We start from the raw sequence: 57671 nt of genomic DNA on the forward strand, positions 1-57671 counted from the left end.
CAAGATATTAAATATAATTTTTACTAATTGTTCACAAATAATCAATTGAAAAAGATGTAGCTAGAAGGTATAATATAGAGTATGAAAGCGTTTACTAAGAAGGTGGTGTACATGTATATGGAAGAACATTCAAATACTCAAACTTTAGTTGAAGCATTAATTCAATCATCATCACAATCTTTCAAATTTCATGGTGTTGTAGCAATGCAGTTATTTTTAAGTGATGACCTTGAACTACCTTCAAAAGTAGATATTTGTGTAGAACGAAAAAAGTTAATAGATGTTGTCAAAGCTATACCTAATTATTTTAATGTTCGCCTTTTTAATAAAGCTGGTGAATGTTCCGATAGTCATAACATGTCATTAAAAGAAATTACACATGCAAATGTTTATGATGAAGAGCGTCAAATTATGGAGATTTTTGTATATGATGTTGTGAATGATGAGTGGATATTTAGGTTGAATTCCCAAATTCGTTTGCCTAAGAATAATATTTATTTCCATTCATTAAATTATGATGTGGATTATATTAAACCGGAAATCGTACTGATGTATGATTTATTAGATAACCAAAACTATCATCAATTCTCGAATTATAAAAAAGTAATTGATTCATTGAGTTACTATCAATTTTTCATTCTTAAACTTGTTGTGGGTGAAAAAAGAATTAAAGAAGCTATTTTAAATAATAAAAAGATATTAGAAGCTTAAAAGCAACTTTCTAAAGGACTAGATTTTGTCCTATTTAGAAAGTTGCTTTTTTAATTAATCTTTTATGCAAACACCATGATAACAGAATTCATATGTTGCTCTTACAGCTTTTTCTGCGTCTTCTAATTTGATACCAAACATCATTGAAATTTCAGATGCCCCTTGGTTAATCATTTTTAAATTAATATTAGATTCTGCAAGTGCATGGGTAATTTTACTGGCAGTACCAATAACTCTATTCATTCCTTCACCAACAATCATTAAAATTGCAAGGTCGTGATCGATACTCAATTCATCAACATCACAATGTCTTTGTATATCGTTTAGTACACGACTTTCTACATCTCTTATTTGGTCAGAGCGCATGACAAGACTGATATTATCTATACCTGAAGGCATATGATCAAATGAAATATTATAATCTTCAAGAACACCTAAAATCTTTCTTGTGAAACCAACTTGTCTGTTCATCAAGTATTTTTTGATATTAATAACAGTAAAATCTTTATCACAACTAATACCACTTATAACATTTTTAGAATTGATTTTCCTATCATGTAAGATAAATGTGCCTTTATCTTCAGGACGGTTTGTATTCTTAATAACAACAGGGATGCGGTCTTTATGTAAAGGTTGTAGCGCCTCATCATGGAATACACTAAAACCAGCGTATGAAAGTTCACGCATTTCTCTATAAGTTATTTCTTCGATAATTTCAGGATTTTTAATAATGTTAGGATTTGCCTTGAATATACCAGATACATCTGTAAAGTTCTCATATAGGGATGCTTTAACACCTCGAGCAATAATAGCACCCGTAATATCTGAGCCACCTCTAGGAAAAGTAACTATAAAATTATGTTTGGAAACGCCAAAGAATCCAGGAATGATTAATTTCTCTTTGTAATCATTTAATTTGAATATTTGTTCATAGGCAGAATCTAAAATTTGAGCTTGTTTAGGTAAATCAGTGACTAAAATACCTGCATCTTTCGGTGAAATATATTTAGTAGGAACACCTTGGCTATTGTTGTAAGTTGCGATAAGTTGTGCATTAAAGTCTTCGCCGCATGACACAATAGCATCATAAAGACGTGCAGGTTTATCTTTAAGTTCACGGATGGATATGTTTTTCCAAAGTTTCATCAATTGTAGTAAGAATATCACGGTCCATATCTAATTCTTCAACAATATCTGCATAACGTTGAATAATCTCATGCTTTTTATGTTGATAGTCAATGTTGTTGATGACTTTTTCATATAAACGAATGAGTAAGTCAGTCGTTTTAATATCATCACTTGAACGTTTTCCTGGAGCAGAAACGATAATAATCTTACGTTCTGGATCATCATTAACAATTTTTAATACTTTTTTAATTTGCTTGGCGTTAGAGACTGAACTGCCTCCAAATTTAGCTACTTTTATAATAAAACAACCTTTCTAAAAAATCAGAAAATTTTATTTAGTTTTTCGGTGGAGCGTGGTACTATAAAGTTATATTTTCATTATTGTGAACTTTACAAAAATTAAGAATAATTCTATACTATACCATCATATAGTATTTTTCAACGATACATTTGTTTTTCTCAAGTGAACAAGGAGGTACAGCAACATGAAGGAATTAAATATTGCATTACTTGGCTTAGGTACTGTAGGATCAGGCGTTGTTAAAATTATTGAAGAGAATAGGCAACAAATTAAAGATACGCTCAATAAAGATATTGTTATCAAACATATACTTGTTCGTGACAAATCTAAGAAACGTCCATTAAATATTAGTCAATATCACTTAACTGAAGATGTAAATGAAATTTTAAATGATGACACTATTGATATTGTTGTGGAAGTTATGGGAGGCATTGAACCTACAGTTGATTGGTTACGTAGTGCTTTAAAGAATAAAAAACATGTCATTACTGCGAATAAAGATTTATTAGCAGTACATTTAAAATTACTTGAAGATTTGGCAGAAGCTAACGGTGTTGCTTTAAAATTTGAAGCTAGTGTTGCAGGTGGTATTCCTATTGTGAATGCAATTAATAATGGTTTGAATGCCAATAATATATCTAAATTTATGGGGATTTTAAATGGAACATCAAACTTTATTCTTTCAAAGATGACTCAAGATCAAACAACATTTGAAGATGCACTTGAGGAAGCTAAGCGTCTAGGTTTTGCTGAAGCTGATCCAACAGACGATGTAGATGGTGTAGACGCCGCTAGAAAAGTAGTAATTACGTCTTATCTATCATTTAACCAAGTGATTAAACTTAATGATGTTCAATTGACAGGTATTAGAAATACGACATTAAGTGATATCAATGCGGCAAAGGCACTAGGATATAAAATTAAATTGATTGGTAAGGGAACTTATAATAATGGAAAGGTTAATGCATCCGTAGAACCTACTTTGATCGATGAAAAGCATCAACTTGCGGCAGTTGAAAATGAGTATAATGCCATTTATGTCATTGGTGATGCTGTAGGCGAAACAATGTTTTATGGTAAAGGTGCAGGTAGTTTAGCTACAGGCAGTGCTGTAGTGAGTGATTTACTGAATGTTGCTTTATTCTTTGAATCAAATTTACATACGCTACCACCTCATTTTGAATTGAAAACTGAAGAGACAAGAGAAATGATGGATAATGAAGAAGCTGTTCTTGTTCAAGAAAAGTTAAACTTTTATGTAGTGCTTAAATCTCAAGCACAGTCTGAAGAAAAGTTAGAAAAAGAGCTTAAATCACATTTACCATTCCATAAATCATTAAAGGTAACTAAGCGTGACGCAGATACGTATGCAATAGTAATTTTAGGATTAGATCAATCACCTGAACAATTATTAAATGATGCAGGATTTGATGTTAATAAAGTTTATCCAGTAGAAGGGGTTTAATACTTATGAAAAGATGGCAAGGTTTAGTTAGAGAATTTGAAACATATTTACCTGTAAATGATCAAACACCTCAATTAACGTTGAATGAAGGTAATACACCGTTAATTTATTGTGCAAATATGTCGGAAATGCTTGGAATTGAATTATACGTGAAATATGAAGGGGCGAACCCAACAGGTTCTTTTAAAGATAGAGGCATGGTTATGGCTGTAACTAAAGCAAAAGAACAAGGTAAAAAAATTGTTATTTGTGCGTCAACAGGGAATACGTCAGCATCTGCAGCGGCATATGCAGCGAGAGCAGGATTAAAAGCAATAGTAGTTATTCCTGAAGGTAAAATTGCTTTAGGTAAATTATCACAAGCAGTAATGTATGGTGCGGAAATCGTATCTATCGAAGGAAATTTTGATGAAGCTTTAGAAATAGTAAAAGAAATTGCTAAAAATGGCGATATTGAATTGGTGAACTCTGTTAATCCATTTAGAATAGAAGGGCAGAAAACGGGTGCCTTTGAGTTAGTAGAACAACTTGACGGAGAAGCGCCAGATATTTTGGCGATTCCAGTTGGGAATGCAGGTAACATAACTGCATATTGGAAAGGTTTCAAGGAATATCATGAGAAAAAAGGTAGTCAACTACCACAATTATTTGGTTTCCAAGCAGAAGGCGCGTCACCAATCGTTCAAAATAAGGTCATTAAAAATCCAGAAACAGTCGCTACTGCTATTCGTATTGGAAATCCTGCGAGTTGGGAGAAAGCGACTAATGCACTAAACGAATCAAATGGCTTAATTGATAGTGTGACAGATGAAGAAATCTTAGAAGCTTATCAAATGATGACATCTAAGGAAGGGGTATTCAGTGAACCTGCTAGTAATGCCTCAATTGCAGGTTTAATTAAATTAAAACGTGCTGGTCGCTTACCACAAGGCAAAAAAGTTGTAGCTGTTTTAACAGGAAACGGTTTGAAAGATCCAGACACAGCTATTTCTTTACTAGACAACCCAATTCAACCACTTCCTAATGATAAAGAAAGCATCATTCAGTATATTAAAGGAGCTTTATAATATGGAAGCTATGTTAAAGTTGAAAATTCCCGCTTCAACTGCAAATTTAGGTGTTGGATTTGATTCAATTGGTATGGCATTAAATAAATATTTTCATATGAACGTCAAAGCAATTCAAGGTGATAATTGGGAATTTAACTACTTTAATGAAGAATTAGAGTGTTTACCAAAGGATAAGTCCAATTATATTTATCAGGTCGCTCAAAAAGTTGCTAATAAATATGATGTAGAGTTACCAGCGTTAAGTATCGATATGAGAAGTGATATACCTTTAGCAAGAGGTTTAGGTTCTTCAGCTTCAGCGTTAGTAGGTGCACTCTATATTGCTAACTATTTCGGAAATATTCAATTATCTCAGTATGAATTACTTCAACTTGCAACTGAGTTTGAAGGTCATCCTGATAATGTAGCGCCTACTATATATGGTGGATTAATTTCTGGTTATTATAATCCAGATACTAAAGTGACAGATGTTGCACGTATTGATGTACCTAAAGTAGATATCATACTAACAATACCACCTTATGAACTTAAAACTGAAGATTCTCGTCAAGCATTACCAAATACTTTTTCACATTCTAATGCAGTAAGAAATAGTGCAATCAGTAATACAATGATCTGTGCATTAATACAACACAAATATGAATTAGCTGGAAAAATGATGGAACAAGATGGTTTTCATAAACCCTATCGTCAACATTTAATTCCAGAATTTGCAACAATTAGACAAATTTCTAAAGCACACAATGCATATGCAACTGTCATTAGTGGTGCGGGACCAACAGTATTAACGATGAGTCCACGTGAACATAGTGGTGAAATAGTAAGAACTTTAAAGAAAGACATGTCACATTGTATCTCAGAATTAGTGACTATCAATGAAGTTGGTGTCATTGAAGAAGTAGTGTACCAGTGAGCTTGTTTTGATGTAAAATATAGATAAGTCATTGAAAGGAGATTCGAAATAACATGAGTAAATATAAAGTAATCGTAATGGATATGGATGACACACTAATGAATAGTGAGAATCAAGTATCTCCAGAAACACAATCTTATCTTATTGATATTCAAGACAAAGGATATAAAGTTGTTTTAGCTTCAGGAAGACCAACTGAAGGGATGTTACCTGTAGCAAGAACATTGAAATTAAATGAACATGAAAGTTATATTATTAGTTATAACGGTGGTAAAACAATTAATATGACTACAGAACAAGTAGAAGTAAGTCAAAGCGTATCTAAAGAAAATTTTGACGCGATTGTAGATTATTGCCGTGAAAAAGGCTTTTTAGTATTAACTTATGACGAAGGTTATATTATTTATGATGGCGATCATGAATACATGAATATTGAATCAGAATTAACTGGTCTACCGATGAAACGTGTGGAAGATATTAAATCTTATATTACACATAGTGTGCCAAAAGTTATGGGCGTCGATTATGTAGGTAATATTACTGAAGCGCGTATCGACTTGAATGGTTTCTTTAATGAGGACATTGATGTTACTACAAGTAAGCCCTTCTTTTTAGAGTTTATGGCAAGAGATGTTTCAAAAGGTAATGCTATTACAGCATTATGTAAAAAACTAGATATTTCACTTGAAGAAGTGGTTGCATTTGGTGATAGTTTAAATGATCAATCCATGTTAGAGGTTGTTGGTCATGCCGTAGCTATGGGTAATGCAAGTGACGAATTAAAAAATATTGCGGATGAAGTAACTTTAGATAATAATTCTAATGGCATTCCACATGCTTTAAAACGTCTTTTATAATTAAATAGACCTAGGTATCTTGATGGTAACGCGATAACATATTTACTAACATGTTATCGATGTATACCAAGGACAAGTTACCTAAGTCTTTTTTTAGATTATTTTGCTGTGTGTGTCCAATCATTTTTGCCTTTATAGCGCTTAACATGTGCATAAACTTGATCCGCAGCATAATCAAGGTTTGTATAAACAGTTATAGTAAATGCTGATTGGTTTTCTTGAAACTTTTCTTCTAAAAATACTTCTTTAAGATGTGTAAATAAGTTGTTCATTTGGTCGTGATTCAAACTTGGATATTCTCGCAATGTATTCTTAACGAGTTGACCATTTTTTTCTTCTAAAGATTGCACGACAATAACAAAACGTTCGTCACTTTTAATCACATCATCGAACAAATTTGTTTGACCAATCATTGAAACCACCTCATAAGCCATTTTTCTTAACTTTATTATACATGATATTTTGTTTGCAGAAAATAAACTTTAATTATAAAACAATAGTAATTTATTAATTGTTGCGCGTTCATTTTGACAAAATAAAATACACCTTTCAATTAAAATTAGTTAAACAAATCAATTGAAAGGTGTAATGAATATTAATCATTTTAATGACTTTTAATTATTTTTGAAAATATGAGAACTTAAATCCATTTCTTCAAGTTTGACAAACTTCGTTTTCTTAATCATTTTATGAACAAAGAAGATAATTGCTAGGATTAGAATAGGTGCAAAGTTTCTAATCACACTAATCCAATCACCAGAAGCAATGCTTCCGAAAGAACTACCAAATAATAAGAATAATAATGTAGCAATTACAACTATAGGACCGAATGGATAAAACGGTGCTTTATATGGTAATAATTCATTAGCATCTTTACCTTGTTTTTTAATAGCACGACGCACTCTTATTTGTGCCCAAATACTAGAGCCCCAAACAATGATGACCATCGAACCAATAATGTTTAATAAATTAAATACAGCATTAGAATTAAAATTAGCATATATTACTACAGCTACTACTAATAAATAAGTTATTAGAATAGATCTAATCGGTAATTTAGTAGCTTTATTTAATTTGTTGAAAAATTGTGGTGCTTGTTTATCAACACTTAGTGAATAAAGCATTCTGCTTGTTGTATAAATACCTGAGTTTGCAGCTGATAATAATGAAGTTAAAATAACTGCATTAATGACTGAAGCAGCAAAAGCAATACCTATACGGTCAAATACGATTGTAAATGGACTTTGAGTAACAGATTGACTTTCATTTAATAGTAATGGATCAGTATATGGGATTATTGCAGCGATAACTGCTATAGATAATACATAGAATAATAAAATTCTCCAAAATACTTGTTTAATCGCTCTAGGCATTGATTTACTTGGATCACTTGATTCTCCAGCTGTGACTGCAACAACTTCTGTACCACCTACAGAAAAGCCAGCAACTAATAAAACACTTAAGATACCTGAGATACCACCTACAAAAGGTGCTTCTCCTTTAGTATAATTTTCAAATCCATAAGAATGTCCACCTAAAATACCAAAAATCATCAAAATACCAAAAACTATAAATACAATAATTGTGACTACTTTAATTAGTGATAACCAAAACTCTGTTTCACCAAATGCTTTTACTGAGAAGATATTTAGTAGTAAAAGTAACGTAATAAATATCAAGCTCCAAGCTAAGGGACTAAAGAAATTAAAAGCATCCCAAAACTTTAACACATTTGCTGCAACAATAACGTCTACACTTGTTACAAGGGTCCACATTCCCCAATATAACCAGCCCATGGTAAAACCTAATGACGGATCAACAAATCGTGTAGAGTAAGAACTAAATGAACCAGATACTGGATAGAAAGTAGCTAATTCACCAATAGACGCCATTAAAAAATAAAGCATGATACCAATTAACAGGTAAGCAAGAATAGCGCCGCCAGGTCCAGCTTCGGAAATGACACTACCTGTGGCCACAAACAAACCAGTTCCGATTGCACCACCTATAGCAATCATGGTTATGTGTCTGGAGGTTAAACCTCTCTTCATATTATTATCTTCCATATACTGTCTCCCATCTATTTTAAATATATCCATCATTTTAATTCTTTTATACTTACTATTCAATAGTAATTTAGCACTTTAAAGCAAAATATTCAAATTTTCTGATAATTATCTAAGAAAAGGCGTTTAAGTTTCATTCATTTAGGGGATACTTTATAATGGATACTATATTATAATAATTCTAATTTAAGTGGAGGGGAATTTAATGTCTAAACAAGACGGCAAGTTAACAGGTTTATTCGGCGCACCCGTGTCTGATAGAGAAAATAGTATGACAGCAGGTCCAAGAGGTCCACTTTTAATACAGGATATTTACTTCTTAGAGCAAATGTCACATTTTGATCGTGAAGTGATTCCTGAAAGACGTATGCATGCTAAAGGTTCTGGTGCATTTGGAACATTTACAGTCACTAACGATATTACACAATATACAAGTGCTAAAATGTTTTCCGAAGTAGGTAAACAAACTGAAATGTTCGCAAGATTTTCTACTGTATCTGGTGAAAGAGGTGCAGCAGATGCTGAGAGAGACATTCGTGGATTTGCTTTGAAATTCTATACTGAAGACGGAAACTGGGATTTAGTTGGTAATAATACGCCTGTATTCTTCTTTAGAGACCCTAAATTATTCGTAAGTTTAAATAGAGCAGTTAAAAGAGACCCAAGAACAAATATGAGAAGTGCACAAAATAACTGGGATTTCTGGACAGGATTGCCAGAAGCATTACATCAAGTGACAATTTTAATGTCTGATAGAGGTATTCCAAAAGATTTACGACATATGCATGGATTCGGTTCACACACATATTCTATGTACAATGATAAAGGTGAACGCGTATGGGTTAAATATCATTTTAGAACACAACAAGGCATTGAAAATTTAACAGATGAAGAAGCGGCTAACGTGATTGCTACGGATCGTGATTCATCACAACGTGATTTATATAATGCGATTGAAAATGGCGATTATCCTAAATGGAAAATGTATATTCAAGTAATGACAGAAGAACAAGCAAGAAATCATAAAGATAACCCATTTGATTTAACAAAAGTTTGGTACCATGGTGATTATCCATTAATTGAAGTTGGAGAATTTGAATTAAACCGCAATCCTAATAACTACTTCCAAGATGTTGAACAAGCTGCTTTTGCACCTACAAACATCGTTCCAGGTCTAGACTATTCACCAGACAAAATGTTACAAGGTCGTTTATTCTCTTATGGTGATGCTCAACGTTATAGATTAGGAGTTAACCATTGGCAGATACCAGTTAACCAACCTAAAGGTGTAGGTATTGAAAATTTATGTCCATTTAGTCGTGATGGACAAATGCGTATATTAGATGATAACCAAGGTGGCGGACCTCATTATTATCCAAATAATCAAGGTGTGTATGATTCTCAACCAGAATTTAAAAAGCCACCATTCCCAGCTGATGGTGATGGTTATGAATATAACCAACGTCAAGATGATGATAACTACTTTGAACAACCAGGTAAGTTATTTAGATTACAATCAGATGAAGCCAAAGAGAGACTCTTTACTAATACAGCAAATGCGATGGATGGTGTGACTGAGGATGTTAAACGACGTCATATTCGTCATTGTTATAAAGCAGATCCAGATTATGGTAAAGGTGTTGCTAAAGCATTAGGTATTGATATTAATTCAATCGATTTAGAAGGTGAGCAAGACGAAACTTATGAGAATTTTAAAAATTAAAAGTTAAGATTGCGCACTGAAGATTTATATGATAGAATTTTAAATCGTAAGTATTCCTAACTAGAAAGGGTGTTGAACGTGCGCGTAAATATCACATTAGCATGCACAGAATGTGGCGATCGTAACTATATCACTACTAAAAATAAAAGAAATAATCCTGAGCGTATTGAAATGAAAAAATATTGCCCAAGATTAAACAAATATACGTTACATCGTGAAACTAAATAATCACTTATCTTTCAAATACGACAATTTGAAATGCGAAAAGATCTTTTTCTTAATCGAAAAAGGTCTTTTTTTAATAAAGAAAGTCAACAATTTACTTAGCTAAGGAAATTTCAAGGTTGCAAAAATCAAAATACGTGTTATTATATAAAACGTAATAATTACGATTAGTAAAAAGAGAGGTAATAAGAATGGCTAAGAAATCAAAAATCGCAAAAGAACAAAAAAGACAAGAATTAGTAGATAAATATTTTGAATTACGAAAAGAACTTAAAGCTAAAGGTGATTATGAAGCTTTAAGAAAATTACCACGTGATTCATCACCTACACGTTTAACGCGTAGATGTAAAGTGACTGGACGTCCAAGAGGTGTATTGAGAAAATTTGAAATGTCACGTATCGCATTTAGAGAACATGCTCATAAAGGACAAATACCAGGTGTGAAAAAATCAAGTTGGTAAAACTCGTACTAAAGTCCATTTACAAGAACAATAAAACAATGTAAAGTAAGTAAGGATAATATTTTTCTGAATAAAGCAACTGATTTTGTTTTGATTATTCGGATTTTAGCTATTTATCCCAAAATATATTGTTTTTATAAAGGGGCTTTTAGATTAATATGAAAATATTTGATTATGAAGACATACAACTAATACCAAACAAATGTATTGTTGAAAGTAGATCTGAATGTGATACATCAATTCAATTTGGTCCACGTTCATTTAAACTTCCAGTTGTACCAGCTAACATGCAAACGGTTATGAATGAAGATTTAGCACAATGGTTTGCAGAAAATGACTATTTTTATATCATGCATCGATTTAATGAAGCAGCTAGAATTCCGTTTATCAAAAAAATGCAAAGTAATCATTTATTTGCATCTATTTCAGTTGGTGTAAAAAAAACCGAGTTTGAATTTATTGAACAACTCGCAAATGAAGAAATAACACCTGAATATATTACAATCGATATTGCACATGGACATTCTGATTCTGTCATTAATATGATTAAGCATATTAAATCATATTTACCTAATTCATTTGTTATTGCAGGTAATGTAGGAACACCAGAAGGCGTTAGAGAATTGGAAAATGCCGGTGCTGATGCAACGAAGGTAGGTATCGGACCTGGTCGAGTTTGTATAACTAAAATTAAGACAGGATTTGGTACAGGTGGTTGGCAATTAGCTGCACTTAATTTATGTAGTAAAGCAGCTCGAAAGCCATTGATTGCTGATGGTGGTATACGAACTCACGGTGATATTGCTAAATCAATCCGTTTCGGGGCTTCAATGGTTATGATTGGTTCATTGTTTGCAGCACACGAAGAATCACCGGGAGAAACAGTTGAACTCGAAGGTAAACGCTATAAAGAATATTTTGGTAGTGCTTCCGAATTCCAAAAGGGCGAACATAAAAACGTTGAAGGTAAAAAGATGTTTGTAGAACATAAGGGATCATTGAAAGATACTTTAAAAGAAATGCAACAAGATTTACAAAGCTCTATTTCTTATGCGGGTGGAAAAGATTTAAAATCACTTCGCACAGTAGATTATGTGATTGTTAGAAATTCAATCTTTAACGGAGATAGAGACTAAGTATCTTATGGTAGGTGACTACAATTAAAAAGTTTCTCGTATTTTTTGTCGCATGTTTATGTTTAGTGATTTTTCTGCCACTGAATGAGTTAAAGCCACTTGAAAAACTTCAAATAGAAGTTAGGCAACAGATAGATCATTGGGCATTTGGAGATTCTAATGAAGAAGATATAAGTTTGGATGTTCCAAATAAACAAGAGTTTGCTATTAATAATGTTCAAATGAATATGTCAAAAAAAGAAGTAGAAGATAAATTAGGTAAAGAAAAGCGCATCACTTCTAATGAATATGGTACCAACTGGTATACGTATTACGATGATGATTATAACCAATTTGTCATGATTAGTTATATTAAAGATAGAGTAAACGGTATGTATACTAATCAAAACTTAATTTCTTCTCAGTCTAAAATAAAATATGCGACACCTAAAAACAAGGTGAGAGATCGTTTAGGTAAACCTCTTGATGAGATAAAAAAAGGGAATAAGCGATTCGAAATTAAAAATGATGAATATGATGTATTTCACAAAAAGCATATTTATACTACAGTTTTCTATGATAAACATGAAAAGAATGGTGTCACTGCGTTATATCAAGTAAGTGACGAAATGGAAAATAGGCTTCAAGAGCAATATGGTGCACCTTCTAAATCTTTAGAAAAAAGTTTTGAATTACAGGATTTTGATATCGTTAATGCAGAAAGAAAGCAAAGACAATTATCAACATTAAGTTATTCTAAATCCATTTCTGACACTGCTAGAAAGCATAGCCAAGATATGGTAGAAAATAGTTATTTTGATCATACTGATTTAAATGGAAAATCGCCATTTGACCGATTGAAAGCAGATCATCATGATTTTAATGCAGCTGGAGAAAATCTAGCCTATGGACAACAAAATAGTATATATGCTCACGAAGGATTAATGAATTCATTAGGGCACAGAAAAAACATACTAAATGATAGCTTTTCAACTTTAGGTGTAGGCGTCGATTTTAATGATCAACGACAACCATATTGGACAGAAAATTATACTGGTTAATCGTTTAAAACAATATATGTTGGGGTACTAATTAGTTGTAAGGAAGTAGATAGAATGTCAACTAAATCAAAACAACAACCTGATATCTTAGAAAAAGTAAAAGAAGTTTTGAATAAGAATCAAAATAAAAAGGATTAGGCTAATGGCCTAATCCTTTTTTTTATAGGGGGTTATGAGGATAAGTTATGATTACATTTCTCTATATAAACCGATTACTTTTCCAACTACTATAACATTATCTAAGTAAATTGGATCCATTGTACTATTTTCTGGTTGTAATCTGTATCGGTTCTTTTCTTTATAAAATCTTTTAACTGTTGCTTCATCATCTTCAGTCATCGCAACAATGATATCGCCATTTTCTGCGATTGTTTGACTACGAACGATGACTTTATCGCCATCAAGAATACCTGCTTCAATCATACTGTCTCCAACAACATTTAAAATAAAGATATCGCTATTATGTGTGGAAGTTAAGTGTTCAGGTAATGGAAAGTATTCTTCAATATTCTCGACTGCAGTAATTGGAATACCGGCTGTTACTTTACCTATTACAGGAACATGAATCGTTTCTTCCATACTAATATTATCGTTTAATTGTTCGCTAACAATTTCAATTGCTCTAGGTTTAGTAGGATCGCGTTTAATATAGCCTTTTTCTTCTAATCTTGATAAATGACCATGAACGGTTGAACTTGAGGCCAATCCTACTGCTTCACCAATTTCGCGAACACTTGGCGGATACCCTTTTGATTGAACAATCTGCTTAATGTAATCATATATTTCGCTTTGTCTTTTCGTTAATTCTCTCATATATAGGCACTCCCTAGTTTTATTTAAGTTTATTATAGCATCTCTATAATCAAATAACAAACGTTTGTTCGTTAAAGTGTTGACATGGAACATCTGTTCTGTTAAATTATAAATACAAACAAACGTTCTAGGAGTGAAATTCATGTTAACAAAACAAACAAAGACATTTTTAACATATATAGCAGTATTTTTAGTATCTTGCCTTATCTTTTTAGTATTCTTCTTAAGTGTTAATCAAAGTGCACATTCAGAACAAACGTACGAAATGACAGATCATGAAATTCATCAGAATGCTAACCAAAATGAACATCAAGTACCTAATAATGATGGGAACAGCGAACATAAATCTGGGTCTATGTTCGCATTAGCCCACTAAGATAGATTAAATAAAGAGAAAGTGAGCGTAACGATTTGGTTATGCTCATTTTTTTTGTTATATTTTATGGAAGGTTTATCAACGCTATATTATTATAAGAATATAAAAATATATGATATAAGGTTAGAAAAATATGATATATATAATTGAACAATAATTGAGATGAAAGTAGGAAGTTGAATGTCTAAAAATGATTTGAATATTGATAGAATTAATGAATTAGCTAAAAAGAAGAAAGAGCAAGGTTTAACTAACGAGGAAGCAAAAGAGCAATCTAAGTTAAGAAAAAAATATCTTGATTCATTTAGAGAGGGATTCAAAAAGCAATTAGAAAATACTAAAGTGATAGATCCAGAAGGTAATGACGTTACTCCTGAAAAATTAAAGAAAATTCAACAGAATAAGAAAGAAAAATAAGCGTGAAATTTTATCATTTTAGATTTATTTTAATAGAAAAACTGAGGGATTTTTCAGATTTTTCTTTATGAATTTATATTAAAATAAGTTATAATTAATTTGAGGTATTATTTGAAGAAGGGAAGAAAATATAATGTTTAATAAAGAAGATCAATTAGCAATCGATACGATTCGTGCTTTAAGTATCGATACAATAGAGAAAGCCAATTCAGGACACCCTGGTTTACCAATGGGTGCAGCACCAATGGCATACACACTATGGACAAGACACCTAAATTTTAATCCCCAATCTAAAGATTATTTTAACAGAGATAGATTTGTATTATCAGCAGGACATGGTTCGGCATTATTATATAGCTTATTACATGTATCTGGTAGCTTAGAAATGGATGAACTTAAACAATTTAGACAATGGGATTCTAAAACTCCAGGACATCCAGAATTTAAACATACTGATGGCGTAGAAGTAACAACAGGTCCACTAGGCCAAGGTTTTGCAATGTCAGTAGGTATGGCTTTAGCGGAAAGTCATTTAGCAGGTAAATTTAACAAAGAAAATTATAATGTAGTAGATCATTATACTTATGTACTTGCTTCAGATGGCGACTTAATGGAAGGTATTTCACATGAGGCAGCTTCTTTTGCCGGCCATAACCAATTAGATAAGTTAATCGTTTTATATGATTCAAATGATATTTCATTAGATGGTGATTTAGATAAAGCCTTTTCTGAAAAAACGCAATCACGTTTTGAATCATATGGATGGAATTACATCTTAGTTAAAGATGGAAATGACTTAGAAGAAATTGATAATGCAATTAATAAAGCTAAATCTCAACAAGGACCAACTATTATTGAAGTAAAAACAGTAATAGGTTTTGGTTCTCCAAATAAATCAGGTACTAACGGCGTACATGGTGCTCCATTAGGTGAAGATGAACGTAAATTAACATTAGAAGCATATGGTTTAGATCCTGAAAAACGATTTAATGTACCACAAGAAGTTTACGATATCTTCAATTCTACAATGTTAAAACGTGCTAATGAGCATGAAGAAAATTGGAAAAATAAAGTTGAAGAATATAGTAAAGCTTATCCAGAACTAGCTGAAGAGTTCAAATTAGCGATTAGTGGTAAATTACCACAAAATTATGAAAAAGAATTACCTAAATTTGATGCAGATCATAATGCAGCATCTCGTGCTGACTCAGGTGAAGTTATTCAAGCATTAAGTAAACATGTGCCATCATTCTTTGGTGGATCTGCAGACTTAGCTGGTTCAAATAAGTCAAATGTTAAAGATGCTAAAGATTATGATAAAGATAATCGTGATGGCAAAAACATTTGGTTTGGTGTTCGTGAATTTGGTATGGGTGCAGCTGTTAACGGTATGGCAGCTCACGGTGGATTACATCCATACGGGGCAACATTCTTCGTTTTCAGTGACTACTTAAAACCTGCATTACGTTTATCAGCAATAATGGGATTAAATTCAACATTTGTATTTACTCATGATTCTATTGCAGTAGGTGAAGATGGTCCTACTCATGAACCAATTGAACAATTAGCTGGATTACGTGCAATTCCTAACATGAATGTTATTCGTCCAGCAGATGGTAATGAAACAAGAGTTGCTTGGGAAGTTGCTTTAGAATCTGAAAGCACGCCTACATCATTAGTACTTACACGTCAAAATTTACCAACTTTAGATGTTTCAGAAGAAACAGTAGAAGAAGGTGTGCGTAAAGGTGCATATGTCGTTTATGAATCTAAAGAAACACCTGAATATTTATTATTAGCAACTGGTTCTGAAGTAAGCTTAGCGGTTGAAGCAGCTAAAGATTTAGACGCACAAGGTAGAGGTGTTCGAGTTGTTTCTATGCCAAACTGGTTCGCATTCGAACAACAATCAGAAGACTACAAAGAATCTGTGATTCCTTCAAATATTACTAAACGTGTAGCTATTGAAATGGCATCAACATTAGGTTGGCATAAATATGTCGGTACTCAAGGTAAAGTCATTGGTATCGATGGATTTGGTGCAAGTGCTCCTGGCGACTTAGTTGTTGAAAAATATGGATTTACAAAAGAAAATGTTTTAAATCAAATTCGTGAATTTTAATTCAATGACGATTTAAATATATATTTGTAGCCTGAGACATTTATTATGTCCCAGGCTTCGTTTTTTAATATTAAAATAATTTATAAAGTACGTTTAATAAAATTAGAAAATTTGTTATGATTTTTGATGTGCATTATTTTAAGTCTTAAATTTGTCTTGAAATAAATATTTGAATCTAGTAAAATTCATTAGGATAAAGAAAGTGGGTGAAACAATGGCAACGTGGTTAGCAATTATCTTAATTGTAATAGCATTAATCGCAGGTTTAGTTGGTGGTTTCTTCTTAGCTAGAAAATATATGATGGATTATTTGAAAAAAAACCCACCTATTAATGAAGAAATGCTACGTATGATGATGATGCAAATGGGTCAAAAACCTTCTCAAAAGAAAATCAATCAAATGATGACTATGATGAACAAAAATATGGACCAAGGTATGAAAGGTCAAAAGAAATAAAAAAGATAAAAAGGATTAAGACAGTTATAAAATGCTGTCTTAATCCTTTTTTTGATATGATCATTCTTTTAAATATAATTCTTAAATGTTAAGTTAAAATTAAAATGTTTTTATATTAAGGTGAGGATTATTGGAATTATTAAGTCTATCGTTAAGAATCTATAATTAATTATTAATTTTTGAGGTGAGTGTTAATTTGAATTTAGAACCAGATAGTATCATTATAGGTATTGCATCATTCTTATCGGTATTAATAGGGTCATTCATTGGCAATCAACTTAAAGTGCATGTGGTTTTACGATTATTGTTAACATTTATTATCACGGTTATATTATTATTCTTTTTCTGGTGGTTAGGATATGTCATTTATGATAAATGACATATGCATACTGTTTTATTCTTATACTACAATAAAAGTTAAGTGCTTTATGAGAATTCAAAAGTTAAATAAAGTTTAAATTGTTTAATTTTGTGGGAAGCATTTCTTAAATTAAAAGCTATGAAAATATACATGATTAATGATATACTAACACGTGATTAAAAAAGAGTATTGCAGTTTAGAATATATGAGAAGGTGTAACAGTGGCATATTTAATATTTTCAATTGTAGTTGCATTCTTGATGGGTGCAGTTGTTATTGTGATTCGTATGAAAGCACAAAAATTTCCAGTCAATGAAAAGAAAATTATTTTACCACCATTTTTCATGGCAACGGGTGCTTTAATGTATGTAATACCGTATTTTAGATTAACAGGGATTGAGATACTAGAATCTTTTGTCTTAGGTGTTTTATTTTCAACAGTCTTAATATGGACATCACGTTTCGAAGTAAAAGGTAGCGAGATTTATATGAAACGTTCAAAAGCATTTCCAATTATCTTGATATCACTATTAGTTATACGTACTGTTATAAAAATATTCATTAGCAATGAGATTGATCCAGGAGAGATTGCTGGTATGTTTTTCTTATTAGCTTTTTGTATGATAGTACCATGGAGATTAGCGATGTATTACAAGTACAAAAAAGTAAAAAAATCTATTGTTCATTAAATATATAAGAGCCACTTATCTACTGAGATGAGTGGTTTTTTGCTTGAAATATGTGAGGAAAAGTATTATGATTAATACGAACAAACGTTCTATTTGGAGGTAAAAAATGAAGGTAATCCATACAGCAGATTGGCATCTAGGTCGCATTTTAAATGGTAAACAATTACTTGAAGATCAAAGGTATGTATTAGATCAATTTATAAATCAAATGAAAGAAGAAAAACCAGACATAATCGTTATTGCTGGAGACTTATACGATACTACATATCCAGGTAAAGATACGATTAAATTATTCGAAGAGACGATTTCCAAGTTAAATATTGATTTAAAAATTCCAATTATTTTAATTAGTGGAAATCATGATGGAAAAGAGCGTTTGAATTATGGTGCGAGTTGGTTCGAACATAGTAATTTATATATTAGAACTAAATTAGAAAATATGACACAGCCCATTCGTATTAATGGTATCAATTTTTATACATTACCTTTTGCAACTGTTGCTGAAGTACAACACTATTTTAAAGATGACTCAATTCAAACACATCAACAAGCATTGGATAAATGTATAACTAGTATGTCAGAAACACTTCAACCTCAAGACATTAATGTATTGATTGGCCATTTAACTGTACAAGGTGGTAAGACATCCGATTCAGAAAGACCATTAACTATAGGTACTGTCGAAACAGTAGAAAGAAAATCATTTAATATTTTTGATTTTGTCATGTTAGGACACTTACATCATCCATTTAGCATTAATGAAGACACTATTAAATACAGTGGATCATTACTTCAATATTCTTTTTCAGAAGTAAGGCAACCTAAAGGTTATCGAGTAGTCAAGTTTAATCAAAAAAATGATATTCAAGATTATTTTGTTCCAATAGAACCATTGAGAAAATTAGAAATAGTCACAGGTGATTATCAAGACGTTATACAAGAAAAGGTAAACGTATCAAATAAGAATAATTATATCCATTTCAAATTAAGAAATATGGCTCATATTTCAGATCCTATTATTAACTTGAAACAAATCTATCCCAATACATTAGCATTAACAAACGAAACGTTTGAGCACCATGAAGCAATTCAACACATTGAAATAAAAAAAGAAGATGATCTATCAATTATTAATAATTTTTATAAAACAATCACCAAAGAGCAATTGTCTGATGTTCAAGAAAAGAAAATGAATCAAATTATTAATGATTTGATAAGAAAGGAAGATTAATTACTTTGAAACCAATGATGTTAAAGCTGAACAATTTTGGTCCTTTCTTAAATGAAACAATAGATTTTAGAAATATAGATCAAAATCAATTGTTCTTAATTAGTGGTAAGACTGGTTCCGGTAAAACAATGATATTTGATGCTATCGTATATGCTTTATATGGCGAAGCTTCAACTAAAAATAGAAAGGAGAATGATTTAAGAAGTCATTTTGCAGATGGTAATTCAGCTATGCAAGTGACGTTCGAATTTGAACTTAATGATAAACTATTTAAGATAGTTCGTACGGGGCCTTTTGTCAAAGAAGGAAATACCACCAAAACTCCCGCGAAATTAAATGTTTTCGAGTATATAGAAAATGAATTTGATTTAAGGGAAAGTATGGTGAATGCGGGTAACCAATTTATCATCGACTTAATTGGTGTTAATGCTGAACAGTTTAGACAATTATTTATTTTGCCACAAGGCGAATTTAAAAAATTCTTATTATCTAATAGTAAAGAAAAGCAAGGGATATTAAGAACACTCTTTAATAGTGAACGATTTGAAGAAATAGAAAAACGATTAAATGAAAATGTTAAAAATGAAAAAATCCAAATTGAAGAAAGATATAAAAATATTGAACGATTATGGAATGACATCCATACTTTTGAAAATAATGATCTAGAAGAATTAAAAAGTATCAATGTACATCAAACAGATAAAATCAATGAAGTATTACATAGATTTAATGAATTTGGTGAAAAAATAGAGCGAAAAAAATATGAACAAAAGAAAAGTCATGAAAATGAAATAGAAAAAGTAGAACAAAAACTCAATGATAATAAAGAGTTAGAATTCAATTTAAATGAGTTAAAGAAAAATGAAAATGAATTAAAGCAACTTAAGCAAAATGAAAGTTTTATTAATCAACATCGAGCGAAACTGAATAAGATTAATGAAATTAAACCATTATCGCAACTACTCGATAGAAATGAAGCGGCCAATAAAAAGTTAAAGCAAGCAGAAAAATCTATAGAAATTGCTGTGCATTCAATTAATAATTTATTAAAAGAAAAAGAAGAAAATCAATTTGGATTAAATCAACTATCTGAACAAGAGGAGTCTATAAACAAAGAAAAAGACTATTTAGAAAAGACTAATACTTTCTATAACAATTTGTCTCAGTATTTAAATAGTTATAAAGAAAAAGAACGTTTATCCTCTCAACTAGTAAATTTAAATGAAAAAAGCGAATTAGTAGAACGTGAATTATTAGATTTAAATGAAGCTATTAAATCAAAAGAAATCAACTACAGTCATGTTGAACAATTGAGTCAAGATATTTTCAATATTGAAAAGGAAATAGAACAAGCTGAAAAGTTAAAAAATGATATGCAAATGAAAGAAGAATTAAATTCTAAGTTGAATGACACTAAAGCGTCTTATAATCAAAAGTGTATTGAAATAGATGACTTATCTAATAAGCTATATGAAATAGATAAGACAGAAATTAATTTAAATAACAAAGAAACTTTAGTAGAACAACTTCAACAAGTCGTGTCACTTGGCGACACATGTCCAATTTGCGGGAATGAAATTACTTCATTAGGACAACATATTGATTTTGATAGTATTAATAAAAAGCAAAATTTAATTCAATCATTACAAGAAGATCTTAATAAAATGAATATTGATAAAGCAAAATTGGAAAGTTCTTTAAATCATTTAACGGAGCAAATAAATAATATTTATATTGATCAAAATTCCATACCGGATATTGAAAATCTGTATTCTAAAATCAGTAGAAAGAAAGAAGAAAAAGAAAAACAACAAAAAGAAAATGAATTTATCTTAAAAACGAATAAGAAAGTAGAACGAAAACGTCAAGAAACGTTTGAAATTAGAAATGAAGTTAAGAATGCTGAATCAAAAATTGAACAATGTGAGATACGAATCAATGATTTTGAATCAACAACTAAACATACTGAAATAGATGAATTTGAATCATATTTTAAAAAGCTAAAAAGTAATGTTGATCATTATTTAAAATCACTTGAAGAGCATCAACAAAATAGAAATGAAATTGCTCAAAAATTAAGTATTGAAGAAAATAACTTGCAGCATCATAAGCAAACTAAGAATGAAATCCAAGAAGATATTAAACAAACACAACAAGCGATAGAAGCTGAAATGAATCGTTTAAATATAGATTCTATTGAGCAGGTTCAGGATATAGTTAAAATTGTTAATGAAAAAGAAGAAATTGAGAATGAAATTAAAGAATATGATAAACAAATCCATAAGTATGAATTGGAAATGAACAGACTTAAAGAGTTAGTTGCAGGGAAAAAATTAGATAATATAGAAGAAATTCAAAAAGCACTTTCACAACTTAAAGTTGAACTTGAACATTTGAATCATGAAATAGCCACATTAGAATATCAACTGAAATTAAATCAACAAAAAGTGGATGAAATCGTATCTAATATCGAGTATTTAAATAAAGAGTTGAAAGAGCAACAAGATATATTTAATCTTGCAGAAATTCTGTCTGGTAGAAACAGTCAAAAATTAACATTGGAAAATTATGTTCTGATCTATTATTTAGAAAAAATTATAGCACAAGCTAATTTACGTCTTGCTACTATGAGTGGTCAAAGATATCAATTGCAAAGAAGGGAAGCTTTATCTCAAGGGTTTAGTGGTCTGGAAATTGATGTTTTCGATTTTTATTCTAATAAAGCAAGACATATCAGTTCTTTATCAGGTGGAGAGACATTCCAAGCATCTCTAGCGCTAGCATTAGGTTTAAGTGAAATTGTTCAACAAGAATCAGGCGGTATCTCTCTTCAATCAATGTTTATTGATGAAGGTTTTGGTACATTAGATCAAGAAACACTTGAAACCGCACTAGATACATTAGTGAACCTCAAATCAACGGGAAGAATGGTAGGTATCATTTCCCATGTTAGTGAACTAAAACAAAGAATACCACTCATTTTAGAGGTTACATCAAATCAATATCAAAGTATGACAAAATTTAAATGGAACTAAAGTAAAATTTCTCTATAAAAAAATCGATTTATCAACTTACAATTAAAAAGTTGATAAATCGATTTAAAATTATTACTAATGTTTTTCTCTTAATAAATCTCTAATTTCAGTTAAAAGAACAGTATTTTGTTCTAATTCCTCTTCTGGTTCTTCATTCTTCATTAAAGTATTTGCAATTTTTACAAAGATAAATAATGCAAAAGCAATGATTATGAAATCAATTATTGATTGAATGAATAAACCATATTTAATTCCCCAAAAAGCCCAATCTTCTGCAAAATTAACTGAACCGAAAATTTTCCCAATTAATGGCATAATGATGTATTCGACTAATGCAGAGATAATTTTATTGAAAGCTGCTCCCATAACAACGGCTACAGCTAAATCTAACACGTTGCCTTTTAACGCAAAGTCTTTAAATTCTTTTAGCATTTAAATAGTCCTTTCTAAACAATATTTAAGAGTCATTATACAACATATAATTAATTTAGCAAATAGGAAATTTAATCAAATTTGATTCTAAATAGGACGTTTGTTATCCTATAGTAGTGCTTTAGTAAAATTAAATGTTTTAAGATAAAAAAAGAATATTTTAATTTTACTAGTTTGAAAATTTAATAATAGATATGAAGGGAGTAATTAATTATGAATTCTTCTTCTTCTAAAGAAAAGAACGGTAAGAAGATTTCTCCGGTGTTTATCTATAGTGCAATTATCGCAGCAATTGTTGTATTAATTGGTGCTATTTTCCCAACACAATTTGACACAGTAACGAATGAAGTCAAAATGTGGATAACAGATAAACTAGGTTGGTATTACTTAATTCTAACTACGATTATAGTATTCTTCTGTATTTTCCTTATCTTCAGTCCAATTGGGAAACTTAAATTAGGTAAACCAAATGACAAACCGGAATTTAATACTATTTCTTGGTTTGCGATGTTATTCAGTGCCGGTATGGGTATCGGTTTAGTCTTTTATGGTGCAGCTGAGCCAATGTCTCATTTTGCTTCACCACCTGATGCTGATCCGAAAACGACAGAAGCTTACACAGAAGCATTACGTTCAACGTTCTTCCATTGGGGCTTCCATGCATGGGCTGTTTATGGTGTTGTAGCATTGGCACTTGCTTATGCACAATTCCGTAAAGGAGAGCCTGGATTATTATCTAGAACTTTACGTCCAATTTTAGGTGATAAAGTTGAAGGACCTATTGGAACATTCATCGACGTACTTTCAGTATTTGCTACATTAGTTGGTGTAGCCGTATCACTTGGTATGGGTGCATTACAAATCAACGGTGGTTTAAATTACTTATTTGGCGTACCGAATACAACTTGGGTTCAAGCTATTATTATTGTAATAGTTACAATCTTATTTATTGCAAGTGCTTGGTCAGGTTTAAGTAAAGGTATCCAATATTTAAGTAATCTTAACATCGGATTAGGTGCTTTATTAATGATCATTACATTAATTATTGGACCGACTGTTTTAATCTTAAACATGATGACTAGTTCAACAGGTAGCTTATTAAATACATTCTTATTTAATAGTTTTGATACTGCAGCGTTAAATGGACAAAAACGTGAATGGATGTCTACGTGGACACTTTACTACTGGGGCTGGTGGTTAAGTTGGAGTCCATTCGTTGGTGTGTTTATTGCCAGAGTTTCAAAAGGACGCTCAATCAGAGAATTTATTTCTAGTGTACTATTAGTACCAGCGATTGTTAGTTTCATCTGGTTCAGTGTATTCGGTGTTCTTGGTATCGAAACTGGTAAGAAACATCCAGATTTATTCAAAATGACTCCAGAAACACAATTATTTGGTGTATTCAACCACGTACCATTAGGTATTGTATTATCATTTATTGCACTTATTTTAATTGCTTCATTCTTTATTACTTCAGCTGACTCAGCAACATTCGTATTAGGTATGCAAACAACATTTGGTTCATTAAATCCAAGTAGTATGGTTAAAGTAACTTGGGGTATTGCTCAAGCACTTATTGCCTTTGTATTATTATTAGCTGGTGGCGGAGATGGAACAAAAGCACTCAACGCAATTCAGAGTGCCGCCATTATTAGTGCGTTCCCATTCTCCTTTGTCGTCATATTAATGATGATCAGTTTCTACAAGGATGCTAATAAGGAACGTAAATTCTTAGGATTAACATTAACTCCTAATAAACACAGATTAGAAGAATATGTTAAATATCAACAAGAGGATTACGAATCTGATATTTTAGAAAAACGTGAATCTAGACGTAATCGTGAAAAAGAAGAATAATGGAATGAATTATCTACTTAAAGGTGGATTTATAGCTATCAACAATTTTGTTGATAGCTATTTTTATGTTTCAAACATATAAAATAATAATTACTTGCGATTGATAACCATTCTCAATTAATAAAAATAACTTATAGTACAAATGCGTCATAATAAGTTTTACTTATATAAACTGATTAAAAATGCGAAATGAAAAATGACTCCTTTATATACCTATACAGTTGTGTTCGAAAACATATAATAATACAATTTAACTAAGGCATATAAATATATAGAAATTCAAGGGGGATATCAAATGGCTTCTAACTTTAAAGAAACAGCAAAGAAACAATTTGATTTAAATGGCCAATCATACACGTACTATGATTTAAAATCATTAGAAGAACAAGGTTTAACTAAAATTTCAAAGTTACCTTATTCAATCCGTGTATTACTAGAATCTGTGTTACGTCAGGAAGATGATTTTGTAATTACTGATGATCACATTAAACAATTAGCAGAATTTGGCAAAAAAGGTAACGAAGGTGAAGTACCTTTCAAACCATCTCGTGTAATTTTACAAGACTTCACTGGTGTACCAGCTGTAGTTGACTTAGCGTCTTTACGTAAAGCAATGAATGATGTTGGTGGGGATATTAATAAAATCAACCCTGAAGTACCAGTAGACTTAGTTATTGACCACTCAGTACAAGTTGATAGCTATGCTAATCCAGATGCATTACAACGTAATATGAAATTAGAATTTGAACGTAACTATGAACGTTACCAATTCTTAAACTGGGCAACTAAAGCATTCGATAATTATAATGCTGTACCACCAGCAACTGGTATTGTTCACCAAGTAAATTTAGAGTACTTAGCGAATGTTGTACATGTTCGTGATGTTGATGGCGAACAAACTGCGTTCCCGGATACATTAGTTGGTACTGACTCTCATACAACAATGATTAACGGTATTGGTGTATTAGGTTGGGGTGTCGGCGGTATTGAAGCCGAAGCAGGTATGTTAGGACAACCTTCATACTTCCCAATTCCAGAAGTTATTGGAGTAAGATTAAGCAATGAATTACCACAAGGTTCAACAGCAACTGACTTAGCGTTACGTGTAACTGAAGAGTTACGTAAACGTGGCGTAGTTGGTAAATTCGTTGAATTCTTCGGTCCAGGTGTAACAAACTTACCATTAGCTGACCGTGCTACAATTGCAAACATGGCGCCTGAATATGGTGCAACTTGTGGTTTCTTCCCAGTTGATGAAGAATCACTTAAATACATGAAATTAACTGGTCGTAAAGATGATCACATTGCACTTGTAAAAGAATATTTACAACAAAATAATATGTTCTTCCAAGTTGAAAATGAAGATCCTGAATATACTGAAGTGATTGATTTAGATTTATCTACAGTTCAAGCTTCTTTATCAGGACCAAAACGTCCACAAGATTTAATCTTCTTAAGTGACATGAAAACTGAATTCGAAAAATCAGTTACAGCTCCAGCTGGTAACCAAGGTCACGGTTTAGATGAAAGTGAATTTGATAAGAAAGCTGAAATCAAATTCAATGACGGTAGAACTTCAACTATGAAAACTGGTGATGTTGCAATAGCAGCGATTACATCATGTACAAATACATCTAACCCTTACGTTATGTTAGGTGCAGGTCTAGTTGCTAAAAAAGCAATTGAAAAAGGCTTGAAAGTACCTGATTATGTAAAAACTTCATTAGCACCAGGTTCAAAAGTTGTTACTGGATATTTAAGAGATTCAGGTTTACAAGAATATCTTGATGACTTAGGTTTCAACTTAGTTGGTTATGGTTGTACAACTTGTATCGGTAACTCAGGTCCATTATTACCTGAAATTGAAAAAGCAGTAGCTGACGAAGATTTATTAGTAACTTCTGTACTTTCTGGTAACCGTAACTTTGAAGGTCGTATTCATCCATTAGTTAAAGCTAACTACTTAGCTTCACCACAATTAGTTGTAGCTTATGCATTAGCTGGAACAGTTGATATCGATTTACACAATGAACCTATTGGTAAAGGTAAAGATGATGAAGATGTATACCTTAAAGATATCTGGCCAAGTATCAAAGAAGTTGCAGATACAGTTGATAGTGTCGTAACACCAGAATTATTCTTAGAAGAATATGCAAATGTATACGAAAATAATGAAATGTGGAATGAAATCGACGTTACTGACGCACCATTATATGATTTCGATCCAAATTCAACTTATATTCAAAATCCATCATTCTTCCAAGGTTTATCTAAAGAACCAGGAACTATTGAACCATTAAAAGATTTACGTATTATGGGTAAATTTGGGGACTCAGTTACAACTGACCACATTTCTCCAGCAGGTGCTATCGGTAAAGATACACCAGCAGGTAAATATTTATTAGACCATGATGTTCCAATTAGAGAATTTAACTCTTATGGTTCAAGACGTGGTAACCATGAAGTAATGGTACGTGGTACTTTCGCTAATATCCGTATTAAAAACCAATTAGCGCCAGGTACTGAAGGTGGATTTACAACATACTGGCCTACAGGAGAAATCATGCCTATCTATGATGCAGCTATGAAATATAAAGAAAATGGTACTGGTTTAGCTGTTTTAGCAGGTAATGATTACGGTATGGGTTCATCTCGTGACTGGGCTGCTAAAGGTACAAACTTATTAGGTGTTAAAACTGTTATTGCACAAAGTTATGAACGTATCCACCGTTCAAACTTAGTAATGATGGGTGTATTACCATTACAATTTAAACAAGGTGAATCAGCTGATTCTCTAGGTTTAGAAGGTAAAGAAGAAATTTCTGTAGATATCGATGAAACAGTTAAACCTCATGACTTAGTAACTGTTCATGCTAAGAAAGAAAACGGAGAAGTTGTTGATTTTGAAGCAATGGTTCGTTTCGATTCATTAGTAGAATTAGATTATTATCGTCATGGCGGTATACTACAAATGGTATTAAGAAATAAATTAGCTCAATAATCACAAAAAATGTGACTTTTGACAGTGCTAACGTTTAGGTTAGCACTGTTTTTTTATGCTAAACTATATATGTAATGTTAATAGTTAAGGAAGGATTGGACTTAAATGATTTATAGTTTGACTGAAATTGAACCAAGATATCAAGAGACAGATAAAATGGGCGTGATTTATCATGGTAATTATGCAACATGGTTTGAAGTAGCTCGTACAGATTACATTAGAAAACTAGGATTTAGCTATGCTGATATGGAAAAGCAAGGGATCATTTCTCCAGTTACAGACTTAAATATCAAATATAAAAAATCAATTTTTTATCCTGAAAAAGTTACCATTAAAACTTGGGTTGAAAAATACTCTAGATTGCGTTCTGTATATAGATATGAAATTTTTAATGAACAGGGCGAACTTGCAACTACAGGTTATACTGAGTTAATTTGTATGAAAGCTGATACATTTAGACCGATTAGATTAGATCGTTATTTTGCAGATTGGCATGAAACATATAGTAAAGTTGAAGGTTTAAATAAAGAAGGCATCAACGAGGAAGTCACTAATGGTATTGATCATTTATAATTTAAACTAATAAGACATATTAAACATAGCCCTAGAGTGCTTTATAAATGCATTCTAGGGCTATATAATATTTCTATTTCTTTGTATATGAAATTTCATCTTCATGATCAACTGTATCTACAACAATATGATCATCTTCAAAGTACCATAAATCTTTTTCAGATATAACAATCGTTAAACCGTTATAATCCTCTTCGTAAACAACCTCAACATCAGATTTATTTTCAACATTAAATGCTGGGCTGAATCCTTGTTTTAATTGAAATTCGCCACCATAACGTACGAAGAAATGTAATACTTGATTATCTTCAGGTAAGTCAAATTCATCTTTAAACCATTGAACTGCTTGATCTGTAAGTTCAATTTTCATTTAATCTCCTCCATATTAAATCTCTATATTTTACTAGATGGACTGTCAATTTTAGTGATATTAGAATTATAGCATAGCCTATCATTCTAATATATTTTTAAACACTATATTTAAAACGTAATACTTACAAAAATATAAAATCATCTGTGTACAATTGATTACAATATAGAAAAGCGCTTAGTAAGATATCTATTTAACAAATACCTAACTAAGCGCTCATAACTTTGTTTATTTAATTTACATCCATGTTATCTTAGGTTCTTCACCTTTAAAGATACGGACAATATTTGTTTTGTGGCGTATAATTAAAATTATAGAAACAATTCCACTGACTGCAAGTAAAATGTAGTCCTGTATAATGAGTGAACCTATCACACAACAAATGGCTGCTACGATACTTGATAAGGACACGTATTTAAATGTTTTTAGCACTAAAAAGAAAATTGCAGCTAAAATTAATAATAAAATGGGATTGACTCCTAAAACTACCCCAGCACTCGTAGCAACTGCTTTACCACCTTTAAATTTTAAATATATAGGATATACATGGCCAAGTATTGCGAATAAACCTACAATTAGTCCGTTGGTAAAGAATGTACTTATAGGTCCATCAGCATGTACTGGTAACCAAATAGGGAAGAATACAGTGATAAACCCTTTAAATATATCTAAGAAGGTTACCACAAATCCTGCTGGTCTACCTAATACCCTAAAACTATTTGTTGCTCCAGTATTGCCACTACCAAATTGTCTTATATCTTTCTTAAAGAATAGCTTTCCAATAACCAAACCACTTGGAAAAGCACCAATAAGATAACTTAGTATTAACATGACGACGATCATCATAAAATACACATCCTTTAGTAACTTAGCACTATTTTACCATATACCCCTTATTTTAGAACAATAAAAATTGATAATTTAAAAATGAATAATCATTAAAATAAACTGAATTATCAAGATGATACTTGCAATTTATACAGATTTATATAAGAATAACTATTGTATAGTTTTAAAAACGAACGTACGTTTGTAGGAGGGCGAAATCATTGGCAATGAATAAACAAAATCATTATTCAGATGATTCTATACAGGTTTTAGAAGGTCTTGAAGCTGTTAGAAAAAGACCGGGGATGTATATAGGATCAACTGATAAACGTGGATTGCATCATCTAGTATATGAAGTTGTCGATAACTCCGTCGATGAAGTATTAAATGGTTACGGGGATGAAATAACAGTTATCCTAAACCAAGATGATAGTATTTCAATAGAAGATAATGGTCGTGGGATGCCAACAGGTATTCACGCTTCAGGTAAACCAACTGTTCAGGTTATCTTTACCATATTACATGCTGGAGGCAAATTTGGCCAAGGTGGATATAAAACATCTGGTGGACTACACGGTGTTGGTGCGTCGGTAGTTAATGCACTAAGTGAATGGTTAGAAGTTGAAATTCATAGAGACGGTAATATTTATAAACAGAGTTTTAAAGATGGTGGTGTGCCTGCGACAGGGTTACTCAAAGAAGGAAAAACAAAGAAAACGGGTACAAAAGTAACGTTTAAACCAGATCCTGAAATTTTCAAAGCCACAACATCATTTAATTTTGATGTTCTAAGTGAGCGTTTACAAGAATCTGCATTCTTATTAAAAAACTTAAAAATTAAATTAATTGATTTACGTCGTGGTAAAGAAAGAGAAGAATATTACCATTACGAAGAAGGTATTAAAGAATTTGTAAGTTATGTCAATGAAGGTAAAGAAGTTCTTCATGATGTCACAACTTTTACAGGTACATCTAATGGCATCGAAGTTGATGTGGCTTTCCAATATAACGATCAATATTCTGAAAGTATTTTAAGTTTCGTAAATAATGTGCGTACTAAAGATGGCGGTACACATGAAGTCGGATTTAAAACGGCTATGACTCGTGTATTTAACGATTATGCGAGACGTATCAATGAATTAAAAGAAAAAGATAAAAATTTAGATGGAAATGATATACGTGAAGGATTAACAGCTATCGTTTCTGTAAGAATTCCTGAAGAGTTATTACAATTCGAAGGACAAACTAAATCTAAATTAGGTACATCAGAAGCTAGAAGTGCTGTAGATTCAGTTGTTTCTGAAAAATTACCATTTTATCTTGAAGAAAAAGGACAATTGTCTAAATCGCTTGTGAAGAAAGCGATTAAAGCACAACAAGCTAGAGAAGCTGCACGTAAAGCACGTGAAGATGCACGTTCTGGTAAAAAGAACAAACGAAAAGATACTTTATTATCAGGTAAATTAACACCTGCTCAAAGTAAAAATACAGAGAAAAATGAACTTTATTTAGTAGAGGGTGACTCTGCTGGTGGTTCGGCTAAACTTGGTCGTGATCGTAAATTTCAAGCGATACTCCCATTAAGAGGTAAAGTCATTAATACTGAAAAAGCTAGATTAGAAGATATCTTCAAAAATGAAGAGATCAACACGATTATTCATACCATTGGTGCAGGTGTTGGTAATGAATTTAAAATTGAAGATAGTAATTATAGTCGAATTATCATTATGACCGATGCTGATACAGATGGTGCTCATATTCAAGTGTTATTATTAACGTTCTTCTTCAAATATATGAAACCTTTAGTACAAGCAGGTCGAGTCTTTATAGCATTACCTCCACTTTATAAATTAGAAAAAGGTAAAGGTAAATCTAAGAAAGTAGAATATGCTTGGACAGATGATGAATTAGATAAATTACAAAAGCAACTTGGTAAAGGATTCTCATTACAACGTTACAAAGGTTTAGGTGAAATGAACCCTGAACAATTATGGGAAACAACAATGAATCCAGATACACGTACGTTGATTCGAGTTCAAGTTGAAGATGAAGTACGCTCTTCAAAACGTGTAACAACGTTAATGGGAGATAAAGTAGCTCCACGTAGAGAATGGATTGAAAATCATGTTGAATTTGGTATGCAAGAAGATTTAAGTATTTTAGATAATACTGAAGTTCAAATTTTGGAAAATGAAACCTATGAGGAGGATGAAACGAATTGAGTGAGATAATTCAAGATTTATCACTTGAAGATGTAATAGGTGACCGTTTTGGACGATATAGCAAATATATTATCCAAGAGAGAGCATTACCAGATGTTCGTGACGGGCTTAAACCAGTACAGCGTCGTATTCTATACGCGATGTATTCAAGTGGTAATACATTCGACAAAAATTTCCGTAAAAGTGCTAAAACTGTCGGGGATGTCATTGGTCAGTATCATCCTCATGGTGACTCTTCAGTATATGATGCCATGGTGCGCTTAAGTCAAGATTGGAAGTTACGACATGTCTTAATCGAAATTCATGGTAACAATGGTAGTATTGATAATGACCCACCAGCAGCGATGCGTTATACAGAAGCTAAGCTAAGTCAATTATCTGAAGAACTGTTAAGAGATATCAATAAAGAAACCGTGTCATTTATTCCAAACTATGATGATACAACATTAGAGCCTATGGTATTACCTGCTAGATTCCCTAATTTATTAATTAATGGCTCTACTGGTATTTCAGCAGGTTATGCAACTGATATTCCGCCACATAATCTTGGTGAGGTTATTCAAGCGACTTTAAAATATATTGATAATCCTGATATTACTGTGAGCCAATTAATGAAATACATGAAAGGCCCTGATTTTCCAACTGGAGGCATTATTCAAGGTCTAGATGGTATCAAAAAGGCATATGAATCAGGTAAAGGTAAGATTGTGGTACGTTCAAAAGTAGACGAAGAAGAACTACGCAATGGACGTAAAGAATTGATTGTGACTGAAATTCCGTACGAAGTGAATAAAAGTAGTCTAGTTAAACGTATTGATGAATTACGTGCGGATAAGAAAGTTGACGGTATTGTTGAAGTTCGAGATGAAACGGATAGAACTGGCTTACGTATTGCTATAGAACTTAAAAAAGATGTTAATAGCGAAGCAATCAAAAATTTCTTATATAAAAATTCTGACTTACAAATATCTTACAACTTTAATATGGTAGCAATTAGTGACGGCCGACCAAAATTAATGGGTATTAAACAAATTATTGATAGTTATATCAATCACCAAATTGAAGTGGTGGCCAATAGAACTAAATTTGATTTAGAACATGCTGAAAAACGCATGCATATTGTTGAAGGTTTAATGAAAGCATTGTCAATATTGGATGAAGTCATCGCACTTATTCGTAATTCTAAAAATAAAAAAGATGCTAAAGATAACTTAGTTGCTGAATTTGACTTTACTGAAGCTCAAGCAGAAGCGATTGTGATGTTACAACTTTATCGTTTAACAAATACCGATATTGTTGCTTTAGAACAAGAGCATGATGAATTATCGAATTTAATCAAAGATTTACGTCATATCTTAGATGATCACGATGCATTATTAAATGTGATTAAAAATGAATTGACTGAAATTAGAAAGAAATTTAAAACAGATCGTCTTTCTACAATTGAAGCGGAAATTTCTGAAATTAAAATTGATAAAGAAGTTATGGTACCAAGTGAAGAAGTAGTATTGAGCTTGACAAGACATGGTTATATTAAACGTACGTCCACACGAAGTTTTAACGCAAGTGGCGTTTCTGAAGTAGGCTTAAAAGACGGGGACAGCTTATTAAAGTATCTTGATGTAAATACCCAGGATACTGCACTCGTGTTTACAAATAAGGGTAGATATTTATTCATTCCTGTTCATAAATTAGCTGAAATTAGATGGAAAGAGTTAGGACAACATGTGTCACAAATTGTTTCTATTGATGAAGATGAACAAGTGATTGATGTGTTTAATGAGAAAGACTTTAACCAACGCGAAGCCTTTTATATTATGGCTACGCGCAACGGCATGATTAAGAAAAGTAGCGTTCCGCAGTTTAAAACGACACGCTATAACAAGCCATTAATTGCTATGAAAGTAAAAGAACAAGATGAAGTGATTAACATCATGCGAGTAGAATCAGATCAATTGATTACAGTGGTTACGCACAAAGGTATGTCACTAACTTATTCTACAAATGAACTATCTGATACAGGTCTTCGTGCTGCTGGTGTTAAATCTATTAATTTAAAAGATGAAGATTTCGTAGTAATGACTCAAATGATTAACCACTCAGAATCAGTGATGATGGCTACTCAACGTGGTGCAATTAAGCATATTGGATTCAAAGTATTACAAGAAGCTAAACGTGCACAAAGAGGTATAACTTTACTTAAAGAATTGAAAAAGGCGCCGCATCGAATTGTAGCAGCTGATGTTGTCCGCGCTAATCATACGACATATACATTATACTCAGATAACAATCAAGAGAGTGGCGAAATTGCGTCAATTCACAAATCTGAACAATATACGAACGGTTCGTTTATTGTAGATATTGATGATTTTGGTGAAGTTAAAGGTATGTACTTACAATAAAAGTATATGCAATACATGAATAAGATGATAGAATAAAATATAATAATAACAATTAAAGCGTTCAAGAGGTTTATATTAAATTGAACAATCTAGTGTTAAGTATTGATACTTTGAATCATTATTTAATTAGATTGCTATATGATAATATGAATCTCTTGAATTTTTAAGATATGAATTTTATTTATAGATGAGAGGGATTTATTTGAAAGATTTTGATAGTTTAATTCCTGGTTGGTTTAAAGATTTTGTCCAAGTAGGGAATGATTTAATTTGGTCTCAATATCTAATTGGATTGTTACTTACAGCTGGTTTCTTCTTTACTATCAGTTCTAAATTTGTGCAACTTCGCATGTTACCTGAAATGTTTAGAGCATTAGTTGAGAAACCTGAAACATTAGAAAGTGGCGAAAAAGGTATTTCGCCTTTCCAAGCATTTGCAATTAGTGCAGGTTCAAGGGTTGGTACAGGAAACATTGCTGGTGTAGCAACAGCAATTGTATTAGGTGGCCCTGGTGCAGTATTTTGGATGTGGATTATTGCATTTATAGGTGCAGCAAGTGCATTTATGGAAGCAACATTAGCACAGATTTATAAAGTACATGATAAAGATGGTGGGTTCCGAGGCGGACCAGCATATTACATAACTAAAGGATTAAACCAAAAATGGCTAGGTATTGTATTTGCGATTCTAATCACAGTTACCTTCGCATTTGTGTTTAATACAGTTCAATCAAATACGATTGCTGAATCATTAAATACTCAGTATCATATTAGCCCAGTTATTACAGGAATTGTACTAGCTGTCATTACAGCTATCATTATTTTTGGTGGTGTTCGAAGTATTGCGACATTATCATCATTAATCGTTCCTATTATGGCGATCATATACATTGGTATGGTTTTAATCATTTTACTATTAAACTTAGATCAAATCGTTCCAATGATTGGTACTATTATCAAAAGTGCTTTTGGTTTTGAACAAGTAACTGGTGGTGCTGTAGGTGCTGCTATATTACAGGGTATTAAACGTGGTTTATTCTCAAATGAAGCAGGTATGGGTTCTGCACCAAACGCAGCAGCAACAGCTGCCGTACCTCATCCAGTTAAACAAGGTTTAATTCAATCATTAGGTGTATTCTTTGATACTATGCTTGTATGTACAGCTACAGCAATCATGATTTTATTATATTCTGGATTAAAATTTGGAGAAAATGCACCTCAAGGTGTGGCAGTTACACAATCTGCTTTAAATGAACATTTAGGTTCAGCAGGTGGTATTTTCTTAACCGTTGCAATTACACTATTTGCCTTTTCTTCAGTAGTAGGTAACTACTATTATGGACAATCTAATATAGAATACCTTTCAAATAATAAGACAATTATTTTCATTTTTAGATGTCTTGTAGTCGTACTTGTATTCATTGGTGCAGTTGCTAAAACTGAAACAGTATGGAGTACAGCAGACTTATTTATGGGACTAATGGCAATTGTTAATATTGTTTCTATTATTGGACTTTCTAATATTGCTTTTGCAGTAATGAAAGATTATCAAATGCAACGTAAAGCAGGTAAAAATCCTGTGTTCAAACCAGAAAACCTTGAGATCAACTTATTTGGAATTGAATCTTGGGGTATCAATGCAACAAATAAAGCAAATAAAAATAATAAGTAATGATAAATCCTGAGACGTATATCAATGTCTCAGGATTTTTTTATTAAAACGTAAGTTATTGATTATGAACTCTTTAGTATTGTGCAGGATAATTTTTGTAACTAGAAATTAAAGTACTTTGATAATAGTAAAATTGAGTTTTATAAATAAAAAGATTTAAAAATGTATTTTCTTTTCATTTATATCATTTAGCTTTATAATTTTAATAATGGAGCAGGAAAGGTGATAATGATGGGGGAATACAAAATAAGTAAAATTCTCAATAATAACGTTATCATATGCACGAATAAAGATCAGGAAGTTGTACTCATTGGAAAAGGTATTGGCTTTAATAAAAAGCAAGGTTTGATTTTAGATGAATCAGCTTCCATTGAAAAAGTGTATAAGCTTGATCAAGATAAACATAAAGAGCATTATAAGACATTGGTTGAAATGGCGGATGACCATGTACTGCAAGCAGTCATAGAATCAGTCAATTTAATCACAAACGCGACTTTAGATATTGATGATAAAAATCTAGTCGTTGCCTTAACTGATCATATTATTTTTGCGTATAAACGTTTAAAACAAAATCAACTCATTAGTAATCCGTTTGCTATGGAGACTAAGTATTTATATAGTGATGCATATCAATTAGCAGCCAAAGTAATAGAAAGACTCAATCAACAATTAGATGTTCAATTTCCAGAAGATGAAATTGGATTTATCGCTTTACATATTGCTTCTAATTCAGAAGAATTATCCATGCGAGAAATGTCGTTAATCAATCAATTAATTAATAAGAGTATTACAATCATTGAATCTGATTTAAATCATCAAGTTGATCAATCCTCAGTACAATATCAACGTTTTATTAGACATGTTCAGTTCCTTATTCGTCGTTTGAAACAGAATGAAGCGATTCATGCACAAAATGATTTCATTGAAATGATTAAAAAGCATTACCCACAGTGCTATTCCACAGCTTTTAAAATTTTAAAAATGATTCAAATGGAATTCGATATTACAATTAATGAAGCTGAAGTGATTTATTTAACATTACACATTCACCATTTTGAAGCGCAAATCAATCGTGATTAATCATACTTAGTTGTATTTTAATAGTTCTATTCATTAAATTGATGCAGTATTAACTATGCAATGATTGAAACCAGTTATATTTATTTTATTAAATTTTTTATACGCCTTAGTTGTATGAATTATGTTATGATAAGTGTTAGTTATTTTAATCATCTTAATTGTTTTATGAATTGAATAAAGAGAGGTAACTTGAAGGTATGGTGATGTCAAATGTCGAATGAAAATAAGACTACAGAAAATAAGGCATCTGGAAAGTTTAAAACTAATTTCAGTATGTCTGAAACAAGATTTATGCGATTTTTAGGCGGCAATGATTTAATTTATGGCTTATTAGCACTTGTACTTTTAGGTATTGTAATATTTATATTTGATAAAGTTTCATATGTGTTTGAGCCGTTTATTATTATATTTAATACGATTGCTGCACCTATTATTGTTTCATTGATTATATTTTATTTGTTTAATCCACTTGTGAATTTGATGGAACGTTATCGTATACCACGATTAGTGGGTATTATGATTATTTATATTGCGATTGTGGGAATTATAGCATTAATTGTTAATTTATTAATTCCGGTTATTGGCTCACAATTAGGAAGTTTTATTAATAATTCGCCTCAATATTTCAAAAAATTTACGAATACAATCAATAAATTAACTAGTAATTCAATTTTTGCTGGCTATTATAGTCAAATCAACGACCAACTTAATTCATTAACGAAGAAAATACCTACAATGTTATCAGATTATTTTGATGGTTTTGGTTCAAAACTAGCAACTTTTGCAGAAGCTGTTGCTAATGTTGGTGTAGTTATTGTAACAACGCCATTTGTATTATTCTTTATGTTAAAAGATGGTCATAAGTTCAAAGATTTTACGACTAATATTATGCCACCAAAATTCAGAAAAGATTTTCATGACTTGCTTGAAAAAATGAGTGTTCAAGTAGGTTCATATATTCAAGGACAAATTATTGTCTCATTCTGTATAGGTGTATTATTATTTATCGGTTATTCAATTATTGGATTAAAATATAGTTTAATTCTTGCATGTATCGCAGCTGTAACGAGTGTAGTACCATATTTAGGTCCTACAATTGCGATATCACCAGCGATTATTATTGCTATTATTACATCTCCATTAATGGTACTTAAATTGGCAATTGTTTGGACATTAGTTCAGTTCTTTGAAGGACACTTCATTTCGCCAAATATTATGGGTAAAACTTTAAAAATACATCCTCTAACAATTATCTTTATTTTATTATGTGCAGGTAACCTGTTAGGTATTGTAGGTGTTATTTTAGGTATACCTGGATATGCAGTATTAAAAGTTTTAGTTTCTCATGTCTTCCTATTATTCAAACGTAGATATAATCGTTACTATGGAGAAGATGCTGGGGAATATCAATTGAATAAAGATCAAGACTACTCTGAGTAGTTATGATACAAGGATATCTTTAGAAATGAATGTGAGAACAAGTAGGGCATTTAATATTGTTCTTAGCTTACTAATTTCTAAGATATCCTTTTTTATTAAAGTAAAATGTTTTATTGTAGTGACTTTAGCTAACATAAGATATGACAATAATGTTATGTATAATTAGAGTTATTTATATTCTAATTATCATATGCTTATGATATATTTTTGCTATATAGAAGAATTAATTAGAATCGAAGTGAAAAAATGACCCAAGAAAATAAAAGTAAATTATTATCTATTTTAAAATTTGTGTTTGCTGCAGCTCTATTTATATTTGTAGTATTCACATTATATCGAGAATTATCAACCATTAATTTTAAAGATACATTGATGCAATTTGGCAAAATCAATCGTTTGTGGTTAGTATTATTATTTGCCGGTGGGGGAGCATCGTTATTAATTTTATCTTTATACGATATTATTCTTGTCAAATCTTTAAAATTAGATATGTCTTTAACGAAAGTTTTTAGAGTGAGTTATATTATTAATGCTTTAAATGCTATTGTCGGATTCGGTGGATTTATCGGTGCCGGGTTAAGAGCATTTGTTTATAAAAATTATACTGAAGATAATAAGAAACTCGTACATTATATATCTATTATTCTCATTTCAATGTTAACAGGCCTTAGCTTATTATCGATTTTAGTCGTTTTTCATGTTTTTAATGCATCTGACATGTTAGATCGAATTTCATGGGTTCGTTGGATTTTATATATTGTTGCTTTATTTTTACCAATATTTATTATTTACACTATTATGAAACCCGCAGATAAAAATAATCGATTTATGGGTGTTTATTGTACTTTAGTGTCATGTATAGAGTGGATGGCGGCGGCTGTAGTTCTCTATTTCTCAGCACTAATCGTGGGTATTGATATTTCATTTATGAATTTTATCGGAGTCTTTATTATTGCAGCTTTGTCAGGACTAGTAAGTTTCATTCCTGGGGGCTTTGGTGCATTTGATTTAGTCGTGTTACTCGGATTTAAATCACTTGGTATAAATGAGGAGAATATTTTATTAGCGTTATTACTTTATCGTTTCGCATATTACTTTGTACCAGTAGCTATTGCATTAGTATTATCTTCATTTGAATTTGGTAACACTGCTAAGAAATACATCGAAGGCTCTAAATATTTTGTACCTGCAAAAGATGTCACATCATTCTTAATGTCATATCAAAAGGATATTTTATCTAAAATTCCATCATTTTCATTAGCAATTTTAGTGTTTTTAACGAGTGTGATATTCTTCATTAATAATTTAACTATTATTTATGATGGATTATATGATGATAACCACTTCGTGTATTATATAACATTGTCTGTTCATACTAGTGCCTGTCTATTATTAATGTTAAATGTTAAAGGCATATTTAAACAAAGCCGACGTGCTATTATTTTTGCTATTATATCAGTTGTATTAATTTTTGCTGCAACGATATATACTTATGCTTCTTTCTTACTTTTGACATGGTTAATAGTTATTTTTGTGTTACTAATTATTGCTTATCGACGTGCCAAAGTTTTAAAACGACCATTGAGACTAAAAAACGTATTTGTAATAGTAATCATCAGTTTGATTGTACTTTATATCAATCATATTATAATCTCTAGCACGTTATATGCATTAGATGTGTATAATCTTGAAGTTGATACCACAGTTTTAAGATATTATTTCTGGATAACAATAGCTTTAATTACATTAATTGTGGCGTCAATTGCATGGTTATTTGATTATCATTATGCCAAATCAAATCAAAATAAAGATTTAACTATTTGTGAACAAATTATTCATGAACATGGTGGTAATTATTTAACACATCTTATCTATAGTGGAGATAAAGATTATTTTGTTCATGATAATGAGTCTGCCTTTTTAATGTATCGATATAAATCTAATGCATTAGTTGTTTTAGGGGATCCAGTTGGAGATGTTTCATCCTTTGAATCTCTATTAGAAGCATTTTATGAATATGCAGAATACTATGGTTATGATATTATCTTTTATCAAGTAAGCGATCGATTCATGCCACTTTATCATAATTTTGGAAATCAATTCTTTAAATTAGGAGAAGAAGCAATTATTGATTTAACAACGTTTACGACTTCAGGTAAAAAACGTCGTGGATTTAGAGCTACTTTAAATAAGTTTGATGATTTAAATATTAAATTTGAAGTTATTGAACCTCCATTTTCTAAAGAAATGATTGAAACATTACAACATGTGAGTGATCAATGGTTAGATGGCAGAAATGAAATGCATTTTTCAGTAGGTCAATTTAGTGAAGCATATTTGTCTAAAGCACCAATTGGTATTATGCGTAATGAAGAAGGGAAAATCATTGCGTTTTGTACACTCATGCCAACATACTTTAATGATGCAATTTCAGTTGATTTAATTCGTTGGTTACCTGAATTAGACTTACCGTTAATGGATGGTCTATATTTACACATGCTTTCATGGGGAAAAGAAAAGGGTTATCGTTCATTTAATATGGGGATGGCAACACTTTCTAATGTTGGTCAATTGCATTACTCATATCTTAGAGAACGACTAGCTGGTAGAGTCTTTGAACATTTTAACGGTTTATATCGTTTCCAAGGTTTAAGACGTTATAAAGAAAAATATGGTCCAAATTGGGAGCCGAGATTCTTAGTTTATAGAAAAAATGCATCTTTATGGCAATCAATGATTAAAGTGATGAGAGTTATTCGTCATAAATAAATATACAATGAAAAGCGATTGATGAAACTGAGTGGTTTCGTCAATCGCTTTTGTGTTAATCTTCAATATCAATCTATACTAGATTGAGTTTTTCTTATAATTTTCACGGTCTTGTTGTTCTTTGGCATATCTTTCTGGTTGCTTTTTATAAAAATCTTGATGATATGCTTCAGCTTTATAAAATGTTGTTGCAGGCAAAATTTTAGTAGCAATCGCTTTATCTGCATTGATTGTATTTTGCATTGCTGCGATATACGCTTCAGCTAATTTTTTCTGATGTTCGTTGGAATAAAAAATAGCTGTTTGATACTGAGACCCTCTATCTTGAAATTGACCTTCGTCATCTAGTGGATCAATGACAGAGAAAAAGATTTCTAATAATTTATTGTATGAGAATAACGCAACATCATATTCAACTTTGACAGTTTCATAGTGTCCAGTAGTGCCACTTTTAACCTGCTCATATGTAGGGTTGGCTATGTCTCCACCCATATATCCTGATGTTACTTGTTCTATACCATCAAATGTATCAAAAGGTTTTGTCATACACCAAAAGCACCCACCCGCAAAATATGCAGTATTTATATTCATTTATGACACCCTTTCATTGGACCTTAGTACCATTTATTAAAAAAATCCTTGCTTTTTGTATACTTTTTCTATAACGTTAATACATATTAATTATAGATGATAGAATTGTAATTTTAAAGGTATAAGGTAGGTAAATATGAGAGAACAGAAGGATAACAGAGAAGAAACTGAGTATAAACGACAAGCAGGTACATCAACTCCACCTTCTAGGCGACGAAAGAAAAAGAGAGTGCGCAAATTACCTTTTATTATTTTATTTATTTTAATTATTCTCATCGTTATAATTGCATACATTGCTCATGGTTATAATAGTGGTGTAAAGTATGCGGAAAAGCATGCGAAAGATATTAAAGTACATGAATTTAACGGACCAGTAAAAAATGACGGTAAAATTTCTGTATTAGTTTTAGGTGCAGATAAAGCACAGGGCGGTAAATCACGTACAGACTCAATTATGGTTGTTCAATATGACTATATTCATAAAAAAATGAAAATGATGTCAGTAATGCGTGATATTTATGCTGATATTCCTGGCTACGATAAATATAAAATTAATGCTGCATATTCATTAGGTGGACCAGAATTATTAAGAAAAACCTTAAATAAAAACTTAGGTATTAATCCTGAATATTATGCAGTTGTTGATTTTACTGGTTTCGAAAAAATGATAGATGAGTTAGAACCTAATGGTGTTCCAATGGATGTTGAAAAAGATATGTCTGAAAATATTGGTGTATCATTGAAAAAAGGACATCATCGTTTAAATGGTAAAGAATTATTAGGTTATGCTAGATTTCGTCATGATGCAGAAGGCGATTTCGGGCGTGTACGTCGTCAACAACAGGTGATGCAAACACTTAAATCTGAATTAGTGAATTTTGGTACAGTTGCTAAGTTGCCTAAAGTAGCGGGGATTCTTAGAGGATATGTTAATACAGATATGCCTGATTCTGCGATGTTCCAAACTGGAATAAGTTTCGGTGTTCGAGGCGATAAAAATGTAGATTCATTAACAGTCCCTATTAAGAACTCATATCAAGATATTACTACTAATAATGATGGTAGTGCCTTGCAAATTGATAAAGAGAAAAACAAAAAAGCAATTCAAGATTTTTTCGATGATAAAAATAATAAAAAGTAATACTCAAAGAGCCTCACATTGACATCGTCAATGTGAGGCTCTTTACATATTTATTGATCTGATTTTCTAACACCAGCAACACCATAATGACTTTTCTTCATTTCTTCAATAACGACATGGATTGCTTCTTTATTGGCACCTGTTGTTTTTTCTACAGCTGCTGTCACTTCTGTAACTAAATCTTTAAGTTGTTCATCTGAACGACCTTCTAATAATTTAACGTTGACGATTGGCATATGTCATTCCTCCAATATTCTTATTACAACTTTAGTATAGCATGAATTATCAATAAAAATACATATTTATAAATAAGAACAAATGTTCTTTTTGTACTTGAACTAGAACACCTGTTCGTATATAATAAAATTGTATTAGGGAGGGGTAATCATGTATGACTATCATTTATTAGAAGATAGAGATGTACTTTGTATTGATCAGAAGAGTTTTTTTGCGAGTGTATCTTGTATAGAGAAAGGGTTAGATCCACTAACGACAAAATTAGCAGTAGTCGCAGATACTAAAAGACAGGGTTCGGTGGTGTTAGCAGCGACACCTAAACTTAAAGAATTAGGCGTCAAGACAGGATCAAGATTATTTGAAATACCGCATCGTAATGATATATATATCATTAATCCAAGTATGAGAAAATATCTTAACGTATCAGTTGCTATATCTAAGATTGCTTTGCGATATGTGCCGCCTGAAGATTTACATCAATATAGCATCGATGAATTTTTTATGGATGTGACAGATAGTTATCATAGATTTAATTCAACCGTGCAAGCATTTTGCGAAAGATTACAGAAAGAAATTCATGAAGAAACAGGTATTAGATGTACGATTGGTATAGGTTCAAACATGTTATTAAGTAAAGTGGCTATGGATATTGAAGCAAAGCATACAGCAAATGGTGTAGCTGAATGGCGTTATCAACATGTCCCTGAAAAGCTGTGGCCTATTCAACCGTTAAGAGATTTTTGGGGAATTAATAGAAAAACAGAAGCTAAATTAAATAAAAGAGGTATTTTTACAGTAGGTGATTTAGCTCAATATCCATATCAATATTTGAAAAGAGATTTTGGAATATTGGGCGTAGATATGCATCTTCATGCTAATGGCATTGATCAAAGTAAGATGAGAGAAAAATATAAAGTGAATAATCCGTCCATATGTAAAAGTCAAATTTTGATGAGAGACTACGAATTTGAAGAAGCGAAAGTGGTGATGCAAGAGTTAATTGAAGATGTAGCGAGTAGAGTTCGAGCACGAAAAAAATTAGCACGCACCATACATTTTTCATTTGGATATAGTGATGAAGGTGGTGTAAATAAGCAGTATACATTAGAAGAAGGAACTAACTTAGAAAAAGATATTTTTAAAGTAGTGAATTATTTTGCCAATCAATTATGTGACAAACAGGCTTTATATCGTACATTAAGTGTGTCACTCACACAATTTATAGATGAAAACGAAAGACAAATGAACTTATTCATCGATGAATACGAGCGTAAGAGAGATGAAAAATTAGCCAAAACAATTGATCATTTACATGTGAAATACGGAAAGGGCATTGTTTCTAAAGCGATATCTTATACTGAAGCTGGTACAAAACATGGACGTTTAGGACTCATGGCAGGACATAAAATGTAGTAATGTATTCCACGATAGCGATGAGGATTTCTCAAATACTAAAATAAAAAACAACCTAAGACATTACATTGAGGTGTCTCAGGTTGATAAATGAAGTTGCTATTCTATATAAGTATCAAATTGATCTAATGCTTGAATACCACGTTCTCGATCTTCAGGGTTTTTAAAACTAATTTGTAGCGCACCATAAATATCTTCACGCACTTCTAATATTTTTAAGTTGCTTATAGAAATATTATGTAAACTTAGTATGTGAGTAACTTTGCTAATCATACCCGGTTTATCCGGAATATCGACATACAGATCATACGCAGTAGTAAGTGCACCTTGTTGTTTAGTGGGTAATTGATCGCGATAATCTTTTGCATGAGCAAAAAAGTTATAAATATCTTCTGAATTAGAAGAAGATATCATAGATGAAATTGAGGAAATTTGATCTTGTAAATCTTGTAATATATCTAGGATGAAAGTTTTATTATTTAATGTAATATCTTTCCACATTTCAGCGTTACTACTAGCAATTCGTGTGATGTCACGGAATCCACCTGCAGCTAATTGTTGTACTAAACGATGTTTTTCTACTTGATTAGCACTGAGATGAACTAAACTTGATGCGACAATATGAGGAACATGACTAACGATACCTGTAACGAAATCATGTTCATTAGCATCAGTGAAAATAAATTTCGCTAATGTAGGTTTTAGTAAATCTTTAATCTTTTCTGCTGCCTGCTTATTAGCATCTTGATTAAATACAAGAATATAGTAAGCATTTTCAAATAGATGTTTTTTAGCATTGAGTACACCAGACTTATGGCTACCAGCCATCGGGTGTCCACCAATGAGATGAATATCGTGTTTTAACAACATATTTTCAAATGCTTGAATAGTTGATTTAGTGCTTCCTGTATCTGTAACGATTAAATTGGTTTTAGTATTGAGTTGTGGTAAATGTTCTAAGTAATGAACAGTTTGTTCGACAGGTGTAGCATATATAACCATGTCAGCTTTTTTAATTGCTTGCTCATAATGAGTTGTTTTATCATCGATGATACCAATAGATAAAGCCTTATCTAATTGAGATTCATCAGCATCAAAAGCTGTAATATGAATGTCTTGATGGTAGTATTTTAAATTACTTGCTAAACTCCCACCAATCAAACCAAGTCCTACAAATAAAATATTTTGCATAAGTAATCACCTGTTTCGGAATTTTCAGAATACTAATATCGTAAATGAGTAAGTTTATGGAATCAATAAGAATATAATTAGTATATAACAAATAAATAGTCTAAACTAAAGTTAAATAACATAGAAATGTGAAAGGGGATAACAATGAGCGATATTCTACAAACAATCAAAACTTTAACAGAGATTAATAGTCCATCTGGGAATGCTGAAAAAGCAATACAATATGTGAAGCAGACAGTAGAAGACATAGGATATTCTACAGAGTTGACGAATAAAGGTGCTTTGATTATTAATGTTGCGGGAGATAATCAAGAGCAGCAACGATGTATTACAGCACATGTTGATACGTTAGGTGCAATGGTAAAAGAAATTAAAGAAGATGGACGTTTGGCAATTGATTTAATAGGAGGATTTCACTTTAATGCGATTGAAGGTGAATACTGTGAAATTCAAACAGAGGCAGGCGACATATATACGGGAACGATATGTTTACATGAAACAAGTGTGCATGTATATAAAAATAATCATAAAGTACCTAGAGATATAGAGCATATGGAAATTCGAATTGATGAAAAAACAAACTCAATTCAAGATACGAAAGACTTAGGCATAGATGTAGGGGACTTTGTCAGCTTTGATCCAAGAACTGAAATTACTCAATCTGGATTTATTAAGTCACGTCACTTAGATGATAAAGCAAGCGTAGCAATGATTATAGAATTATTGAAAAAAATTAAAGAAGAAAATATTAAGCTACCACACACAACTCAATTTTATATTTCAAATAATGAAGAGATTGGCTATGGCGCAAATGCTTCATTATCAGAAAATATTGTAGATTTTATCGCATTGGACATGGGTGCATTAGGTGATGGTCAATCTTCAGATGAATATACCGTATCTATCTGTGCAAAAGATAGTTCTGGACCTTACCATAAAGGGCTTCGTTCACAACTTGTGCAACTATGTAAAATGAATGATATTCCATATAAAGTGGATATATACCCATATTATACCTCTGATGCTACTACAGCACTAAGAGCAGGAGCTGATATAAGACATGGTTTATTTGGAGCAGGCATAGAGTCCTCGCATGCTTTAGAAAGAACGCATATTGAATCAATTGAAGCAACTCAAAATTTATTATATGCGTATTGTATGTCTCCGATTAACAAATAAAATAAGATTTAGCGTTGACAAAAATATTTAAGGGATGTATTATACTAAATAATTAGAATTGTTAAACAATTCGAAAGATAAAGTAGCGAATATGAACTGTAGCAAATAGAAAGCTAATGGGTAATGAAAATTAGCACATCATATTTAGTGAATTGGGCTTTCGAATATAAAATTAAATAGCATTAAAGTGAACAAGAAATATTTGTTAACTAAGGTGGCACCACGGTAACGCGTCCTTATTGATTTTACGCGTATCGTGGTGCTTTTATTTCTTACAAAATGTAGTAGTTTATAGTAAGGTAGTGTCAGAAAGTTAGTGGGTGATGAGAACTAACACCACTATAAATGAAATTGGGTTTTGTACCATAACAACTAAATATTAACAAAGAGTGAACGTACAATATTCCGAATATTAAGAATATTGCGTTAATTAAGGTGGTACCACGCGTCAGCGTCCTTTTATAGGAGGCTGATTTTTTATATTTAACAATCGAAGCATTACTTTAAACTTTAAAAATTAAGTATACCTAACAAACCAAAATCACTTTCAATAAAGTTTAAGCAAACTGAAATAATAAAGGAGTGAATTGAATTGGAACTATATTATGAAAAGTTACAGGCCAATATTACACCAGAAACATTAGCTCAACTTAAGCACAACAAAATCATATTAGAAAGCACGAGCCAAGAAAAACTAAAAGGGCGATATTCTATTGTCGTTTTTGATAGTTATGGCAAAGTCACATTAGACAATAAACAACTTCAAATTATTACTCAACAAAAGAAAGAAACTAAAACAGAAAAGCCTTATCAATACTTAAAGGAATTTGTGAATAGTTATTATGCTGACATTGAAGATCAAACACTACAAGAATTACCTTTTATTTCAGGTTTTATTGGCACTTGTAGCTTTGATTTAGTAAGACATGAATTTCCAATATTAAAGCAAATTGAGTTAGAAGATCATCCTCAACATGACGTCAAATTCTATATGATTGAAGATGTTTATGTATTTGATCACTACAAGGATGAACTTTACATCATTAGTACAAATTTATTTTCTCAAGTTAAACAAGACGTATTAATACAACGAGTCAAAGAACGTATTGAGGATCTTAAAGCAATCCAAGTATATCAACCCAAAGTTTCATTTCAAGTTCAAGATAAACAAATCGAAGCAAACGTGAGTGAACAACATTTTATGAATATAGTGAGTGATTTAAAAAAGAAAATAACAGAAGGGGATATGTTCCAAGTTGTTCCATCACGTATTTATCGATACAAACATCACTTTAATAATCAATTACAAGCATTATCGTTCCAGTTATATCAAAATCTCAAAAGGCAAAATCCGAGTCCATATATGTATTACATCAATATGGAGAAACCAATAATCATTGGCAGTTCACCTGAAAGCTTTGTCAAAGTTCAAAATGGAACAGTTGTCACAAACCCTATTGCTGGAACAATACGAAGAGGACGAACACCAGAGGAAGATCAAAACAATGCGCATCAACTCATTAACGATGAAAAAGAAAAAAGTGAGCATAGTATGCTCGTTGACTTAGGTAGAAATGATATTCATCGAATCTGTAAAACGGGCACATCACATATCAAGAAATTAATGGAAATCGAAAAATATGAACATGTCATGCACATTGTAAGTGAAGTAACAGGCGAAATTAAGAATAATATTTCACCTATGTCTGTAATCGCAAGTCTATTACCTACAGGAACTGTATCTGGTGCACCTAAATTAAGAGCTATTCAAAGAATATATGAAGTTATGCCACATAAGCGAGGCGTTTATAGCGGTGGTATTGGTTATATTAACTGTAATCATAACTTAGATTTAGCATTAGCTATAAGAACGATGATGGTAGATGAGACATATATCAATGTAGAAGCTGGCTGTGGTGTTGTGTATGATTCAGAGCCATATAAGGAATTAGAAGAAACTAAACTAAAAGCTAAAAGTTTATTGGAGGTGTCGCCATGATATTAATCGTAGATAACTATGATTCATTCACCTATAACTTAGTAGATATAGTAGCCCAATGTATATCGAATCAAAATAAAGTCAAAGTATTATATCCAGATGATGAGCAAGTTATACATCAAGATGTAGAAGGTGTCATTATTTCACCAGGGCCAGGACATCCTTTAGACAATGATTTATTACTTAAAATTATTCATCAATATAAAGATAAGCCGATTTTAGGCGTATGTTTGGGTGCTCAAGCACTCACATGTTATTACGGAGGTCGAGTGATACAAGGTAAATCCGTCATGCACGGTAAGGTAGATCAAGTCATTCTTCAAAAGCCCTCCATACTATATACCAATTTACCAAGTACATTTAATATCATGAGATATCATTCGCTCGTCAGTGATAGGAAGCAATTTCCAGACACTTTAGTCGTGACAGGAGAGACATCTGATTGCATACAATCATTTGAACATATCAATCATTTACATTTTGGTATTCAATATCATCCAGAGTCATTCGCGACGGAGTATGGAGAAGATGTAATTAAGAATTTTATTAACTTAGTAGTAAAGGATGATTAGATGGGAATTTTACAACAATTAGAACAGCAACAACATTTAAACCAACAAGATATGAAGGCGTTTATCGATTTAATGATTAATCCTCAAATTGAAAATCAAATCAAATATAAGGCTTTGAAATCATATACAGAAAAAGAAATGCAACAAACTGAATTAACATTTTTAGCTCAAAGTTTAATCAAAACGATGTATAAAGAACAACCTGTTTATGAAGGCTCGATGTGTATTTGTGGAACTGGTGGTGATCGTTCGGGAAGTTTTAATATATCAACGACCGCTTCATTTGTCGTAGCTAGTGCGGGTTCATCAATCATTAAACACGGAAATAAAAGTATCACTTCAAATTCCGGTAGTACAGATTTGCTAGACCAATTAAATATTAAAACCACACCAGTTAAAGATGTGACCCAACAATTAAATCGATACCATTTAGCATTTGTAAGTGCGACAGAATCTTATCCAATTATGAAATATATTCAACCTATTAGAAAAATGATAACTAAACCAACCATATTTAATCTTGTGGGACCTTTAATTAACCCGTTCAAACTAACATATCAAACTATGGGTATCTATGATCGATCTCAATTGGCAAATGTGGCACAAACTGTAAAAGATTTAGGACGTAAAAAAGCAGTCGTAATACATGGTGCTGGTGGTATGGATGAAGCAAGTTTATCTGGTGACAATTTAATATATGAAGTCAATGCTGGCCAAGATATTCAACATTATACGATTAATGCTAAAGACTTTGGCTTAAAAAACGCAGCTAACGACACATTAAAAGGTGGCACACCAGAAGAAAACAAAGCCATTGCGGTAAATATTTTAAACGGCCAAGATCATTCGAGTAAGAGAGATGTAGTGGTGCTCAATGCTGGCATAGCTTTATACGTATCAGAAAAGGTGAATGATATTGCAACAGGTGTTCAACTTGCACAACAACTCATAGATGATGGAACAGCTATGAAACAATATTTAAGAATGGTGGAGAATTAAATGACAATATTAGACGAAATTGTATTATATAAAAAAGAATTATTATCTAGTCATTATTATCATGAAAAACTTAAAACTATAAATAAAGATACTCAATGTAATCAACCATCTAAAAAGAACACCTTGAAATCGAGTTTAGTAAATGACAAAGAATTATCTATTATTGCAGAAATTAAATCGAAAAGTCCAACTGTAAAGCAATTACCTGAACGTAATTTGACACAACAAATTAAAGATTATGAAACTTATGGAGCCAATGCCATTTCTATCTTAACGGATGAACGTTATTTTGGTGGCAGTTTCGAACGATTACAACAACTATCTAAACAAACGTCATTACCCGTATTATGTAAAGATTTTGTGATAGATGAAATTCAAATTGATGTAGCTAAAGCAGCAGTTGCATCAATCATTCTACTCATTGTTAATATTTTAACGGATGAACAACTCCATCGTTTATATCACTATGCCTGTCAATTAGATTTAGAAGTATTAGTAGAAGTTCATGATAGTCAAGAACTGCAAAGAGCTTACGAGCTTAAACCAGAAATCATAGGTGTTAATAATAGAGACTTAAAGCGATTTGTGACAGATGTAGCCCACACAAATCAGATATTAGCACATAAAAAAGATGACTTTTACTATATTTCTGAAAGTGGTATTCACAATCAATCAGATGTAGAGAAAATTGTTCACTCCGGTATCGATGGGTTACTTATTGGTGAAGCATTAATGAAATGCGACGATTTAAGTCAATTTTTACCACAATTAAAGTTGAAAAAGGTGAAATCATGTATTTAAAATTTTGTGGTTTTAAAAGTAAAGAAGATGTACTTAAAGCGATTGAATTGCCTATAGATGCGATTGGGTTTATTCATTTTCCAAATAGCCGTCGCCATTGCGACATGAATCAAATTCAGCAATTAACCACACTCGTACCTAGTTATATTGACCGTGTAGTAGTATTAGTCAATCCAGATCAAACACAAATTCAAAATCTTGTGACACATACAAATATCAACATAATTCAATTTCATGGCAATGAACCGATAGAAATCATGAAATGGACAAAATCACAATATCCCCATATTAAAGTTATTAAAGCATTGCCTGCACATCAAAAGTTGCAAGATCAAATAGTTTATTACAAAGAAGCTGTAGACTTTTTTATTATTGATACTCCTTCAGACCAATTTGGAGGTACGGGGCAAACCTATGATTGGCATCTATTAGATAATATCAAAGGTATATCATTTTTAATTGCAGGAGGATTAACTGATCAACATATCAAACATATTCAACATTTATCATTGCAACACAGTGGCTATGATGTAGCCTTTGGCATTGAAATCAAGCATCATAAAGATGTCAAAAAAATGAAAACAATCGTTAACATTGTGAAAGGAGAATAAACAATGAATACACATATTCAAACAGACGCAGATGACTTAGGATTTTTTGGGTCTTATGGAGGCCAATATGTCCCTGAAACATTAATGCCAGCAATCATAGAATTAAAACAAGCGTATAAAAAGGCAAAAAATGATCCGACTTTTCAAGATGAATTACAGTATTATTTAAAAGAATACGTAGGTAGAGAAACACCTTTAACTTATGCTAAAGCATATTCAGAATCTTTAGGTGGCGCGAAAATATATTTAAAAAGAGAAGACTTAAACCATACAGGAGCTCATAAAATTAATAATGCATTAGGACAAGCGTTATTGGCTAAACGTATGGGGAAACGTAAATTAGTAGCAGAAACTGGGGCAGGACAACATGGTGTAGCAAGTGCAACAGTTGCAGCATTATTTGATATGAACTTAATTGTTTTTATGGGTAAAGAGGATATCCAAAGACAACAATTAAATGTTTTTAGAATGGAACTACTCGGCGCTAAAGTAGTTTCTGTCGAGGAAGGTCAAGGTACTTTGTCAGATGCTGTAAATAAAGCACTACAATATTGGGTTAGTCATGTTGAAGATACCCACTATCTTTTAGGTTCCGCTCTTGGACCTGACCCTTTCCCAACTATTGTTAGAGATTTTCAAAGTGTGATAGGTAAAGAGATTAAAACACAAATATTGAATAAAGAACAACGTTTACCTGATGCGGTTGTTGCTTGTATTGGTGGGGGTTCAAATGCAATTGGAACGTTTTATCCTTTTATCCAAGATGATGTGAAATTATATGGTGTTGAAGCAGCTGGTAAAGGTAAACTTACTGATAAACATGCATTAGCTATAGATAAAGGAAGTCCAGGTGTGTTACATGGTGCCAAAATGTATTTAATACAAGATGAACATGGTCAAGTTCAATTGGCACACTCCATTTCAGCTGGTTTAGATTATCCTGGAATAGGACCAGAACATTCTTATTATCATGATATTGGACGCGTCACTTATACAGATGCAAGTGATGAACAGGCGATGGAAGTATTAATTCGATTTACTAAAGCTGAAGGCATTATTCCTGCTATTGAAAGTGCACATGCATTAAGCTACGTAGAGCGATTAGCACCTACTATGAATAAGGATGAAATTATAGTCGTTACCGTTTCTGGTCGTGGTGATAAAGATATGGAAACGATACGTCAATATACACAACAAAGAGGTGAGATCAATGAATAAATTATTTATACCTTATATTATGGCAAACCATCAATTGATAGAGAATATGACATTACTTTGTCAAAATGGTGCAGATATGATTGAAGTAGGTGTGCCATTTTCAGATCCAGTTGCAGATGGTCCTACAATCATGGATGCAGGGGGAAAAGCGATTGAAGAAGGTATTAACATTGATTATATCTTTAAGGAACTTGAATTGCATCAAAATGACATCGACTGTCCGTATGTATTAATGACATATTACAATATTGTATGCCATTATGGAGAAACATTATTTTTTAAAGCATGTGAACGTGCAGGTGTGTATGGTCTTATTATTCCTGATTTACCTTTTGAACTTGGACAACAATTAAAAGAACAAACTCATAAATATAATGTGAAATTAATATCACTCATTGCAATGACAACATCTGAAGAGCGAATGAAATTGATTGCCAAAAATGCAGAAGGTTTTATTTATACCGTAACGATGAATGCGACTACAGGTAAGGATGGCACATTCCACCCAGAATTAAAGTCTAAATTAGACACAATTAAGACATTTGCAAAAGTACCAGTCGTAGCTGGGTTTGGTATTAGAAATGTGCAACATGTGAAAGATATTTCACAAATAGCAGATGGCGTGGTCATTGGTAGTGAAATCGTTAAACGATTTGCTAATGATACTACAGAAGAAAATATCAACTATCTTAAATCTATAAGGCACGCATTAAATTAGAAAAATTAATTAAAATTTAAATAGAATGTAAATGGGAAGGATATATGTAAATTATTACACGATTTGACATTGATTTTACTTGATTAGTATAAAATTGTGTTGTTATAAGGGAAGTCATTGGCATTAGATTTGCAAATGCATTAAAATAATAGGTGATAATACGATAATAGTATGAGTTGATAAAAGTTCGGCTCATACTATTATTACGTATATTCAATTTAAGTTGTATGACTAAGTATTTGATGAGTCATTGCATTTAACTAATTAAAGTCATGAAAAATAAAAAACAACTTAGATTGTTACAATTAGTTTGATAATATCAATGTTGTTACGTACAGTTTCAGTGTAAATAATAATGATAAATAGTAACAACGCTTGAATTAAGCATGGTATGAACTCAATTCGAATTCTTAAATAGAGAGAAAAAATAGAGATAAATACAATAGGAGTTATGATTATGAAGTTTACAAACTTAACCGCTAAAGAATTTGGCGATTTTACAGACCAAATGCCATATACTCATTTTACGCAAATGGTAGGTAACTATGAATTAAAACTAGCTGAAGGGACAGAGTCACATCTTGTTGGAATTAAAAATAACGACAATGAAGTGATTGCAGCTTGCTTATTAACTGCAGTACCAGTGATGAAATTTTTTAAATATTTCTATACTAATAGAGGACCAGTCATTGATTATGATAACAAAGAATTAGTTCATTTCTTCTTTAATGAATTAAGTAAATATGTAAAAAAACATCATTGTTTATATTTAAGAGTCGATCCATATCTTCCATATCAATATCGCAATCATGATGGAGAGATTACTGAAAATGCTGGAAATGATTGGATATTTGATAAATTGTCAACATTAGGTTTTAAACATGAAGGTTTCCACAATGGTTTCGATCCAATACTACAAGTAAGATACCATTCAGTATTGAATCTAAAAGATAAAACGGCCAAAGATGTTTTAAACGATATGGATAATTTACGTAAACGTAATACTAAAAAAGTACAAAAAAATGGTGTGAAAGTTAAATTCTTATCAGAAGATGAGTTACCTATTTTTAGATCATTCATGGAAGATACTTCAGAGTCAAAAGAATTCTTAGATAGAGATGATAGTTATTATTATGATCGATATAAGCACTTTAAGGATCGTGTCTTAGTGCCTTTAGCATATATTAATTTTGATGAATATCTTGAAGAACTAAACAATGAAAAAGCAACGTTAACTAAAGATTTAAACAAAGCGCTGAAAGATATTGAAAAGCGTCCTGAAAATAAGAAATCACATAATAAGAAAGCGAATCTAGAACAACAATTAGCAGCTAATCAACAAAAAATAGATGAAGCACAACAACTCCAAGCCGAACATGGCAATGAATTACCCATTTCTGCTGGTTATTTCTTCATCAATCCATTTGAAGTTGTTTATTATGCAGGTGGTACTTCAAATAAATATCGCCACTTTGCAGGTAGTTATGCAGTGCAGTGGACGATGATTAATTATGCATTAGACCATGGTATTGATCGCTATAATTTCTATGGCATTAGTGGAGATTTCTCAGAAGATGCAGAAGACGCAGGCGTAATTAAATTCAAAAAAGGGTATAATGCTGATGTTATAGAATATGTAGGAGATTTCATTAAACCAATTAATAAACCTATGTACACTGTTTATACGACATTAAAAAAATTACTTAAAAAATAAGCATAAATAATAAATTTTTATTAGGAAGGGAATTATCTAATTATGAAATTTACAGAGTTGACAGTTAAAGAATTTGAGAACTTTGTACAAAATCCATCATTAGAAAGTCATTATTTTCAGGTAAAAGAAAATATAGCTACTCGTGAAACGGATGGTTTTCAGGTTGTATTATTAGGTATTAAAGATGAAAACAATAAGGTCATTGCAGCAAGTCTATTTTCAAAAATTCCAACTATGGGTAGTTATGTGTATTACTCAAATCGTGGTCCAGTCATGGATTACTCTGACTTAGGGTTAGTTGATTTTTATTTGAGAGAATTAGATAAATATTTACATCAACATCAATGTTTATATGTCAAAATGGATCCATATTGGATTTATCAAATTTATGATAAAGATATTAAACCACTTGATAATCATGAGAAAAACGATGCACTTGTTAATTTATTTAAATCTCACGGTTATGAACATCATGGTTTCACAACATCTTATGATAGCTTCAGTCAAGTAAGATGGATGGGTGTTTTAAACTTAGAGGGCAAAACACCTGCTTCATTGAAGAAAGAATTCGATAGTCAACGTAAAAGAAATATTAATAAAGCGATAAACTACGGAGTGAAAGTGAGATTTCTAAGTAGGGATGAATTTGATCTTTTCTTAGAACTATATCGTGAAACTGAAGAAAGAACAGGATTTGCTTCAAAAACCGATCAATATTTCTATAATTTCATTGATCATTTCGGTGATAAGGTCTTAGTACCTTTAGCATATATTGATTTAGATGAATACATTGAGTCATTACAGCATTCATTAAATGATAAAGAAAACCGTCGTGATCAAATGATGGCTAAAGAAAACAAAAGTGATAAGCAATTGAAGAAAATAAGTGAATTAGACAAGCAAATTGAGCATGATAAAAAAGAAATGCTACAAGCTAGTGAAATCCGTCAAACTGATGGCTCAGTATTGAATCTTGCTTCTGGTGTTTACTTTGCAAATGCTTATGAAGTCAACTACTTCTCAGGTGGTTCATCAGAAAAATTCAATCAATACATGGGACCATACATGATGCATTGGTTCATGATTAATTATTGCTTCGATAATGGTTATGATCGTTACAATTTCTATGGATTATCTGGTGATTTTACTGAAAATAGTGAGGACTATGGTGTTTATCGCTTTAAACGTGGATTTAATGTTCAAATTGAAGAGTTAATAGGAGATTTTTATAAGCCAATTAACAAAGTTAAATATTGGTTATTCACTACATTAGACCGTATTCGTAGAAAAGTCAAAAAGTAATAAACATAGCAATTATATTGATATGACTAGGTTGAGATAAATGTCTCAGCCTTTTTTATGTCTTTTTTTATAAAGTGAAATTCTACAAATAATTTATATAAAAATCTAATTTAAAATCATATTGCACCCTACTAAAATTATCATAGCATAACCAAAAGCCTTAACAATGATAGTCATAGAGAATTTTCTAATAAATAACTTATAAAATGCTTATTGTATTTATTTTGAGTACTTAAAATAAGTCATAAAGTAAAAATGATTTACTGGTTATCAAATAGCAACTATATTCTAATCAAATGGTTGATGATTGGATAATTTGAAAAAACTCATAAATAATACAAATAAACGTTTACACATGTTATAGATTTACTATGTATAACATGTTAAACAATATATTGATGCTGTGAGAGTGTCTCAGTTGCATCGAGAGTTACTTTGATGGATAACTGGTCATTAGATGTAATTACATTGCTAATATAACATTAAGTATTTCAAAGACTAAGTTAAGAATTATATTGGATTTAAGGTTAAATACACTGATCATTTAACGTATCGTTAGATTGACATATGAGTTTAAGGAAATGAACATTTAAGAATACAAGTCTTAGTAACGAATGATTATATCAATCAAAATGTGAACGGATTCGTTATAATTAGTTATAACTGTTTATAAGACATGAATAATAGCCCTATATTGATTTTCAGATTTTAGTTTACATAATATATATTATAGGAAGTTATA

General features: G+C 31.5%; 48 protein-coding genes and 1 pseudogene. 39 read left to right on the forward strand and 10 right to left on the reverse strand.

Annotated features, from left to right (window positions below):
• Positions 1-111 precede the first annotated feature (111 nt).
• Complete coding sequence (locus ACJQQZ_RS03785; RefSeq protein WP_049424816.1) at positions 112-711, forward strand: hypothetical protein; 600 nt, start codon at positions 112-114, stop codon at positions 709-711.
• A gap of 54 nt (positions 712-765) precedes the next feature.
• Here ACJQQZ_RS03785 and ACJQQZ_RS03790 read toward each other — a convergent pair.
• Positions 766-2137: pseudogene (locus ACJQQZ_RS03790) on the reverse strand (aspartate kinase).
• Positions 2138-2324: 187 nt separating this feature from the next.
• Between ACJQQZ_RS03790 and ACJQQZ_RS03795 the strand changes: the two are divergent.
• Genes ACJQQZ_RS03795 through ACJQQZ_RS03810 form a run of 4 tightly spaced genes read left to right on the forward strand, consistent with a single transcriptional unit; the run spans position 2325 to position 6445 of the window.
• Positions 2325-3605 carry a homoserine dehydrogenase gene (locus ACJQQZ_RS03795; RefSeq protein ID WP_145505224.1) on the forward strand — a complete coding sequence of 427 codons (1281 nt, stop codon included), beginning with the start codon at positions 2325-2327 and terminating at the stop codon, positions 3603-3605.
• A 5-nt stretch (positions 3606-3610) separates the two neighbouring features.
• A complete protein-coding gene (gene thrC, locus ACJQQZ_RS03800) occupies positions 3611-4672 on the forward strand; it encodes a threonine synthase (protein ID WP_049424810.1) in 1062 nt (353 codons plus the stop codon).
• A 1-nt stretch (position 4673) separates the two neighbouring features.
• Positions 4674-5588 (forward strand): homoserine kinase, encoded by a 915-nt coding sequence (gene thrB, locus ACJQQZ_RS03805; protein WP_145505226.1) that lies wholly within the window; start codon positions 4674-4676, stop codon positions 5586-5588.
• 53 nt (positions 5589-5641) lie between these two features.
• Positions 5642-6445 carry a Cof-type HAD-IIB family hydrolase gene (locus ACJQQZ_RS03810; RefSeq protein ID WP_002451294.1) on the forward strand — a complete coding sequence of 268 codons (804 nt, stop codon included), beginning with the start codon at positions 5642-5644 and terminating at the stop codon, positions 6443-6445.
• Positions 6446-6543: 98 nt separating this feature from the next.
• On the opposite strand, the gene ACJQQZ_RS03815 is transcribed toward ACJQQZ_RS03810, so the two are convergent.
• A complete protein-coding gene (locus ACJQQZ_RS03815) occupies positions 6544-6858 on the reverse strand; it encodes a hypothetical protein (RefSeq protein ID WP_002451295.1) in 315 nt (104 codons plus the stop codon).
• A gap of 201 nt (positions 6859-7059) precedes the next feature.
• Positions 7060-8511 (reverse strand): amino acid permease, encoded by a 1452-nt coding sequence (locus ACJQQZ_RS03820; RefSeq protein ID WP_124224744.1) that lies wholly within the window; start codon positions 8509-8511, stop codon positions 7060-7062.
• Positions 8512-8716: 205 nt separating this feature from the next.
• Here ACJQQZ_RS03820 and ACJQQZ_RS03825 point away from each other — a divergent pair, with 205 nt between their 5' ends.
• The 5 genes from ACJQQZ_RS03825 to ACJQQZ_RS03845 all read left to right on the forward strand — a co-directional run bounded on the left by ACJQQZ_RS03825 (position 8717) and on the right by ACJQQZ_RS03845 (position 13096).
• The gene (locus ACJQQZ_RS03825) at positions 8717-10234 is read left to right on the forward strand and encodes a catalase (RefSeq protein ID WP_145505229.1); all 1518 of its coding nucleotides are present in this window, start codon (positions 8717-8719) and stop codon (positions 10232-10234) included.
• Between the two features lie 78 nt (positions 10235-10312).
• Positions 10313-10462, forward strand: a complete 150-nt coding sequence (gene rpmG / locus ACJQQZ_RS03830; RefSeq protein ID WP_001831295.1) for a 50S ribosomal protein L33 — start codon at positions 10313-10315, stop codon at positions 10460-10462.
• A gap of 188 nt (positions 10463-10650) precedes the next feature.
• The gene (gene rpsN, locus ACJQQZ_RS03835) at positions 10651-10920 is read left to right on the forward strand and encodes a 30S ribosomal protein S14 (protein WP_002451298.1); all 270 of its coding nucleotides are present in this window, start codon (positions 10651-10653) and stop codon (positions 10918-10920) included.
• A 158-nt stretch (positions 10921-11078) separates the two neighbouring features.
• Positions 11079-12056 carry a GMP reductase gene (guaC, locus tag ACJQQZ_RS03840; protein WP_002451299.1) on the forward strand — a complete coding sequence of 326 codons (978 nt, stop codon included), beginning with the start codon at positions 11079-11081 and terminating at the stop codon, positions 12054-12056.
• 14 nt (positions 12057-12070) lie between these two features.
• Positions 12071-13096: a CAP domain-containing protein gene (locus tag ACJQQZ_RS03845; RefSeq protein WP_080980119.1), complete on the forward strand. Its 1026-nt coding sequence runs from the start codon at positions 12071-12073 to the stop codon at positions 13094-13096.
• A gap of 189 nt (positions 13097-13285) precedes the next feature.
• On the opposite strand, the gene lexA is transcribed toward ACJQQZ_RS03845, so the two are convergent.
• Positions 13286-13909, reverse strand: a complete 624-nt coding sequence (gene lexA, locus ACJQQZ_RS03850; protein ID WP_002451301.1) for a transcriptional repressor LexA — start codon at positions 13907-13909, stop codon at positions 13286-13288.
• Between the two features lie 142 nt (positions 13910-14051).
• Here lexA and sosA point away from each other — a divergent pair, with 142 nt between their 5' ends.
• The 8 genes from sosA to sbcC all read left to right on the forward strand — a co-directional run bounded on the left by sosA (position 14052) and on the right by sbcC (position 22597).
• Positions 14052-14285, forward strand: coding sequence for a DNA damage-induced cell division inhibitor SosA (sosA, locus tag ACJQQZ_RS03855; protein WP_002451302.1), 234 nt, complete (start codon positions 14052-14054; stop codon positions 14283-14285).
• Positions 14286-14465: 180 nt separating this feature from the next.
• A complete protein-coding gene (locus ACJQQZ_RS03860) occupies positions 14466-14702 on the forward strand; it encodes a DUF896 domain-containing protein (protein WP_002451303.1) in 237 nt (78 codons plus the stop codon).
• Between the two features lie 133 nt (positions 14703-14835).
• Complete coding sequence (gene tkt / locus ACJQQZ_RS03865) at positions 14836-16824, forward strand: transketolase (protein WP_145505231.1); 1989 nt, start codon at positions 14836-14838, stop codon at positions 16822-16824.
• Between the two features lie 214 nt (positions 16825-17038).
• Positions 17039-17281, forward strand: coding sequence for a YneF family protein (locus ACJQQZ_RS03870; RefSeq protein ID WP_015365032.1), 243 nt, complete (start codon positions 17039-17041; stop codon positions 17279-17281).
• A 196-nt stretch (positions 17282-17477) separates the two neighbouring features.
• The gene (locus ACJQQZ_RS03875; protein WP_002451306.1) at positions 17478-17660 is read left to right on the forward strand and encodes a hypothetical protein; all 183 of its coding nucleotides are present in this window, start codon (positions 17478-17480) and stop codon (positions 17658-17660) included.
• A gap of 203 nt (positions 17661-17863) precedes the next feature.
• The gene (locus tag ACJQQZ_RS03880; protein WP_049425459.1) at positions 17864-18331 is read left to right on the forward strand and encodes a CcdC family protein; all 468 of its coding nucleotides are present in this window, start codon (positions 17864-17866) and stop codon (positions 18329-18331) included.
• Between the two features lie 106 nt (positions 18332-18437).
• Positions 18438-19562, forward strand: a complete 1125-nt coding sequence (gene sbcD / locus ACJQQZ_RS03885; RefSeq protein WP_124228329.1) for an exonuclease subunit SbcD — start codon at positions 18438-18440, stop codon at positions 19560-19562.
• A gap of 5 nt (positions 19563-19567) precedes the next feature.
• Positions 19568-22597 (forward strand): exonuclease subunit SbcC, encoded by a 3030-nt coding sequence (gene sbcC / locus ACJQQZ_RS03890; RefSeq protein ID WP_408023070.1) that lies wholly within the window; start codon positions 19568-19570, stop codon positions 22595-22597.
• A gap of 75 nt (positions 22598-22672) precedes the next feature.
• Here the strand turns inward: sbcC and mscL are convergent, their stop codons facing one another.
• A complete protein-coding gene (mscL, locus tag ACJQQZ_RS03895) occupies positions 22673-23029 on the reverse strand; it encodes a large conductance mechanosensitive channel protein MscL (protein WP_002451310.1) in 357 nt (118 codons plus the stop codon).
• A 213-nt stretch (positions 23030-23242) separates the two neighbouring features.
• Here mscL and ACJQQZ_RS03900 point away from each other — a divergent pair, with 213 nt between their 5' ends.
• The 3 genes from ACJQQZ_RS03900 (at position 23243) to menI (ending at position 28460) form a co-directional block, all read left to right on the forward strand.
• Entirely contained in the window at positions 23243-24886 is a 1644-nt protein-coding gene (locus ACJQQZ_RS03900) for a BCCT family transporter (protein WP_124228328.1), read from the forward strand.
• A gap of 295 nt (positions 24887-25181) precedes the next feature.
• Positions 25182-27887 carry an aconitate hydratase AcnA gene (gene acnA, locus ACJQQZ_RS03905; RefSeq protein WP_049424749.1) on the forward strand — a complete coding sequence of 902 codons (2706 nt, stop codon included), beginning with the start codon at positions 25182-25184 and terminating at the stop codon, positions 27885-27887.
• Between the two features lie 105 nt (positions 27888-27992).
• Positions 27993-28460 carry a 1,4-dihydroxy-2-naphthoyl-CoA hydrolase MenI gene (menI, locus tag ACJQQZ_RS03910; RefSeq protein WP_002451313.1) on the forward strand — a complete coding sequence of 156 codons (468 nt, stop codon included), beginning with the start codon at positions 27993-27995 and terminating at the stop codon, positions 28458-28460.
• Between the two features lie 73 nt (positions 28461-28533).
• Here the strand turns inward: menI and ACJQQZ_RS03915 are convergent, their stop codons facing one another.
• On the reverse strand, positions 28534-28830 hold the full coding sequence (locus ACJQQZ_RS03915) for a HesB/YadR/YfhF family protein (protein ID WP_049424751.1): 297 nt from the start codon (positions 28828-28830) through the stop codon (positions 28534-28536).
• Positions 28831-29067: 237 nt separating this feature from the next.
• Positions 29068-29676, reverse strand: a complete 609-nt coding sequence (gene plsY / locus ACJQQZ_RS03920) for a glycerol-3-phosphate 1-O-acyltransferase PlsY (RefSeq protein WP_023375260.1) — start codon at positions 29674-29676, stop codon at positions 29068-29070.
• Between the two features lie 209 nt (positions 29677-29885).
• Here plsY and parE point away from each other — a divergent pair, with 209 nt between their 5' ends.
• The 6 genes from parE (at position 29886) to mprF (ending at position 41243) form a co-directional block, all read left to right on the forward strand.
• Positions 29886-31880: a DNA topoisomerase IV subunit B gene (gene parE, locus ACJQQZ_RS03925; RefSeq protein WP_185285775.1), complete on the forward strand. Its 1995-nt coding sequence runs from the start codon at positions 29886-29888 to the stop codon at positions 31878-31880.
• Positions 31877-34282, forward strand: a complete 2406-nt coding sequence (gene parC, locus ACJQQZ_RS03930) for a DNA topoisomerase IV subunit A (protein ID WP_408023071.1) — start codon at positions 31877-31879, stop codon at positions 34280-34282. The genes parE and parC overlap by 4 nt, the downstream gene beginning before the upstream one ends.
• Positions 34283-34484: 202 nt before the next feature.
• Positions 34485-35954, forward strand: coding sequence for a glutamine transporter AlsT (gene alsT, locus ACJQQZ_RS03935; RefSeq protein ID WP_002451318.1), 1470 nt, complete (start codon positions 34485-34487; stop codon positions 35952-35954).
• 231 nt (positions 35955-36185) lie between these two features.
• Positions 36186-37034: a glucose PTS transporter transcription antiterminator GlcT gene (gene glcT, locus ACJQQZ_RS03940; protein WP_145505237.1), complete on the forward strand. Its 849-nt coding sequence runs from the start codon at positions 36186-36188 to the stop codon at positions 37032-37034.
• A 273-nt stretch (positions 37035-37307) separates the two neighbouring features.
• A complete protein-coding gene (locus ACJQQZ_RS03945) occupies positions 37308-38474 on the forward strand; it encodes an AI-2E family transporter (RefSeq protein ID WP_162489510.1) in 1167 nt (388 codons plus the stop codon).
• 246 nt (positions 38475-38720) lie between these two features.
• Entirely contained in the window at positions 38721-41243 is a 2523-nt protein-coding gene (mprF, locus tag ACJQQZ_RS03950; protein WP_002451322.1) for a bifunctional lysylphosphatidylglycerol flippase/synthetase MprF, read from the forward strand.
• A 78-nt stretch (positions 41244-41321) separates the two neighbouring features.
• Here the strand turns inward: mprF and msrA are convergent, their stop codons facing one another.
• On the reverse strand, positions 41322-41834 hold the full coding sequence (msrA, locus tag ACJQQZ_RS03955) for a peptide-methionine (S)-S-oxide reductase MsrA (RefSeq protein ID WP_408023072.1): 513 nt from the start codon (positions 41832-41834) through the stop codon (positions 41322-41324).
• A 136-nt stretch (positions 41835-41970) separates the two neighbouring features.
• On the opposite strand from msrA, the gene ACJQQZ_RS03960 reads away from it, so the two are divergent.
• Positions 41971-42975: an LCP family protein gene (locus ACJQQZ_RS03960; RefSeq protein WP_023375268.1), complete on the forward strand. Its 1005-nt coding sequence runs from the start codon at positions 41971-41973 to the stop codon at positions 42973-42975.
• Positions 42976-43025: 50 nt separating this feature from the next.
• Here ACJQQZ_RS03960 and ACJQQZ_RS03965 read toward each other — a convergent pair whose 3' ends face one another.
• The gene (locus ACJQQZ_RS03965) at positions 43026-43211 is read right to left on the reverse strand and encodes a 2-hydroxymuconate tautomerase (protein ID WP_002451325.1); all 186 of its coding nucleotides are present in this window, start codon (positions 43209-43211) and stop codon (positions 43026-43028) included.
• Positions 43212-43362: 151 nt separating this feature from the next.
• Here ACJQQZ_RS03965 and ACJQQZ_RS03970 point away from each other — a divergent pair, with 151 nt between their 5' ends.
• The gene (locus ACJQQZ_RS03970) at positions 43363-44625 is read left to right on the forward strand and encodes a Y-family DNA polymerase (RefSeq protein ID WP_049423503.1); all 1263 of its coding nucleotides are present in this window, start codon (positions 43363-43365) and stop codon (positions 44623-44625) included.
• A 99-nt stretch (positions 44626-44724) separates the two neighbouring features.
• Here ACJQQZ_RS03970 and ACJQQZ_RS03975 read toward each other — a convergent pair whose 3' ends face one another.
• Entirely contained in the window at positions 44725-45816 is a 1092-nt protein-coding gene (locus tag ACJQQZ_RS03975; RefSeq protein ID WP_124224739.1) for a prephenate dehydrogenase, read from the reverse strand.
• 144 nt (positions 45817-45960) lie between these two features.
• Here ACJQQZ_RS03975 and ACJQQZ_RS03980 point away from each other — a divergent pair, with 144 nt between their 5' ends.
• The 10 genes from ACJQQZ_RS03980 to ACJQQZ_RS04025 all read left to right on the forward strand — a co-directional run bounded on the left by ACJQQZ_RS03980 (position 45961) and on the right by ACJQQZ_RS04025 (position 56929).
• Positions 45961-46995, forward strand: a complete 1035-nt coding sequence (locus ACJQQZ_RS03980) for a M42 family metallopeptidase (protein ID WP_002451328.1) — start codon at positions 45961-45963, stop codon at positions 46993-46995.
• A 592-nt stretch (positions 46996-47587) separates the two neighbouring features.
• The gene (locus ACJQQZ_RS03985) at positions 47588-48994 is read left to right on the forward strand and encodes an anthranilate synthase component I (RefSeq protein WP_124228326.1); all 1407 of its coding nucleotides are present in this window, start codon (positions 47588-47590) and stop codon (positions 48992-48994) included.
• On the forward strand, positions 48991-49566 hold the full coding sequence (locus tag ACJQQZ_RS03990; RefSeq protein WP_002451330.1) for an anthranilate synthase component II: 576 nt from the start codon (positions 48991-48993) through the stop codon (positions 49564-49566). Before ACJQQZ_RS03985 ends, ACJQQZ_RS03990 begins: the two co-directional genes overlap by 4 nt.
• Positions 49567-50565 (forward strand): anthranilate phosphoribosyltransferase, encoded by a 999-nt coding sequence (gene trpD, locus ACJQQZ_RS03995; protein WP_107532796.1) that lies wholly within the window; start codon positions 49567-49569, stop codon positions 50563-50565. It begins immediately after the preceding gene.
• Entirely contained in the window at positions 50566-51366 is an 801-nt protein-coding gene (trpC, locus tag ACJQQZ_RS04000; RefSeq protein ID WP_145505243.1) for an indole-3-glycerol phosphate synthase TrpC, read from the forward strand. It begins immediately after the preceding gene.
• Positions 51357-51977, forward strand: coding sequence for a phosphoribosylanthranilate isomerase (locus ACJQQZ_RS04005; protein WP_124228324.1), 621 nt, complete (start codon positions 51357-51359; stop codon positions 51975-51977). Before trpC ends, ACJQQZ_RS04005 begins: the two co-directional genes overlap by 10 nt.
• A 3-nt stretch (positions 51978-51980) precedes the next feature.
• Positions 51981-53195, forward strand: coding sequence for a tryptophan synthase subunit beta (trpB, locus tag ACJQQZ_RS04010; RefSeq protein WP_145505246.1), 1215 nt, complete (start codon positions 51981-51983; stop codon positions 53193-53195).
• A complete protein-coding gene (gene trpA, locus ACJQQZ_RS04015) occupies positions 53188-53913 on the forward strand; it encodes a tryptophan synthase subunit alpha (protein WP_049423491.1) in 726 nt (241 codons plus the stop codon). The genes trpB and trpA overlap by 8 nt, the downstream gene beginning before the upstream one ends.
• A 457-nt stretch (positions 53914-54370) precedes the next feature.
• Positions 54371-55627 (forward strand): aminoacyltransferase, encoded by a 1257-nt coding sequence (locus tag ACJQQZ_RS04020; RefSeq protein ID WP_049423489.1) that lies wholly within the window; start codon positions 54371-54373, stop codon positions 55625-55627.
• Between the two features lie 42 nt (positions 55628-55669).
• Complete coding sequence (locus ACJQQZ_RS04025) at positions 55670-56929, forward strand: aminoacyltransferase (RefSeq protein WP_002451338.1); 1260 nt, start codon at positions 55670-55672, stop codon at positions 56927-56929.
• The last annotated feature ends 742 nt before the right edge of the window (positions 56930-57671 follow it).

Origin of the sequence: Staphylococcus sp. KUGN1 (assembly GCF_045984185.1) — a bacterium.
GTDB lineage: Bacteria > Bacillota > Bacilli > Staphylococcales > Staphylococcaceae > Staphylococcus > Staphylococcus warneri_A.

Coding starts and splice junctions, on each gene's coding strand:
- ACJQQZ_RS03785 (WP_049424816.1), top strand. CDS start 112: ATGTATATGGAAGAACATTCAAATACTCAAACTTTAGTTGAAGCATTA.
- ACJQQZ_RS03795 (WP_145505224.1), top strand. CDS start 2,325: ATGAAGGAATTAAATATTGCATTACTTGGCTTAGGTACTGTAGGATCA.
- thrC (WP_049424810.1), top strand. CDS start 3,611: ATGAAAAGATGGCAAGGTTTAGTTAGAGAATTTGAAACATATTTACCT.
- thrB (WP_145505226.1), top strand. CDS start 4,674: ATGGAAGCTATGTTAAAGTTGAAAATTCCCGCTTCAACTGCAAATTTA.
- ACJQQZ_RS03810 (WP_002451294.1), top strand. CDS start 5,642: ATGAGTAAATATAAAGTAATCGTAATGGATATGGATGACACACTAATG.
- ACJQQZ_RS03815 (WP_002451295.1), bottom strand. CDS start 6,858: ATGATTGGTCAAACAAATTTGTTCGATGATGTGATTAAAAGTGACGAA.
- ACJQQZ_RS03820 (WP_124224744.1), bottom strand. CDS start 8,511: ATGGAAGATAATAATATGAAGAGAGGTTTAACCTCCAGACACATAACC.
- ACJQQZ_RS03825 (WP_145505229.1), top strand. CDS start 8,717: ATGTCTAAACAAGACGGCAAGTTAACAGGTTTATTCGGCGCACCCGTG.
- rpsN (WP_002451298.1), top strand. CDS start 10,651: ATGGCTAAGAAATCAAAAATCGCAAAAGAACAAAAAAGACAAGAATTA.
- guaC (WP_002451299.1), top strand. CDS start 11,079: ATGAAAATATTTGATTATGAAGACATACAACTAATACCAAACAAATGT.
- lexA (WP_002451301.1), bottom strand. CDS start 13,909: ATGAGAGAATTAACGAAAAGACAAAGCGAAATATATGATTACATTAAG.
- sosA (WP_002451302.1), top strand. CDS start 14,052: ATGTTAACAAAACAAACAAAGACATTTTTAACATATATAGCAGTATTT.
- ACJQQZ_RS03860 (WP_002451303.1), top strand. CDS start 14,466: ATGTCTAAAAATGATTTGAATATTGATAGAATTAATGAATTAGCTAAA.
- tkt (WP_145505231.1), top strand. CDS start 14,836: ATGTTTAATAAAGAAGATCAATTAGCAATCGATACGATTCGTGCTTTA.
- ACJQQZ_RS03870 (WP_015365032.1), top strand. CDS start 17,039: ATGGCAACGTGGTTAGCAATTATCTTAATTGTAATAGCATTAATCGCA.
- sbcD (WP_124228329.1), top strand. CDS start 18,438: ATGAAGGTAATCCATACAGCAGATTGGCATCTAGGTCGCATTTTAAAT.
- mscL (WP_002451310.1), bottom strand. CDS start 23,029: ATGCTAAAAGAATTTAAAGACTTTGCGTTAAAAGGCAACGTGTTAGAT.
- ACJQQZ_RS03900 (WP_124228328.1), top strand. CDS start 23,243: ATGAATTCTTCTTCTTCTAAAGAAAAGAACGGTAAGAAGATTTCTCCG.
- acnA (WP_049424749.1), top strand. CDS start 25,182: ATGGCTTCTAACTTTAAAGAAACAGCAAAGAAACAATTTGATTTAAAT.
- menI (WP_002451313.1), top strand. CDS start 27,993: ATGATTTATAGTTTGACTGAAATTGAACCAAGATATCAAGAGACAGAT.
- ACJQQZ_RS03915 (WP_049424751.1), bottom strand. CDS start 28,830: ATGAAAATTGAACTTACAGATCAAGCAGTTCAATGGTTTAAAGATGAA.
- plsY (WP_023375260.1), bottom strand. CDS start 29,676: ATGATGATCGTCGTCATGTTAATACTAAGTTATCTTATTGGTGCTTTT.
- parE (WP_185285775.1), top strand. CDS start 29,886: ATGAATAAACAAAATCATTATTCAGATGATTCTATACAGGTTTTAGAA.
- glcT (WP_145505237.1), top strand. CDS start 36,186: ATGGGGGAATACAAAATAAGTAAAATTCTCAATAATAACGTTATCATA.
- ACJQQZ_RS03945 (WP_162489510.1), top strand. CDS start 37,308: ATGTCTGAAACAAGATTTATGCGATTTTTAGGCGGCAATGATTTAATT.
- mprF (WP_002451322.1), top strand. CDS start 38,721: ATGACCCAAGAAAATAAAAGTAAATTATTATCTATTTTAAAATTTGTG.
- msrA (WP_408023072.1), bottom strand. CDS start 41,834: ATGAATATAAATACTGCATATTTTGCGGGTGGGTGCTTTTGGTGTATG.
- ACJQQZ_RS03960 (WP_023375268.1), top strand. CDS start 41,971: ATGAGAGAACAGAAGGATAACAGAGAAGAAACTGAGTATAAACGACAA.
- ACJQQZ_RS03965 (WP_002451325.1), bottom strand. CDS start 43,211: ATGCCAATCGTCAACGTTAAATTATTAGAAGGTCGTTCAGATGAACAA.
- ACJQQZ_RS03970 (WP_049423503.1), top strand. CDS start 43,363: ATGTATGACTATCATTTATTAGAAGATAGAGATGTACTTTGTATTGAT.
- ACJQQZ_RS03975 (WP_124224739.1), bottom strand. CDS start 45,816: ATGCAAAATATTTTATTTGTAGGACTTGGTTTGATTGGTGGGAGTTTA.
- ACJQQZ_RS03980 (WP_002451328.1), top strand. CDS start 45,961: ATGAGCGATATTCTACAAACAATCAAAACTTTAACAGAGATTAATAGT.
- ACJQQZ_RS03990 (WP_002451330.1), top strand. CDS start 48,991: ATGATATTAATCGTAGATAACTATGATTCATTCACCTATAACTTAGTA.
- trpD (WP_107532796.1), top strand. CDS start 49,567: ATGGGAATTTTACAACAATTAGAACAGCAACAACATTTAAACCAACAA.
- trpC (WP_145505243.1), top strand. CDS start 50,566: ATGACAATATTAGACGAAATTGTATTATATAAAAAAGAATTATTATCT.
- ACJQQZ_RS04005 (WP_124228324.1), top strand. CDS start 51,357: ATGTATTTAAAATTTTGTGGTTTTAAAAGTAAAGAAGATGTACTTAAA.
- trpB (WP_145505246.1), top strand. CDS start 51,981: ATGAATACACATATTCAAACAGACGCAGATGACTTAGGATTTTTTGGG.
- trpA (WP_049423491.1), top strand. CDS start 53,188: ATGAATAAATTATTTATACCTTATATTATGGCAAACCATCAATTGATA.
- ACJQQZ_RS04020 (WP_049423489.1), top strand. CDS start 54,371: ATGAAGTTTACAAACTTAACCGCTAAAGAATTTGGCGATTTTACAGAC.
- ACJQQZ_RS04025 (WP_002451338.1), top strand. CDS start 55,670: ATGAAATTTACAGAGTTGACAGTTAAAGAATTTGAGAACTTTGTACAA.